The organism is Maribacter sp. 2-571, assembly GCF_050589625.1.
Taxonomy (GTDB): domain Bacteria; phylum Bacteroidota; class Bacteroidia; order Flavobacteriales; family Flavobacteriaceae; genus Pelagihabitans.
The window spans coordinates 57672-99134 of record NZ_JBNGOP010000019.1 but is presented as its reverse complement, the minus strand read 5'-3'; the positions used below and the strand labels follow the sequence as shown (position 1 = coordinate 99134).

The following is a 41463-nucleotide window of genomic DNA, read 5'->3' as shown; positions in this document are numbered from 1 at the left end:
GCACGCCACTTGCAACCCTGCTCGGCAACATACAATATGGCGTTCAGGACATCATGGTCCGAAAGTCTCACGTTGCCACGTTTCACGGGCAAATGAGAGCTGATTGTTTCAAATTGGGTATCCGTCAATTCCATTTAACAAAGATACCTATTTTGTGTTAACACGCCCTAATTACTTAATACTAGAAATGGTATAACTCCCCGCGGTACCCTATTTCAAAATAACTGCTTTATTCTCTGCCTTATGGAGGTACGGGACGATACAGCGCCGTAACCAATAACATTCCCAGTATTTTTAGTATTGCGCAATTTTTTTATGGAACAACGGCTGCTTGGTCATTAACCAACGTAGTTTGATCCCCAGTTCGGTAAATTCGAAGCCCGCCGCCGTAGCCGAGGCAATGTTGCTATACTTACCATAGAGGTTACCGCTAAAACGCTTTCCAAACTCATGTTTAAGTCCTGCTTCCGCCCGAAAAATTGCCGTTCTAGGGTCTTCCTCTACCTGTTGCAGTCCCGTGGCCGCACTGGCTACATAACTGGTTTTTTTAGAGAAGTTGCCCCGGAAATCGGCAAATATTTCCATGGCCCGATAGGTTTCCGGACTAAAGTAAATGGTCGGTACCTGTTCGGCAAAACTTAAGTATTGATAGTTGACGCCCATTTTTAAAGCGGGCTTTCTAAAAATGTTGTAGTACAGGGAGGTAAACAAAAGGTTTCGGGAATTGGCATCGGTCTGTTCGGTGTAGATCAACTGGGTATACCATCCCAAATTAAAATTGGTTCCCAGGTTGTAGTTCAATCCATAGTTGTTCATAACGATTTCGCGTTCGATCAGATCAGCGTTAAAACTTTGCACCTGACGTTGGTATACCAATTCCAGATTTTGCAATTTGTAGGGTTTCAATTTTAAGGAAGCATCGATTACGGGTTGCGTGTACGCGCCGTCCATTGCAGTGGAATTGTTCAGGCCAAAAACGGTTTTTAATCGGGCATTCGGGAACAATCGATACTCCAACCCGGCGGATAGGATATGCGAATCGGCCGTATTGCCGGTTACCGAGTTTTCGGTGGTTCGGTATTGGTAGGATGCCGTGGTGTTGAATTTGGTGGAAAGCGGAAGTTGCGCGGTAGTGTTGGAAAACAGGGCGATGTTGTTCCCGTTGTCAAAAGTATAACCGGCCTGTTCTTCAAGCGTGGGCGTAAAAGAGGTGTTCAACTTTTCTATAAACCCCAAGGCGTCTTTCTGATTTTCATAAATGTCCAACGTACCGTAGGCGGCGCCATAGGCCTGTTTTATCCTATCGGAGGCAAAAAAAGCGTTCGCACTGCCCAAGTTACCATCGAAAGAAGTGCTGTCCTTCTTCAGTATGCCATCGTAATTGGCCAGACTCAATTTAAAATCCCCGGTATACATACCTAAGGTAGCCCGTAGCGCCCGTACCCAATTCCGGTCGGGGTAGGCGGTTTCCAAACTATCGATTTGTTGTTTTGCCCTGCGGAACTTTCGGTTCCATATCAGCGCCTGTACATAGCGGTCATAGGTTTTTTCAGTAAGTTCGGTGTCCTCCAATTTTCCGACTTTTTTGCGTGATTTCGATGCCGTTTCCAAGGCCGCCTTGTCTTTTTCGGCAATATGCCCGGCCAAAGCAATGCCGTTCAATGCCGTAATGGAATCCTTTGCCGTGGTGGCATATCGTTTATAAGTGGCTATCGCCTTATCGGTTTCCTTCGTAATCAAATAGACGTTTGCCAAATTTAGCAGAGCATCCTTGTCTTCCGGAAAGTCGGTAAATACCGCTTGCAAGAGTTCCACACCCTTTTTATAGTCCTGTTGGTTTACAAAACTGTTCGCGTACCCCATGCGCATATACTTTTGGGATACCTTGGCGTTCGCATTTTCAGGTTGAAGTGCCAATGCTTTTTCTACCCACTTTAAGGCTTCCGGATATTCCCCCAAATTACTGAGTGTGTTGGCGTAACCCAATAGTGCTCCAAAGTTATCGGGATAGGACTTCACCAAGGAAGCGTACAAGGGCTTGGCCCTTTCATAGTTCTTGTCCCATAAAAAGGACTCGTTATAGTTGATCTGCACCTCAAAATCGCCCGGATACCGGTTCAACATGCCTGCAAACAAATTGGTAGCCTTCGAAGGGTCGCCACTCAGGCCCACGGCCCTACCGTAACATATTTGTGCCGTTTTATGTTCCGGATTTTCGGAGAGGTACGATTCAAAAAAAACCGCGGCCTCCTTAAAACTTCCTTTATCGAGCAGGCGAAATCCATTTTCTATGGGCTCTTGGGCACTGGCCGAAAAAAAGGAAAAAAACACCATAACACACCAAAAAAATACAGTACGCATATTTGTAAGATTAGTATTACATGTACAGAACGCTGGTTTTGTCAAATTATTAGCGTAACCGTCGATTATAAAGGTATTTAAGATTCGCCCGCTTTAGAAGTAGGCTTTCTACCGTTCGTCGACACGAAATGGTCAACGGTCCATAAAGCACATTTATCGCCGTCATTTCTACGAATCTTTGGACTGTAAAAACGAAGTAAAGGAATTACTTCAGTTAAAATCTTGAAATGGAAAGACCTCGAAGTAAAAAAGGAGCATTTCGCATTTTTTGGAAACAAACAAAACAAGGATGATTTCATCGATTATAGTATTTTTCTTACAATAAATGATGAAAAAAACGTTTTAGTAACAACTTAACCGCCTCATCTATTTACAATAACCCTAAATCTTTTAGTTATGGCTTTACAAATTACAGAAGTATCAGGAACGTTTTCCGTTACCGGAGAGTTGAATCACAGCACCGCCAACATTTTATATCGGCATATGGAGCGCGTAATCCCTACGCGGAACGACCGCATTGTACTCAACCTGGAAAGGGTTCGACATATCGACGAAAGTGCCGCATACCGTTTACAGGAACTTTACCTAAATGCCGTCCGTAGCAACAGCGCCCTAGCCATTATAGGACAGGAAAACAAGGTGTTACTGCCCGTAATGTCGAAAACCAAGACCGAATACATTTTAAGCCCGGACCGTATTTAAGCGCGTAATGATCAACACGATTCGTTTAAACCTACAAAAGGTATCGCCGGAACAGCTGTTTATGGCAAGCATTATCCTCGTAAACGGGGGCAACTACATCTATAATTTGCTGTTGGGCCGTATTTTAGGGCCTTCGGCCTTTGCCGAAGCCGCGTTGTTGATCACTTTATTGTTGGTCCTTTCCTTTGTCGGTATGACTTTTCAATTGGCCACGGCCAAGTTTTCGGTTCTCTTTTCCGGTGAGCAATGGGAGCGTTTTCGCAATGGCATGTACAGTAAGGCATCGCTGTTCGGTTTGATAACGGGAGCTTTGGTGGCCGTGTTTTCCAAAACCCTACAAGAAACGTTTCACACCCAGAACGCCTATATGTTCGTTCTTTTCGGGCTTGGTATTCCCCTTTACTTTTTTATGAGCGTTAACCGAGGAAGCTTTCAGGGCAAACAGTCTTTTAAAAAGCTATCGTTGACCTATCAGGCCGAAATGTGGAGCAGGCTCCTGATTACTTTGGCCCTCCTCTATCTTGTGCCCTTACACCCCGGCACCTTGGTCGCCATCGGAATTTTGGCGTCGTTCTTTTTTGGGCTTTTCCCATCCGACACCAAGGGATTGGCCTGGAAAACCAACCAACTGATAAACGAAGACCAAAAAAGGGTAAACCGTTTTATGCTACTTACCGCGGGTTACGAGCTCACCCAAATCATCATTAACAATAGTGATGTATTGTTGGTAAAACACTTTTTTGAAGCCAAAGAAGCCGGTTTATACGCCTCCTTGGCACTTATTGGAAGGGTGGTCTATTTTGCCGCGTGGATGTTCGTTATGCTATTGTTGCCAAAAGTTGTGGAACGCCAAAAAGAAGGGCGGCCCACCGCTCCCATACTGTTTAAGTATGTATCCTACATTGGCGTATTGTGTATGGCCATTGTAGCCGCTTGCTCCCTATTTCCGCAGTTGATCATCTCCCTAATGTTCGGAGAGGCCTATATTGACATGGCCCCATTGTTATGGCAATATGCCCTGGCCACTTCCCTGTTCGCCATCTCTAATATTTTCGCGTATTACTTTTTATCCTTGGACCACTATATTCCGGTAATCCTTTCCGGTATTTTGGGCATTTCGCAGATCGGGTTGATCCTATGGTTTCACGAGAGCCTACAACTTGTGGTACAGGTGCAGATAATGGCCATGATCGCATTGCTCGCATGCCAGCTACTCTATTTTTTTATTAAAAAAGATTCCGGAACTCCACTCTTACCAAAATCATAACTACCCTTAAAAAATTGAAACATGAAACTTGCAATCGTTACCGCATATCCGCCCAGTAAAGTGACCCTTACCGAATACGGATACCATTTGGTAAAACATTTTAGGCTCCATACGGACGTAACGGAAATCGTTCTTATCTGCGATCGCACCGAAGGCCAAAAGGAACTTACCTTTGAAGAGCAAGGGTGTACCATTACCGTGGAAGACTGTTGGGACTTCAACAGCTATGCCAACCTATTTCGAATCAATAGCGTACTTTCCAAAACAAAACCGGATGCGGTATTGTTCAACCTTCAATTTTTAAAATTCGGAGATCGGAAAATACCGGCGGCCATGGGGTTGCTACTGCCCTGGATATGCAAATTGAAACGGATCCCTACCATTTCGCTATTACATAACATTTTGGAACAGGTAGACCTGGAGAATGCCGGTTTTACCAAAATCAGGGTACTTCAAAAAATCTATAATTTTATCGGTAGCTCCCTCACCCGTTTCGTATTGTCGTCGGACGTTTTAGCGGTCACCATTAGCAAATACGTGACCATTCTCGAAAAAAAATACAAAGCCCGAAACATTGCCCTTATTCCGCACGGTGCTTTTGAGACACCTCCGGAACCCGATTATCTTCTTCCTGCCGGACCAAAACAGGTAATGGCCTTTGGAAAGTTCGGCACCTATAAAAAAGTGGAGGTATTGATCGAGGCCGTAGAACTGATCCGAAAAAGATCCTCGGAAGACATCGAAATCGTTATCGCGGGGACCGATAGTCCCAATACGCCCGGATATCTCGATCAAATGGCCGAAAAGTATAGGCATGTAGCACAGCTTCGTTTTACGGGCTATGTGGCCGAAGAAGATGTACCCCGTATTTTCGGGGACAGTGCGGTAGTCGTTTTCCCGTACACCTCCACCACCGGAAGTTCGGGAGTACTCCATCAGGCGGGCAGTTACGGAAAAGCGGTGGCCCTTCCCGATTTAGGGGATTTGAGCATATTGGTCCGTGAAGAGGGGTACAAGGGAGCGTTTTTCGAACCCGAAAACACCGCGTCGCTCGCCAATGCCATTGAAGGTATTATCGGTAACGACGCCCATCGCGTACAACTGGGGAAAACAAATTATACCGCGGCCTGCTCGCTTCCCATGTCGGATATCGTGCACCGCTATATCGAATTCTTTAGGGCGATCCAATATGCCCAAAACAACGATTTTGACTTGGATGTTCCACAAATTGCGAAACAATTGCAAAGCGTAACATGAAGTATTTTGGTTAGTTCAGAAAAAGGGAACGGTTTCATACGCCGTTCCTTTTTTTGTTTGTGCCACTGTATACCGTTTTAACTTTGATATGGTATTCCCTTTAAAACGCGCAATAGCCATTGGATCATCCTGAAAACTACCGGTCTTCCGTATAAGCCTGGGTTCGACGTAAAATAGCGATATCTTATATCGATTGCTAATTATGGCGAAGCGGAAAAAACCGTGTTCCAAAGTTCAAATAGGGTTCAAGAGCACTGTTCCTCCCGTTATTCCGATGCAGGAAAGGTTAGGTGTTCATATGCCTGTTTTGGTCGTCCTTTTTTATCCAATACCCCAAAATACTTTTGATAGGCTTTTCGCCATGGCAAACGCCCGACCACCGAGGTGGGAATGTTCTTAAAATCGTACAGTCCCCAAAAAAGAAATGGAATGCGTTTTTCCCGCAAAGCGGCCTGCATGGTTTTATAATACTCCGCTTGATCCTCCTCGGAACCGGTATATGCGTTCCATATACCGTCATAACTCGAAAGTCCGTACTCCTGAAGCACCAATTTTTTATTTGGAACGGCAGCTCGCAGCCCGGAGTACGCCGTAGCAAAATCTTCCGGTAGTCGGTAATAATGAAAGGAAACGAAGTCCACTTTATGGGCGAGTTCCGAAGCCACTTCCGGGTTGGACCAACCTATGGTCACCGGGTGTTTTTGGTCCCATAGCGCTACCTTTTCCAACATCATATCCAACCAAGAGACCACCCTATCCTTTTTTCGGGAGTCGAAATCCAAGTCGGGTTCGTTTTTAATGTCCCATGCCAATAATGCGGGATGCGTTTTTATTGCTTGCACCACACTTTCGGCGTGCCGCTGGGTCAAGGTCCAATTGGAAACATCATAATCCCCGTAAAAGTCGAACAGGGTTACAATGACCTTAATTCCATTGGCTTCGGCCAGGTCCATGGTTTTTTGCAACAAGGCGATTTTTTCTGGAAATACCCGTGCTCCCCCGAAATCCTCATATTGTATAAAAATTCGTATGGTATTCAGCCCCATCTGGGAAATACGGGCAAAGTCATTGTGCAATCGCAACGAATCGAACTTCTTTCCAAAGGTATCCCAAGGTGCATCCTGCGGGTAGTAATTGAGTCCCTTAATACTATCCAACTGCGCCAAAAAGCGTTTTTTGTCGGTTTTGATCGGCTCTTTTTTCGTTTGGTTACGCTCCAACTCCTTTAAATGACGAATGCGCCAAAAGCCATCTTCCAACAATAACATCACCTGATAGGTTGCGGTATCCTTTTTCCGAAAAAGTAGGGTTTCGTTCTCATACACCTCTTTGTACTGTTCTACGTCATGATCTGTAAAAACCACCATAGTACCGTCCTGACTGTAAAAATCCAATTCCGGATGGTGTGCCAGTGTAGTGCCCTTATACCAATTTCCATTTTTTTGGTTCAGATCGATCTGTTCGTACAATCGTATCCGTGCACTGTCGGTATAGTAATCGTCGATTCCGAACCGATCGTTCTTTTCGTATGCCACGTTCCGTACATGCCAGGCACCGAGGTAGTCCTTTTCCAATTCTCCGACGGTCTGTTTCTCCATCGGTCTCCCGGGATTATCCATGTTTCCCCAGGTGAGCTGTGGCAGATATACCTTTTCCGTGGCCAGTTCCAAGTGGAGCATGGAGGTACGATCCGCCCCGGTATTCAGGTACGAGAGCATTGCGCTAATGCCGGAAATGAGCAAGGCGTTCATCCCTAGGAAAGAGACAATAAGAAAGATTCGATATAAGGTTTTATTCATTTTCATCCAATTGTATTGATATGGTTTCGGTATGTCCCGCCGCCGTAATGGTTACCCGATACGTACCGGTGTTGAAGTACGCTTTTTCCAATAAAAAGATGCCCATCCCGTTTTTAGAGGTTGTCTGCCGTTCCATTAAAAGTTCTCCTTCGGAGGTATTCACGGCCATTTTAATTTCAATACCGTCCGGCACGCGTTGCTCCATAAAGCTCAATATTGGCCCCACCCGAACTTCCCTACCCCCTTCGGAAAGGACAATGGGAAGGTGGGCAATGGCCGGCGCAAAAGATAAGCTTATAGTATTGCTCTTTGCAGCACCCGTTACATAGGCGGTAATTTGCCATTGTTCTTTTTTGGAAGGATGCAACATATTTGCATTGGCCATACCGTTTACGGTAGTTCCTATCGTTCGTAAGAGCGCCCCTTTGGAATCGACCACCATAAAGTCGACCAGGGTACCATCGGCAACGATATTTCCATAGCGGTCCCGAAGCTGGTCGGTAAAAAAGCGCACGATCTGGTTTCCATCCGCAAAGTTGTGGTTTCGTTCGGCACGAATTTCAAAGTCTTCGGACAGGGTAGGATGGATAATGGTGGTCAGCTCCTTAGAATCGGTTTCCATACACGAAGCCCCTACCAGTATACGCCCTGTTTTTGTTCTACTGTAAATATTTTTCCATGCGATAAAATCCTTAGTAGGCACCTTGTTCTCTTCAATGTTATCCTGAAACTGTGCACGAATCCGGGTTTGGGTACCATTGGGCAACGGATTGTCGTAGGCATCGGTGGGAACGACCACCAACATGGAAAAATCGGTTTCCCCGGCGATTACGCTCCGTGGACCAAAATACGTTTCTAGGTGTGGTTTTTTCGGTACGGACGGTTGGATCTGCACTACTCCCTTGGCCATTTCCCTTCCCAAATACAACAACTGCCATTCGCATTGGCCGCTTGTTCTATAAAAATTTTTGGGAAAAGCATATGTTACCATTTCCCCCGAGCGCACACCATGGATCAGCGCACTACCAAAGGTGTTCGTAAGCAATAGCCGTAAGGGTGTATCAAAACCGGTTTCCAAAAATTTTAAACTGATCGGTACCCCGGCCTTATAGTTCCGCTGTTCGGCATGCAAACGTACCTGTCCCAAGGTGGGTGCAAGACGTTTTGGCGAACGCTCCGCACAACCCAGCACGATTATAAAAACCAAAAAGACCCCTATTGCCCTCATGTTATTTTGGGTTACCGATATAGCTGTTGAAATGAAACTTTAAAAAGGAAAAGCCCGCGCCGGAATATTGTTGTAATTGCTCTTTTCGATGGGCCTTGTCCCTATCGGGAAAGGCTTTTTCAGAAATACCGGCATTGGGCAGCCCGTTCACAAAACAGTTCTCCAGACTGTTGGAGATCACCTGCAACCCTTCCAGGTCCATAGGGCCATATTCAAAATACTGTTTTCGCTGTACCCGCACGCCTTCCCTTAAAAACTGATGGTCGACCCAAATAAGTTCGTGATCGGCATCGTAATACGAAATGAGCAGTTGCGGAATGGTAACCTCTTGAATGCCCGAATTGAACAAGGTTCCTCGGAACATGGAATCTTTTTTCACCAAGGATTGTAACGCTACCTTTTTATACAGATCCGTATTGGCTACGTTACCGGCCGCTTGAACATCAAACTTGGTCGGAAGGCCCGAAAGCGCTATTGGCGTAAACTGGTCGGGGTCAAAGGTCGGGGGCAAGGTATCCTTTGTGGAAGACCATGCGATGCCTTCGAAATTGATGCGAAAAGGGGTCGTTTCCTTAGGCATCAGTTTATGCTTCATGTGATACTTTGCGTTGTAGTTCGCCAATCCTTCGTCCCTATCATTATATAAGGTGGCCTGGATCACCACATCGGCAGGTACGTGGTCCACGTTCTGAATTTCTCCGATAATGCTGTAATGACCTTTATAGTCCACCAATTTGGCAGAAAGAATTTCCAACACCGGCTGTTGCAATACATCTTCATGGTGTGTTTCCTGCGTGGTCATTTGCCGTCGACCATGATTGTAAAAAGTAGTACCGTTTGCCGTGAACAACTGATCGGGCGGCACATCATTATCAAAACGGGCGGGCAGCAAATGCCATTTTCCCGAGCGTTTGACCATGGCTACCGTTTCTTCCTTCTCCAGTTTTTCCAATGGGGTGATCCAACGGGTATGCACTTTTGCCCTGGCGGCTTCTGCAGTCTCTTCGATTAGCGTGACCCCTATAGAGTCCATTTTGGCATAAGAACTGAGTACACCATCGGTTACCGACACTTCCAGCATGTATTGCGCCAAGTCGATACCGGATTCTGGATCAAGATAGGAATGTGCTTCTTCGAACTTTTTAAAATCCAATGCGTTATAGTAGGCCTTTACAACGTTCAGGGGGGCATATTGGGCACTGTTGTGAATATAAAACGTGTATATACCGAATAGTATACAAACTAGCACCACCATCGCCCAGATATGGGAAAACACCACCAGTTTTGATGAAAAACCGTTATAATTTATAGACTTTTCGGTATAAAAAGGAACATTTTCCTTGCGTAATTTTAGCGTTCTTATCCAAAGCATTTGAATATTGACAAAAAAGGCGATCAGCACAGTAAGCAAAGGAATGGTACCCCACATGATCTTTAAGAATACCGGCACATCCTCTTTTGGCAAGATTGCGGGCAACGGGGGTACATTTAACTTTTCCCAAACCATGATACCGTTTTCCAAATGCTGCAGGCGCTGCCATCCACAGAAGTATAAAATGGGATCGTAAAACTTATCGTTCGAAAAAATATACTTAAGGTTATATTTTTCAGGTACCGTCAAAAATTGTTGTAACGAACCGATACCGGCCACCCCCCGAAACTTTGAATTTTCCAAGCGTTCGATCGCCCGGGTCGTCAACTCCGGCAAACGACGAGCGGAATGATAGTTACCGTCGACGGTCATAGCAGCGGTCTGTGCGGAGAGCCATGCCATTTGGTCTCCAAAACCCAAAGGAAGGTACCGCCAGGAATCGTGGGAATCTTGATTGAGAAAGTTCACTATGGGCAACATTTTGATCTTTGCCGGTTGCGATGGTCTAAAATAGCCCAAGGTCATCGTAAAAATAACCATGAACAACAGGCCTCCGGCCAAAAGACCGCCCAATACCCGATGATAGACCCCTCCGAACATGCTTTGGATCCGACTTTTGATATCGCCCGCTACCATACGATAGACGAATTCGCCAAAAATAGGCAGCGCCATAATCGTGGCCCATAGGGTAAAACGGTCCAAGGTCAGAATATTGAATGCCGTTTCACCGAGCAGCGCCCTGGGAATCGGAGTAGTACCACCGGTACCCAACAGCGCCAACATGGAAAAAGAAAGGCCAAAAAACAGGTATCGCTTGCTGTAAAATCGGTAAAAGAAATAGGGCAGCAAAAACAATAGTACCCCCCACGGAATTACAAAAAACACCAAACCGGAAGAAGTGATTTCCAGAAAGTTGTCCCGTGATCCATGTGGAATGGGGACCTGGGTGATCGGATTTTTTTTAGAGTTGTACCAATAGGGAAGAATACATGTAATGATAAGGAACAAGGAGGCCATTCCAAAACCGACAATACGCCAAAACAGTTTTTTGAACGTTTTAAAGAACACTACGAACGTTACTTCCTTCATTGTGGACACTTGCTCTCGGGAAGCGTCCATGATTACCATACCGATCAACGGAAAAATAAAAAATACCATTCCAAAGATGGGGGTTACGTGGTGCGAGGTTACCGTAACGGCTATCATGGAGAGGGAGGAGGCAAAATACCGGTACTTTCCCGTTTTTAGCCATAGGTAGATTTCCGGTAGGGAATGCATTAATACGGAAAGGCCGACAATACTGGGCAGTTGGCCGAAAATGTGGAGTGTTTCCACAAAAGTGGAAGAAAACACCGCCAAGAGGGCTCCATAACCTGCTACCCTCCTATTGCCCGTCATTAAAAGTGAAAAACGATAGGCGCCTGTCACAAAGAGTACAATAGCCAATAGCCCGACCGAGAACATACCGAACTTTAACCCCCCGATATAGGATAATAACCCAATGGTTTGGTGCACCAAAGGAGGATAGGATTGCACCGTAAAACCCGTATACCAACGGTAATCCCAAGGTTCGAACCAACTTTGTGCATAATGGTCAGCAAAAAACAGATGGATCAACGCATCGTAGGTAGACTCCAGGGTAAAGAAAATGGCCGAACCGTGGAATATCAAGGCGATGATCAGCGCCAGAATAAGCAGTATGTTGGTCTTTTTCATGAACTCTTTCGGTAGGAAATTTCCCTATACTAACGCAGTAGGCAAAGGCATATTGCTACCGAGCTACAATATACATTATCATATTACGTTAAATGAAGGTATTTACTTACAATAACAATGTTGATGGGTGAATTTATCGACCAATTTCAAGAGCCACATCGTCGGTTATCCCGAATTGACCGACACTTGGCTACCATTCAGCTATAGCAATATACCCGTTGCCTTTTAAAGGCATTATTTTTACCGTATGCCCTATTAATAAAGGTTCATTTAAACCCAAATCGAATGAAAATTTTAGCCATAGACGACCAGCAACTTATCCTAATGTCCTTAAAAAAAAGGCTAATGGAGCTCGGTTACGCCGTAGCAACGGCCAGCAGTGGAAAAGAAGGAATAGATCAATTTGACGCCTTTAAGCCCGATCTTGTAATCGTTGATATCAACATGCCCGATATGTCCGGGTTGGAAGTTGTTAAATACATCCGTGGGGAGAAAAAATCCGGTACTCCCTTACTAGTAATGTCGGGAAACACCAACGAAGACGTGATCATGAACGGTTTTGATCTTGGTATCGACGACTATATGAAAAAACCGGTAAGCCTGAACGAGGTCGCCGCGCGTATCCGGAGAATATTGGGCGACGGCGCGCTAAAGGCGACGAACACCGCACAAACTTCCTCACGCATGCTACAAGAATACTGTGTTGGGGTAGTAATTCCATGTTACAACGAAGCCGAACGGCTTTCCGAGGTCGACTTTAAGAACTTTGCGCACAAGAACCTGGGATATCACCTTTGTTTTGTTAACGATGGTAGTACCGACAACACCTTAACGGTCTTAAAGGAATTACATCAGGAATATCCGGATACCATCAGTGTATACGACTGTGCCAAAAATGGCGGTAAAGCGGAAGCGGTACGCCAAGGAGTGCTGCATTTGGTAAAAGATACGCAATTGGACTATATCGGTTATTTGGATGCCGACCTGTCCACCGATTTTCGGGATTTTGACGATCTCGTGAAAACCTTGCGCGCATCGGACTTTAAAATCGTGAGCGGATCTCGAATGAGCCGCATGGGTGCGGATATTACCAAAGAATCGGCACGAAAAATCATCAGTAAGACCATCAACCTCATCATCCGTAGTATTTTGCGAATGCCCTTTAACGATACCCAATGTGGCGCAAAGGTGATGCGACGCGAATTGATCGTACCCCTGTTTACCAATACGTTTATTACCCGATGGCTTTTTGATGTTGAAATTTTTATGCGCATGCGCAAACGGTACGGCAAACAGAGCGCACAAAAAATGATCTGTGAACAACCTTTAAAAAGATGGATCCACGCCGATGGTTCCAAACTTTCCATGAAAGACTCCGTAAAAATCGTTGGCCAGTTGGCAAAAATCGCTTTTCATTACAGCTGATCAACACTGATAACAACGGTGCAAAATTCCATCTCATACCATTTTAAAGTCTATTGTATGATGCGTTTGCGTCCCGAAGGGCGCATATGCATTATATAAATTGTTGTAGGTAGTGTTTTTTAAAAGTTTTCATTCAACTCTCGGAACATTTCAATAGTATTTATATATCTCACATTAAATTGATTACAAACCTCAGGGATTTTAATTCGATTCCTTCTGTTAGGTTCACTTTTTTCATAAGTGACTATTGTCCATCCATTACTCATAGCAAAAGCAACTAACCAAGGATCGGCTAAATCCGTTTCAAGAAATTCTTGTCGAGCACGTTCAGTAAAAAGACTAGAATTTACCCAAGTTACAATTGAGATATAATTGTTAAGTACGGAGTCGGTATTTATAAAAAAATCATTTGGAAGGTTATCCCCACACCAAATCTTTAATTGATCTTGATGAGATGCATTATCAAAGATTTCTTTTTTGACCTTATCAATACTAACTATAATGCCATCGGTAGCTAGTGCATTAAGTTTTACCCAAAAACTTTGAACTACATCTAGTGGATAAATTGAGCGGTGAGCTTGAATAAAAAAGTTGGAATCTACAATGAATTTACTCATGCTTGATATAAATATTCATTGATAAATTTCTCATAGGTATTTCCCTTCAAACTTGTCAATCGATATGCATCTCGATAAAGAAGGTTATTCTCTTTTACAGCGCTATTAACATAGCTTGCAAATCTTAAGCTTATTCTTTTTTTTGCAGTTGCATAAAAATTCCCTCCAGAACTTTGATTATCTTTTTTATTTTGAAATTCAGAGATATAATCGTTGTAGAATTGAAAAAAAGATGTCCTAGACATCAATCTTAAGTCAAGAGCTCTTCTAGCTATAACAATAGGACTAACTTTAAAAATTCTACTCAGATATTCAATGTTTTGAGTGCTATTCCATTTTTCTTTGAAAAATATTTCGGGTACTAGGAATTCAGCAGCTACTTTATCACAAAATTTCTCGATGGGATCATCAGCCGGTAACATTTGTTTATTGTCAAAACCTGCACTTTCTCCTAACCATATATGTGCAAGTTCGTGAATCAATGTAAACATTTGGGCAGCTTTTGCATCACTAGAATTAATAAAAAGAAATGGACTTTTATTATTTACTATTACAAACCCTCGACATTCGTCAACTGGGATTTTTCTTCTAGTATTATTACCAACTATTCCATTAAAATTTACAATTATACCAATTTCTTCAATTTGTAATGTTAAATGGTCTAATGCTTGTTCCCAAGTACCAAGTTTACTTGCCCAGCTTACTGTCAGATTTAAAGTATTACGAATATCATTTACAACTTCTTTATAATCGGAGTTTACATTATACTTTCCTACAAATTCTAAGTCTGGATATTCACTTTCTTGAAGATAGTTAGTTAACCAATTCTGTCTTTCTTTTATGATTTGAATTGTATGGTATACGTTTAAAGAAACCATTTCTCTTTGAGAATTTCCCGTCCTAAAGAAAGGGATTGGAATTTCTTCTTGAGGCGGTTGATTGAGAAACATATAACCAAAAGGGACATGTACCTTATGTGTAAAATCTTCTAATTGTTTGATTGTCGGTTTCTTCGTTCCCTCAACCCACTCAGCAACAGCTGGGTTGTTAAGATAGAATTCATCCAATTCATTTCCTGCCCGGGTAATAGCCCAGTTAATTAAATCAGCGTTTATATTTTCTATCCTAGTAGACATTAAGCAAATATAATTTTTATTTATTTAAACATGATATTGGGCATTACCTACAACTTTGAAATAGCACTAATAAATCGTTTCTTTTTCAGCCGTTCTTCGTTAAAAAACAGAACCGTAGCTAAGGCTATGCTTCCATTTTTTGCCTCAAACAACTAAAAAATAATTCAATTTCCATACGCGCGAATTCAAAGTTAAAATGGTATCATTTATCCGATAGCGGTAACCTATCGTTCCAAAACCTGAGAGGCTTATGTCAATACCGTAAAAAAGTATACCAAACAGCTGATCAGGGCCACTGATATAAGGTTCAGAAAAAAACCGATTTTGGCCATTTGCCCTACTTTAACATGGCCACTGGCAAACACAATGGCGTTTGGCGGTGTGGCCATCGGTAACATAAATGCGCAGCTCGATGCAATGGTTACCGGAACCACCATTTGTAAGACGGGGACATCAAAACCCATAGCGATACCTGCCACCAAAGGCAATACCACCGCAGTAAGCGCCACATTGCTCATCAGTTCGGTACAGAAAAGCACCAGTAGAATGAGTACTACCGTAGTTCCCCAAACGGTCCAACCGCTCTGGCCAGCGACAAAGTTCCCCACCGTATCGATCAATCCTGCTTGTGCAAAACCCGAGGCCAAGGCCAAACCACCTCCAAAAAGAATTAGAATGCCCCAAGGGAGCCGTCGGGTATCTTCCCAAACGATGGTAAATTTCCGATCCTGAAACCGATACGGTATCGTAAACATGGCAAGAGCGGCCAATACACTGATGGTGGTATCGGTCAGTTGTAATGACGGAAACCATGTGTTCAACGGACCTCTGGCGATCCAACAAAAAATAGCCATCATAAAGATAATGATCACCACCCGTTCCCCGCTTCCGATCTTTCCCAACTTGGCAAGCTCATCATCGATTATTTTTTTGGAGCCTTCCAGTTTGCCCAAGCGGTTGGGGTAAAACACGTACACCAAACATAAAAATGAAATGAACAACAGCACGATGGCGAAGGGCACTCCTAATTTCATCCAACCAAAAAACCCGATTTCGATGCCGTATCCCTTTTCCAAAAAACCGAGCATGACGGAATTTGGAGGGGTCCCGATCAAGGTGGCGATACCTCCGACGTTAGCGGCAAAGGCAATACCCAAAAGTATCGATAACGCAAAGTTTTTATCATTCTTGGTATATCCATCGGCGTCGTTCAACAAAAGGTCGATTACGGAAAGGGCAATGGGTAGCATGACCACCGTACTGGCCGTATTGGAAATCCACATGCTCATTAAGGCGGTAGCGGTCATAAAACCTAAAATTACCTTATTGGCACTGCCACCGATGACGCGCATAATATTCAGAGCGATCCTTTTGTGCAACCCGACATTTTCAAGTGCCAAGGCCATTACGAACCCACCAAAAAACAGAAATACAATGGGGCTGGAATAATTGGAGGCCGCAGCCTTTATGTCCATGACCCCCAATAGTGGGAACAAGGCAAGGGGCACCAATGCCGTAACCGATATGGACACGGCCTCGAATACCCACCAAACCACCATCCAAGCCGCCACGGCGACCACCTTGCCCGCCTTTTCGTCCAAATACGGGATAGGAAAAATCAAGAGGATTACAAAAATGAGCAACCCAAGAAGAAAACCAATTTTCTTAGCGTTCATATACGAGCAATTTTATGTGGGATATCGTTAATCCGAAGGGGGGTTCCTTCATATGGTCGAAGCGTTAAAAAAGGGAGCAAACACCACTTTGCCCCCTTTAGCCAAACTAACTCAAACTTAAACTATTCTTTTTTCAACTTGCTAATGGCAATAGCCGTTTCTCCCTCCACCGCATACAGGAGGTACAAGGTTCCGCCATCGTTAAAAACATTGGGATCGCGAAACTGTTTTACCGGCTCAAAAATGGCCCCTCGTTTTGAAGGTAGCGTCTCCAGGTCTATTCCCTCATAGGAAGTCTCCGGGCGCAATACCACCTTTGGTGCCTCCACTTTCCAATCCTCCCAATTTTCCGTCAACTGTATTTTTGAAACAAGCATGTTTTCGGGAGCATCGCCAATTTGGGTATAAAACACCCAAAGGGTATCGTCCTCCAAATAAATATCATTGTGGCGTACCTGCTTATCACCAGCTACCTTTAAAAAAGGGTTCGGGCCTTTTTCAAAGTCGGAAATACCATCGGTGGAACGGTAAAGCTGTCCCAAACGCGCTATGGCATACTGGTAGCCGTTCCATGGGAATACCCTAAAGTAGGATACGCCCAAGGGCTCGCTTTCCGGAACAAAGTCGATACCGTTATCGGAGGTACTCCTCAAAGTCAACTGTGCAAAATTTTGCTTGAATTTACGGTCCCCACCCAAATACTGTGGGCAATGAAAGTACATGACAACCTTTTTTTCGGCTTCATCGATCTCTACCTCGGGCGATGCGATATGCGGTACATAAGGGTCACCGGGTTTTACCCGATCGCATATGCAGTCCTCTAAACGCAAAGTTCCCGGCTCATAAATTGTATAAGGACCCTCGACCGCATCGGCATAGGCCATACGGATATATTTGCCATTATGGTGGGCAAAATACAAGTAATAGTTACCTAAGGGATTTTCTACAAAATCGGGCACCTTTACCAAGGACGGACCGTTAATGTTCGCTCCGTCATCACCGGGGAACATGGCCGCCGTAATGATCGGGTTTTCCGGCAAACGTTCCGCCTTAAAACCCGTTACGCGCTGCGAAACGCCATAAGCGGTCAAAAACAAGGCCAAAAAAAGTACCAGGTATCGCATGTAATCCTTCTTTACGAAAATACTATCGTTATCACCTACCATCGATAGTTCAAGGACATGTTCAGAAAACGCCCCTGTGTTCCAAACTGATTGGTACGACGGGAATAGATGACCTCTCCCCTAACGTTCGGCGATAGTAGCATATCCGGATATTCATCGAACAAGTTGTTCACACCGGCCGTAAGCGATACTTTTTCGGTAAAGTTCGCGGTAACCGATAGGTCGGTAACGAACTTGGGCGCAAACTCCTGAAAACCACTTTCCGCTCCCGGATCGGGCTCCCTAGCATCGGCCACTTCCCCAAAACGCGTAAGGCGCAACAAGGTCGAGAAAATACCGAATTGGTATTCCCCACTGGCAATGATCTTACTGTTGGGTATCCCTTTCGTCAAAAACAAAATATCACGGTCGTCGATCAAATCTTCCTCCCTATCCGCGAAAGCCCCCGGAAGGTTGAACCCGTCTATCGTGGTTTCATTAAAGTTTGCAGCAAGTGAAAACCGAAGTTGGTCCTTATCGTTCACATACGTTTTATAGTTCGCCACAAAATCCAACCCTTTGGTAGTGGTGTTCACCGCGTTGGTAAATACGTTTATCTCATCATAATTGGTATTGGCAAATTCGGCAAAATCCGCCGCGGGAATACCTCCCGAAACAAGAATACGGTCATCAATGGCAATGTTATACACATCCAAGGTAAAGGACAACTTGTCGCTCAGTTTGGAGGTCAGGCCCAAAGCAATATCAAAGGAAGTTTCCGGTTTTAGCTCGGTAATGCCAAAAGCTTGCTGGGTAAGCTCGTTTCGGATGGGCAAAAACGGCGTTACTACCGTGTTGCCATCGGTATCTTGCTGAATCTTTCCGTAATTACTGTACTGAAATTGCACCAATGATGGCGCTCGGAACGATCGGTTTACGGATCCCCTGAAGGACAGTTTATCGTCCAGCAACTTATAGCGGGTGGCCATTTTGAACGACCAATCGTCACCAAAATCGGAATAGTTCTCATATCTGGCAGCGGCGGCTATTAGAAAATCTTCCGTAAAGTCCTGTTCCAATTCTGCATAGATACCGATATTGTTCCGTGTCCATTCCCCATCGGTAAGATCCGAAAAACCTGCCCTGCCCGAAGTGGTGGCATCCTTACCGCCCAAAGGTCCCGGTGCCCAGGAATAGGCATCGCCCTGTGACTGCTGAAATGATTCGAAACGAAGTTCCGAACCCAATGCCAAGGTCGTTTTTTCGCTGAAAATTTTAGCAAAATCAAGATTGAAAACGGTTTGGGTCACGTTTAACGAACCGGTATAAAACTGCGTTGGGGAGTCGGCTCCCCAGCTTGGATTTACGGTGTTTCGTGCAAAAAAATCTACATTGTTCCCGCTATAGCCCAAACTGGCATCCATATTCCAGTCCTTCCCAATATCACCCTTTATCCCAGAAGTGACCTGCCAATCGGTCAACAATGAGGGGAGTTCGGGGTTGTATCCGTTCGGAAAAATATCCAGGGCATTACGATCGTTTCGCGCCGGACTTCGGGAAAATACACTTCCAATAATTTTTTTCATGGTAAATCCACCAAAGGCATAAAAATCGACGTCTTCCGAAACCGGTCTGCCCATGTTTACGAAGAGGGCACCGTTAGTGTTTTCCGCAGTACCCAATATGGCCCGATCCAAATCGATACCGTTGATGCGTTGCAGTTCTTCGTCCGAAGCGGCACCGGCCGCGGCCACTTGCTCGTCCGTATACCATCCGGTACTGTGCGAGTAAGTACCGGAACGGTCGGAAGGTTCGGCATGGCTAAAGGCCAATGTCGTATTTACAAACCCTTCTTCGCCCCAAGGTAATCCAAAGTTGGCCGACATATTGTATACATGGCCATCGGAAATACGACCGCCGTAAATACTCTCTCCCTCGAGATCGGCATTGCTGCCCAGATCATCATATTTTGGATTGGTAGAGGACACCCCGGTATAAAAGGTAACGCTTCCCCCTTCCCGGGCATCTTTCAATTGCATGTTCATTACACCGGCTATCGCATCGGAACCGTACTGAGCAGCGGCCCCGTCCCGTAATATTTCGACCCGTTTTACCGCAGCACCGGGAATAGCGTTGATATCGTTACCCAACTGGCCTTTTCCGACCCCGTCGTTCAAACTGAAAAAAGATACTTTATGACGTCGTTTACCATTGACCAATAAAAGCGTTTGGTCGGGCGCAAGACCTCTTAAAGTGGCCGGATCCACCAAGGGTGCCAAATCGTTGATCCCAAATTTCACCGCGGTGAACGAAGGGGCACTAAACTGCAATGCCTGTCCGATATCCTGCTGTCCGGTCGAGGCCAAGTCTTCAGAAGAAATGACGTCTATAGGTACGGGGCGCTCCACATTGGTACGTGGTTTTCCTCGGGAACCTACTACCACAACATCTTCCAGCTGCGCAGCGGCGGCCACTAGCTGAACGGTGATATTGTCCTGACCTGCTATGGCAACTTCTTGGGTCTTAAAACCGATATAGGAAATGACCAAGGTTTCGCTTCCCTCGGGTACTTCTATTGTAAATTTACCGTCGAAATCGGTCTGCGTACCAATGCTGGTGCCCTTGACCAAAACGTTCGCTCCCGGCAAAGGAGCGCCTTCATCATCGTTCACCTGCCCTTGAAGTTCCGTATCCTGCTCCTCCATTTTCGTTGGGGGTTCCTTTTCTTTGGTCAATACAATGAGCCTTCCCTTGAATTCGTATTGAAAGCTTCCAAGACCGGCCAACCGATCCAATACCGTTTTCACCGATTCTTGGTTCGCCCGTACCGATACTTTTTTGCGTATGGAAATTCTATTGGAATTATAGAAAAAAGAATACCCGCTCTGTTTTTGTATTTCATCCAAAACCTGTACCAATGGTACCTCCTCGTACTCAAACTGCAGTTTTTCTTGCGAAAACATGCTGTTTGCAGACAATTGGCATAGTGCGAGAAACATACAAACAAAGCTTATTCTCATCTTTAGTTTTAGGCTGGCACCCAACTTTTCTGCGTGCCAATCCCTGGCACCCGACAATTTTTTCATAATTTTAAGTGTTGTAAATTGGTTATTATTCAGTTAGTAATCATAAGAAAGGGGAGGTGTTGGCGCACCTTCCCTTTTAGTTTTTAAGCGTTATCGTTTTCTGGTCGATGTGGTAGCGTATTGCCGTACTGGTCGCCAATACCTCTAAAACATCTTCTAATTTGTCGTCTTTCCTAAAAGCCCCGCGAAAGGTCTCGTTTTCCAAAAGCGTTGTTTGGTCGATAATGGTAATGTCGTAAAAGCGTTCCAGGCGCTGTACCATTTGATCCAAAGTGGCATCGGTAAAAACAAGCTTGTCCTGCATCCAGGCCGTATATATATCGGTATCCACCTTAGCGGTGTCAAACGTTGTTCCGATTTTTGTAAAACGTGCCTGTATTGTTGGCCGAATGGTAATTTTCTCAGCACTTTTCATGTGCTTTAACGCCACCGAACCTTCCACCAAGGTTGTAGTAACATCGGTATCCGAGGAATAGGAAGATACGTTAAAAGCCGTTCCTAAAACCCGTACCTCAACATCGGAAGTGCGCACCAAAAAAGGCAACTGCTCATTTCGTTGTACATCAAAATAGGCTTCGCCTTCCAAGGAAACCACCCTATTGGTCCCTTTTTGATCGAACCATTCCGGAAAGGTTAAGCGCGTGCCCGCATTCAACCATACCACGGTACTGTCGGAAAGTAAAAGTTTGAAGGTTTTTCCATTCGGAACCGATATCGTATGGGATTCCGCTTTTCCGGAATATTGCTCTCCTTTTTTAAAGAAGTTTAGCGTATTACCACTTTGGCTGGCGTATACCCGGCCTCCTTGCGCGGCAAAGGTAGTGTCCCGATCACTACGCAACGTTTTTATGGTTCCGTTGGCCAATTTTAAGGTAACCGTCTCCACGGAATCTTCTTTCTCCTTTATGACCAGCTGTTGTGGGACCTCTTTCGTATTGAACCCCGACCCAAACCTTTTATATCCATAGAATGCCATAAGGATACCGACGAATACCGCGGCAACCCGATACCAACGAAGTCTTATTACACGTCCTTTATGGCCATCACCTGCCCCTACTCGCGCCGCAAACGCCTCAAACGCCATGTCGGCATCAAACGTTTCCGCTTGTTCGCGATCGTATTTACGAATGGCCTGTTTAAATGCAGCAAGGTTTTCCGGTTTTTCCGCAACCCATTTTTTTAAAGCATCCCTTTCTACCGCGGAAAGCGTTCCCTTTAAAAATTGCTGAAGTATCGATTTAAAATTATTCATTTGACAACTTATACACCTTATAGATGCTCTTATCGTAAAAAACCCCTATATATTTTTGATTTTTATTAGATTTGCTCACAACCGACCACTGATGGAACAAGAAAAATTACTACATAAACTTCGTAACGGCGATCTTAAGGCGTATGCGTTTGTGTTCGACAAACATTACGCTTGGTTGTGTAATTATGTATTCAAATTGAGTCATGATCGGGCCTTGTCGGAGGATATTGTGCAGGATGTTTTTTTAAAGATTTGGGAGCAAAAAAAGACCATTAACATCTCTTCTTCACTAAAAAATTACCTTTTTAAAAGTTGTCACAATCAATTTTTGATGCATGTTCGCCGAGAAAAAGTGCATCGGGATATGTTGGATAACATCCGTTGGGATCTTTTGTTCGATAAGTATACCGACGAGAGCGAATACAACAGCAAACGTGAAAAACTGTTCGAACTTATTGAAAAGTTACCGCCCAGGTGTCGGGAGATTTTCGTTAAAAACAAATTGGAAAATAGAAAGTACCGCGAAATTGCCACAGAGATGCAGATTTCTATAAAAACGGTAGAATCGCAAATGTCCAAGGCCCTGCATTTTTTAAAACAGCACGCCACTACCTTCCTGTTGTAAATATTGCGCCATGTTCGTCCCTTTTTTGAAGCCCATCGCCCTATATGGTACGCTTTTATCTTTTCTAAAAACGTTCGGAAAACAGTAAACAACCTCGGGGCAAGCCCACGAGGCATTAGAACGAAAATTAACATTGATTTCGACGCAAGCGTCGGAGTCTTTTAAATCTCGATTATCGAGTAAAACCTCATATTTTCATGGGTGCTTTGTACTTATTTATAGATTTGGGCGTAGGAACAAAGAACTTTAGTATATTTGGGGGTTAAACGTTTAATCAAATTCATTTGTCATGAACCGACCGATATGTTTTTTTATCATTTGTTTTGCTTTTGCGACCGTAATGAGCGGCCAATCGCAGCGAAGTATCGATGCGCCCATGCCCACCAGGCAGGTACATCTTGATTTTCATACCTCCGAGCATATACCCGATATCGGTAAAAAATTTGATAAAAAACAGTTTCAGGAAGCCCTAAAAACGGGCAAGGTAAACCACATCAATATTTTCAGTAAAGGACATCACGGTTGGTCGTACTACCCTACCGAGGTGGGAAAAATGCACCCTAACCTTGATTTCGACCTGTTGGGCGCGCAATTGGAGGCCTGCCATGAAATAGGGGTTACCGCTCCTTTTTACTTCACCATTGGTTGGAGCGAACTGGATGTTCGGGAACATCCGGAGTGGACGATTCGGGACGAGGACGGTTCCATAAATGCTCCCGGTTACGACCGTGAAGCACCCGGAGATACGGAACGCCCTACCTATTTATGGGAGCGGCTCGACCCTAGTATCGGAACCCCATACCACGATCACATTATGAAACAGGTGACCGAAATCTGTAAAAAATATCCGGACCTCGACGGTTTTTGGTTCGATATTTATCACGTGGCGAAAAGAAACTACAATGACAACGCTAAAAAACGAATGGCCAAAGAAGGGGTCGACATTACGGATACCCTAGCCGTGGAACGCAGCCACTCCCTCGCGCTGAAAGGACATATGAAAGCCTTACGGGATCTAGTGGCCAAACACCGCCCCGAAGCAACGGTCTATTTTAATGCCGTAACCCGAATTGAAGACGCCTCTTTCTTTAAAGAACGTTTGTTCGACATGGACACCCATCAAGATCTTGAAGACTTACCGACCACTTGGGGCGGATACAATAAACTACCATTGGATGCCAAGTACCACTTGCAACAAGGCGTTCCGGCAACCGGCATGAGCGGTAAATTCCATATGGCCTGGGGCGAATTCGGAGGCTTTAAAGATCCCGATGCCATTAAGTATGAAGCCGCCGCCATGATATCGTACGGTGCTTCCTGTAATTTTGGGGACCAACTGCATCCTTCCGGGGAAATGGATATGGAAACCTATAAGAATATCGGACATGCCTATTCGTATGTCGAAAAAATAGAGGATTACGGTCCCGGGGGAATGCCCTTATCCAAATTGGGCATGTGGCTGACCTTGGACGAAGCAGCGGACCACGGTGTAGTAAACATGTTATTGGAAACCCATAACGATTTTATCGTTGCGGACGAAAAAAACCTAAACGATCTGGAACTGCTCATCATCCCCAGTAGGGCGGTCCTCAGCCAAGAACAAGCCGACACCATAAATGCATGGGTGGCAAACGGTGGTAAATTGATCGTTTTTGCCAACGGTGCCTTAAATCGGGAGGAGAACGCCTTTCTATTGAACGTGGGCGCCGAATATCTAAAACCATCCGATTTTCAATTCGATTACACGGTAGTCAAAAAAGAATTGACCGACGGCATCGTGTCCACACCCTTCTTGAACTATGACGCAGGACTTTTATCAAAATTAACAACGGGGGAATCCTTGGCCAGTATTCGGGAGCCGTATTTCAACCGTACCTACGCCAAGTTTAACGGACATCGTGAAACGCCGTACAAAACGGAAGATTCGGCCTATCCGGCAATCGTCAAAAATGGAAACGTTATCTTTTTTGCGCATCAGCTTGATCAATTGTATTATGATAAAGGGGTTCGGCTACATCGGGATATTGTAAACAATGCGATTGGCCTCTTGTACCAAAAACCAATTTTAAACGTGGAGCGGCTTCCTAGCGCAGGTCGGGTGAGTCTTTTGCAACAGTCGTCGGACAAACGTTATGTGACCCATTTGTTGTACGGCCCACCGTTGTTACGGGGCGATGTAAGCGTACTGGAGGACTTTTTACCGGTACCGGGAGTATCCCTAACGCTAGATGTACCGGAAAAGATAACGGAAGTGATCCAAATACCTGAGGGCAGCAGCTTGCCCTTTACGCAAGAAGGAAGCGCCGTTAAGGTAACTGTACCCACCTTTACCATGCATACGGCAATCGTTTTCAAATACGAATGATAGTACCGATTGCTGATTATAAAATTGGGCTATTCCAAATACTACCGGTATAGCCCTTAAAAAAACACAAAGCGCACGAAATGGTTCGTGCGCTTTGTGTTTTTCATTGTTATCCTACCGACGGTTTCCTCTCCTGCTTACCGCTTTACTACAACTATACTCTTATTCGTTTTTTTCTCTATGACCTTAAAGGTCCTTTAACGACTACAATAGTGCAGTACTACCATTTCTAACGGTAACCTATCCCTTGAAGATTCCTTTATTCCTTATGTACGGTAATATCAGAAATAGGATAACATGGGGGAAGTAGCCCTTGCCCATGTTGGTTTATTTTAAGCGGCGGATTCATCTACTACCGCCCGGGAGCGAAAACTATATATCGCTACAGCGGCCAAACAGATCAATGGAAGTATGAACGAAAACTTTACTTCGGGGATACTGCCCGCTATTTGAACATCGGAAAAGCCGGGACCGCCCCAATCGAGAATGGACGCTTGTAAGGGCGGCATCAAAGCACCCCCAACAATAGCCATCACCAGACCGGCAGATCCTAATTTTGCCTCATCGCCCATTCCTTTTAAGGCGATTCCGTAAATGGTAGGGAACATCAACGACATACAGCCGCTAACCGCTACAAGGGAATAAAGTCCCAACATTCCGGGCAACAAAATGGCACCCGAACAGAACAACACCCCTGCAAGGGCAAAATAGAGCATTAGTTTTGGTGCCTTCACAAACTTCATGAGCCAGGTACAGATCCAACGCCCGGAAAGGAAAAAGATCATTGCGGCCATATTGTACCACGTCGCCGTCAACTGCGCTCCAGCTTCACGGCTTTCGTTCAAATGATCTACGTACTGGAAAATAAACGTCCAACACATGATCTGGGCCCCTACATAGAACGCTTGGGCTATAACCCCTTCATAATAATGGCGGTTGCCCATCAGTTTACGGAAGGAGGTTTTTAGGGACATTTTGGATTCTTCCCGAAATACGGGGAATTTGGTAAACATGATGATTAACAAAATAACCACTACCAAAATACCCAGGGCAATATAAGGATAGCTGATGACCCCAAGGTCGTTTTCACGAATGGCCGCCTTTTCCACCTGTCCCAAGGCCGCATAGGCCTCCGAAGAATAGTCATCGGAACGCAAGGATTGAATGACAAAAAGTTGCGCCACCAACATGCCCAATAAAGACCCCATCGGATTAAAGGCCTGTGAAAGGTTAAGCCTTCTGGTCGCCGTTTCCGGGTCTCCCATGGATAGGATAAAGGGATTGGAGGTCGTTTCTAAAAAGGCCAGGCCGAAAGTAAGAATATACAAGGATGCCAGAAAAAAACCGAAGGCTTCATAAGCCGCCGCGGGATAAAAAAGAAAGGCCCCAATTGCATAGAGCACCAACCCTAGCAGAATACCCTTTTTATAGCTATACCTGCGTATGAAAATAGCGGCCGGTATGGCCATTGTCGCATAGCCCCCGTAAAAGGCCAATTGTACCAATGCAGCTTCAAAGTTCGAAAGTTCGGGCATTACCTTTTTAAAGGCCGACACCATTGGATTGGTGAGATCGTTCGCAATACCCCACAAAAAAAATAGGGAGGTTATGGCAATGAAAGGGAACAACAGTTCTTTTCGTACCACTGGAATTTTAGTGCTTTCGGACATAATAGCTTGTTTAGTAAACGATATCGTTAGGTATTGGCAAAGTAAGTTATTACGTTATTCTACCGCATCGGCTTCACCATATTCGAGTACGATCGCGGTATGGCATTCAAATTTTGGAACGGTCACCAATATTCGACCGTCTTCAACTTCTCCTATGGACAATACCTCACCGGAGGGCACCAAATAGGCCTCCGTTATCGATTCTGGAAGGTCCAAGGTTACGTGGGTATCGTAAAGCGGCACCAAATCTTCCACTACCCTTACCGAACCCCTTTGAATAGGTGAGGCGTAAAGTAAATGTGCCACATACCGTTTTTGTTCCGGCTGGTGCAACAGGTTCAATCGGCCCATACTCGGCATTTCGGTCGTTACCATAGGTTGCGTTCGTAGGAGCTGTAAACTGTTATAAAAGAGATCTCTGTGGGTCCGGGCACCTTCCCTACTGTATTGACGATCAATATCGTGCGCTATAAATATAATGTTTCCGTTTCGGATTACGGCGGGGTGTTCGGCGGTATCCAAACGGTTGGGTGTGTTGTTATGGGAACTATAATGCGTAACCGTTCTTGAGAAAAAGGGTTCGCGTATGCTCGCCAACACGGACGCCCCCTCCTTTGGTTTTACCCGTAACGCCGCGGTGTAGTTTAAAAATGGTGAGGACACCAATCCCTTTCCAATGGACGCTTCCACTACGGTATAATCGATATCGTAATCGGCTGGTCCAACATATTCCGCACCAATATCCACGATCGGTTCGTTATTCTTTAAGATCCCTTCTCCCAATCCGATGATCTTTCCGCCTTTTGCCGCAAACTCCTTTACCTTGGAAACGTCCCGATCAAGGACCCCTCCGCTGGTGATGACCAAAACTTCCAAGTTCGACCAATCCTGCATGGTATTGGCGACATTAAAGTTCACCTGGTTCTCCAATAGCATGGCGACCGCCCCCTCAATGGCGGTCAGGTCTTCCCCTATATATAGCCCCGTTTTGGCAACATGGTCGGCCCCGACACCATAATCCTCTATTTTTTCCACATAGTCAAAAGCGTAACCGATGTTTTCATAGGTACCCATGTCCATTTCTCCCGAAGGATGCAATTGGTCGCCCATATTGCACGACGCGCCAAAAGCGACCATGGACGCCGCTTCATACAAAAGGGCATCCTTATGTTTGAATCCTCCAAATTCACCCCAAGCTTTATGAAACTTACCGCTCATGGCAACAATATCCTTTCCGGTATTGGCAAAATACTTGGACCGCCATGGAAAAATATCATATCCGCCCCAAGCGGTAGGCAGGTCTTCCAAGTCGTGTTTGGTATTGTGTACAAAGAAACCGTGTTTGAACAACTTAATGTTCTCGGTGTTATAGGTTCGGGTAGTACCGTTATAGTAAATGGTCGCTTCCGGTTTGTATTTTTTAATGATCTCGCCCGTTTTTTCAAAAAACGTATTATACTTCTCGTAAGTACGTTTTTTTATAGCTAAGGAGTCGTTGATATCGATACCCCGCTGCTTGTAATCGTTAAGGCTCCAAGGATTGAAGTTCATCTTTTCCGGTTCGTGAATGTCGTACCAGATCCCGTCCAAATCGTAATTTTTGATCAGTTCCTCCGTCTGGGCATAGATCAACTCGGCATATTCCCCGGAAGGTTCCAGATACTCCCATCCCCTGAAAGGATCGTCGGGCCCCAATGCTTTCAATTGGTCTCTATGAACATTGGAACCATCCTTTCCGACAACGGCCCATTCGGGATGTTTTTTTACGTCGTTTGCGGACCAACCTACGGTAAAGTATGCGAAAACTTCAACGTCAATTTCCCTACAGGCTTCAATTTGCGCTTTCAACAGATCAAAATCCAGTTTTGGGTGCACCATTCCTATTTTGGTCGGATAGTAACTCCAGCTATGATGCCCTTTTGCAAAAATATTGATGGCGTTCACCTTCCCTACCTGGAGTGCTTCTTGGAACTGTTTTTTGTCGAACTTAAATCCGATACTATCGATATACTGGGAGGTGTGAAAATCCAAGTGTATTTGCCGCGTAGGTTCTTCAAACTCCAAGGAAGCATTTTGCGATAGGTCCTTGATCTGCTTTTCGGGTTCTTCTCCGGTCGTTTTGCAAGAGGCGACAAGAAAAATACTTAAAAGCAGTAGCCCGGTTTTGATGGCATGTACTGGTAAAACTATCGACTGTATCACTGATTTGTTCATTTTTTCAATTGTTAGGCAAATCTATCTATTTCGAATCCACAAAGTTGCTCAATTCCAAGTACTTTGCATAGCGTTTTTTGTAAATGACCGACCGTTCTTCATTGGGACGGTAGGTTTCGTCAAAACCCTGCCCCATCTGTTTCATCGCCTGTTGTACATCGGGATAAATTCCGGCTACGGTAGCTGCGAACATTGCGGCACCATAGGCGCAGGTCTGTTCGGATCGGTGTATGCGTATCGGAAGCTCCAATACATCGGACATCATTTGCATGATGAAAGGGGCTTTTTTTGCCACCCCGCCAACACCGATAATTCCCTTTATGGGAATACCACGGTCCGTAAAACGTTCCACGATTTTCTTGGCCCCAAAACAGGTCGCTTCCGCCAAGGCCCTAAAAATATGGGGTGCATCGGAACCAAGGCTCAAGTCGGTTATAGCGGCTTTTACCGATTGATCGGCATCGGGCGTTCTACGTCCGTTCAGCCAATCCAACGCCAGTTCCAACCCCTCGGTGAGTTCAATTTTCTCGGCGGACCGGTTGAGTTCTTTTAATAGCGAATCTTCTATATGCTGCAGTACCGCCAAGGTTTCCGCTTTATCGGTAGCTCCCAGGTTGTCCCTATAGTTTTTTAGCGGCCATGCCAATACTTGCTGAAACCAGGCATATACATCGCCAAAAGCGGATTGTCCCGCCTCCATTCCTATCATACCCGGAATTACGGAACCGGTAACCTGTCCGCAGATACCGTCCACCAGGACCGAGCCGACCTCTTCCGTCGGCAGGGCCAACATATCGCAGGTAGAAGTTCCCATCACCTTGCTCATGTAATAGGGCTCAATTTGCCCTCCTACGGCTCCCATATGGGCATCCATGGCACCGATACCTATTTGGACATCGGTGCTCAACCCAAATTTCATTGCCCACGTTTCGCTCAACCGCCCTGCGGGACGATCAGCGGCAAATGTATCTTGGGGCAACCGGCCCGACCAGCCCTTTAGCAAGGGATCTATTCCGGTAAAGAAATCGTCCGGTGGAAATCCGTTCCATTCTTTGGCCCACAATGCTTTGTGACCAGCGGCGCAAACACCTCTTTTAATTTTTTTCACATCGGTACCCCCCGTCAATAAAAACGGGATCCAATCGCAATGTTCTACCCAGGAATGGGCGGCTTTTGCCACTTGTGCGTCTTCCCGGAGCATGCGCAACAGTTTTGCCCAAAACCATTCGGAAGAGTAAATACCCCCTACATATTTGAGGTAATCGGTTTCTTGACGTTTCGCATGTTCGTTGATCTCTTCGGCCTCCCGTATACCGGTATGGTCCTTCCAAAGAAAGAACATTGCGTTCGGGTTGTCTTCAAAGCCCGGGGTCAACGCCAAAGGGGTACCGGTTTCATCGACCGCCACTGGGGTAGATCCGGTAGTATCCACGGAAATCGCGCGAATGTTTTTTTTAACGGTATCGTCACATTGGGACAATGCCGCGGTTACCGACCGCTCCAGACCTTCGATATAGTCCAATGGGTGTTGCCGAAACTGATTTTCGGCGGCGTTACAGTACATTCCTTTTGAAAAACGCTCGTACGTGGCCACCGCGGCGGCCAGCTGTTCACCATTAGCCGTGTTCACTACAATGGAGCGTACGGAAGCGGTACCATAATCGACCCCGATTACGTAGTTGTCATGATCCGACATGTCGTCTTCTTTTTTTGATTAGTAAAGCGACCCATAGGTTTCGCAGGCGCGGTAGTCCTGACCTTCCTTATCCATTCCAAAGGCGTTCCATGCGGAGGGACGAAACACTTTTTCTTCGCTAACATTGTGCATACAAACGGGTATGCGCAACATGGCGGCCAGGGTAATCAGGTCTTTTCCGATATGTCCATAACTGATGGCACCGTGGTTGGCGCCCCAGTTGTTCATTACGGTATATACGTCGGTAAACGCCCCTTCACCAGTGAGGTTGGGCACGAACCAGGTGGTCGGCCAGGTTCTACTGGTACGGACGTCCAAGGTGTCGTGGACTTCTTCCGGCAAATCGATGCTCCACCCTTCGGCAATTTGCAATACCGGACCCAATCCCTTTACGAGATTGATGCGGCACATGGTCAAGGGCATTTCCCCTTTTGTAAGGAAGTTGGACGAATAGCCACCACCCCGGAAATAGCCTAAATCCGCTGGGTACCATGTGGTAGCGTCCAAACAGGCTTCTTTCTCTTGCTCCGAAATTTCCCAAAATGGTTTCATAACGGGCTTCCCATCGGCACGTTGTTGTCCGGAACCGTCCAAAGTGGCCGAACCGGAGTTGATCAAATGGATGAACCCTTCCTTGGCACGACCCTTAGGAGACCATCCGGTAACCCTAGTCACCGCATCAGGGCTCCAGTAGGTACGTACATCTGCAAAAATTTGTGCCATATTGGTCAACAGGTAATTGAACAACATCGAAATTCCGTTCAACGAATCGTTTTCCGTAGCAACCATATAGGGTTTACGTATACCGTTCCAATCAAAAGAAGAATTGAGTATCGCTTCGGAAAAATCCCCGTTCGGCAAGAAATCGGTCCATTGTCGCTGTCCCTGAAAACCGGACACCAAGGCATCATGCCCCAAGGCTTCTTCACCGTATCCAATATCCGCAAGTTTAGGGTTGCCATCCATCAGGTCCTTGATCACCAAGGTCATTTTCACTACAAACTCCCAGTCCTCATCTTTCTGTTGGCGTGATCGCTGTTTCTCTTCCTCATTAAAGTCGGCGCCTTCTTTACAATGTTCCTTGGTCCATTGCAATGCTTTTTCATATTCATCGGCATCGTAAATCCGGTGTTCTATCCTTCGCAACACTTCTGAAGAATCCACATATTCGTTCCGCATTCCCAAATAGGACTGAAAAAAGTCCGATTGAATTTCAGAACCTGCGATTCCCATGGAAACTGTTCCTATGGCCAAGTATGAGCGGCCTTTCATTATGGAAACGGCCAGTCCCGCTTTTGCGAAGCCCAATAGTTTTTCACGTACATCTTCCGGAATGGCTTCATCCCCCAAATCCTGAACGTCCCTACCATATATCCCGAAAGACGGCAAACCTTTTTGGTTATGGCCGGCCAAGGTTGCGGCCAAATATACTGCACCGGGGCGTTCGGTACCATTGAAGCCCCAAATTGCCTTGGGTATGGCGGCATCCATATCCATCGTCTCCGTTCCATAGCACCAACAGGGCGTTACGGAAAGGGATACCCCTACATTTTCAGACTTAAATTTTGTAGCACAATCGGCAGCTTCCTTGACCCCTCCGATACAACTATCGGCAATAACGCATACCACTGGGGTACCGTCGGGATACTTCAAGTTTTCAGCATAAAACTTGGCCACATTTTGCGCCATTTTCATTGTAGTTTCCTCCAATGACTCTCGTACGCCGCCCAATCGGCCATCTATAATGGGGCGAATTCCAATTTTTGGATACATAAGTTATAACTTGGTTTACTTTATTCAAAAAATGATTTGTCTTCACCTAATCACAGGTCGTTCCAACATCAGAAATTACCCACATCATAAGAAAAAAACCTAAAATCAAAGATATGCTTAATCGTTTAAACTAAAAAATAATCTCTTTAAAAACCGGGCGGTAATGCACTATGCGTCTTTAGGGACCGCGCCGGAGGATTCCCTAACGATGAGCTTGGCCGGTAAACAGATCGTTTGTTGTGGAGTATCGGGATTTTTGATCCGATTGGATAATGATCGTACCGCTTCTTTGCCCATTTCCTCCAATGGCTGCCTAACATGTGTCAAGGGACAGTAATAAAAATCGAAGGCTTCCCCTTCATCAAAACTGACCACTGCAATATCTTCGGGAACTTTAATGTTTAGGCTATCCAAATGCTTCAGCCCGTAAATGGCCAAGGTATTGGTCGAAAAGAAAATAGAATCGATCGGGTTATCGGAAGCTAGCATTTTATCAATTGCTGCCTCGGTCTGCTCTTTCACCTCTTCATGGGAGATTTCTCCCAAACATTCGGGATCGGGCTCCAAACCATAGTCTTCCAAGGCCGTTCGGTATCCGCGAATACGCTCTTGCATGTGAAAAAGGCGATTGACGTAGGCCAACATTCCCACGCGGCGGTGCCCGCACCGCACCAATTGTTTTACGATGTTATAAGAAGAGTCGTAATTATCGATAATAACGAAATCCGTCGGTATTTTTGGAAAAAAACGGTCGATCAACACCACTGGAATCTGTTGCTCCTGTAGCGTTTTTATTTGTTCTTCAGAGCCTTCGGAAGGGGCGATAATAAAACCATCGACCTGACGGCTCGACAGAAAATCGATCAGCTGTTTGGATTTGGCCGCCTTTTCATCGGAACTACCAAATATCACGGTATAATTAAATTTTGCCGCCTCGTCCTCGATTACCCTTGCAAGGTTGGCAAAAAACGGGTTGGCAATGTCCGCCAATACCAACCCTATGGTATTGGTGGTACCACTTTTAAGGCTTTGGGCGATACTGTTCGGTTGATAATTGAGCCGTTTGGCTACTTCTCGAATTTTTTGGGACATCCCTTCACTGACCCTGCTGTCCTTCCCTTTCGAAAGCACGTAGGACACTGTGGCTATGGAAACGCCAACTTCTTTGGCGATGTCTTTAAGGGAAACTTGCTTTTTCTTCATGGTTTGGCGAGTTTAACAAATATAAATGAAATGCCGGAAAATATGCAAAAACGCCGAATGAAGATTGAAATAGCACCTGTTTTCCTGTGTTTTGTGTATTTTTAAAGTCGCTGATTCGAGAGAATCCGCATCGTCTTTAAACCTATAAGAATATGTTGAAAAGCAAAGTGATCCTTTTTTGTTGTCTCCTTTCACTGCTCGGCGCATCTTGCTTCGCACAGTCCAAAACGGAAAACCTGCCCCAAATTATTTTTGATACCGATATGGGTGGGGACATCGATGATCTGGGCGCATTATATGCCCTGCACACCTACGCCGATCAAAACCTTTGTACGATAGCAGCGGTAATGTCCTCATGGTCCATGGAGCATCATGTTGCCGGTATCGATGCGGTAAATACCTATTTTGGACGACCGGACATTCCTATCGGCGCGCATGAAGGGACCCCTTTTGCCAAAGAAGAATATACTTGGTTTCTTGGAAAAGAATACGAAAGCAAGGTTTCCCATGCTACGGCCATGAAAACTACCCCGCTCTATCGAAAACTGTTGGCAACTGCAAAAGATACGAGTATTACCGTTGTCGTTACAGGTCGCCTGAACAACATTTATGCGCTGTTGCAATCGGCACCGGACGATTATTCCAATTTGAACGGTATGAACCTTGTTTCCCAAAAAGTGGCCCGTTTTTATATTATGGGCGGCAATTATCTGGACCCGACAAGAAATGAGGCCAACTTTAAACATGGCGGTCCGGGCGTTACCCAATATGTTGTGGAAAACTGCACCCGGCCCATGATCTTTAATGGCGGTAAAATAGGGGAGGCCAAATTTGGTTACGGCACCGGTACCAGGATAAACGAATGGCACGATGACCATATTTTAAAGGCAGGGTATGGCTATTTTTTTAAAAACCCTCCAGAGTGGACCGGTTTATCATCGGCAGAAGAAATTGCACCATGGTCGATATGGGACATCATTACGGTACAGGTTGCGGTGACGGGCACCCAAGATTATTTTGATGTGGTGACCGAAGGCTCCAATATGGTCATGGAGGACGGCACCAACCGCTGGGTTTCCGATCCGGACAAGGACCATACGTATCTTAGGCCAAAAATGGACCCAAAAACCTATGCGGACGGGGTCATAGAGCCTTTATTGATGACCGAAGCCCTGCATCAACGGGAATAGCCGCGTCCGATCTTACATTGTTTCCGGGGGAGTACTGTCGAATACCAATCGTTCCCTTCCGGAATAGTCGATACAGGAACTAATCAGTCTTCAAAATAACTGAAAAAAAGTGGTTTCAAATTTGGATCCCGTTTTGGAACTGTACAATATTTTGTGTTTCTACCCTTAATTTGGTTTGGAAAATGGTAACGAAAACATAGGTATACCTTTAACATAAAAATCAGTATACCTATGAATCCAGAAATTGAGAATTTATTGAATGGCCTTGTCGGAAAGCTTTCCGACAAGGCCCAATTGGAGGAGGTTCGAGAAAAGCTCTTCAAACATGGTGTGGAGTCCCTGCCCCGAGCAGAGATGACGGCACACCTTGGCCATGAAAAAGGAGCTGTATCGCCTACGGGCAATGTCCGTAACGGCCATTCCCAAAAGACCTTGAAAACGGCTATGGGCAAGCAGCGCATCAACGTGCCCCGTGACCGCCAGGGCAGTTTCGAGCCTGTTACCGCGCCCAAGCACGGAACCATGGCCAAAGAGCTCCAAGACTGTATTTTGCCGCTATACGCAAAGGGAATGGGCAATGCCGACATTGTTGATTTTGTGGAGCGGACCTATAGTGTGGAATACTCTACCTCGCAAGTATCGGTCATTACCAATTCATTGCTCTCGGAGATAGCCCAATGGCGGCAACGGCCCTTGGAGGATGTATACACCATTGTATGGATGGATGCCGTACGTTACAAGATACGCCGTGAGGGCAAGGTGGTCTCCAAGGCCTGTATGGTGACCTTGGGCGTTGACCTTTCCGGCCAGCAGGACATCCTCTAACTTGACATCGTCCAGACCGAGAAGACATCGGAATGGATGGCCATACTCGCAGGGTTGCGCCAAAGGGGCGTGGCGGACATCTTTTTCCTGTGCTCCGACAACCTAAAGGGGCTCGACAAGGCCATGGAGGCCATATACCCCAAGAGCATCGGGCATATATTCGCGTAGTGTATTGTACGGGTAGCTGATACCCTATTGCTCTTTGACCCAACTTACTGCCTGAACATAGCTCTCAAAACCTTGATAGCTATCGTTCAACCTTTTGGACAGACAAGTGTGGACAGCTTTGGTGATTTTACGCTTTTAGCCTTTCTGGGCCTTGAACCGATCAACATGGTTTCGATACCCGCTTCTTTATATGTCTTTAACCATAACTCCATTGTGCGGACATTATAACCTAAATGAGTTGCCCTATCGCATTGCTTTGCAAAGGTCTTTTCGTTTATGTGAAGCAACGATTGTAATCGCAAAACATTCTTACAACGCGATTCTTTACGTATCATAGAACGTAACTGTGATGAAGTCTCCAATACCTCAAATGATATGTGTTTTCCCATATTCAAATTACGAAATGTTATCTCGCAAATCGTATAAGACCCACTTTGTAAAACAATGCTCAGATTGATCTGGGTCTATAGCGGAGAATACACGGTTAAAGGTATCATCGGAGGGAATACCATTTGGTAGATTTAAAAATGAACGCAAAAAATCTTCTCTTGCCTTGGCACATGTTTCCATATCTTTTCAACTATCTGCCGCACAAATGACCGAAATTATACCGATAAGAAGAATGTCATCCAATCTAAGAAGCTTGTTAATATTGCTTCTAGGGTCGTCTAGACCGCTAAAAATAGACCTGGAGTTGCTGGTTGTTTCCATCGGGCATAAGTTGTTGACTATCAATACAAAATACAAAAAATAAACACAAAAACAACAAACATTTGACTGAAATTCAAATATTTAAAGCGTTTTTTATTAAAAAATGAAATCTTCAAAAAGTATGGGTTTGCACTGAGAATTTGTTAATTTTATTATGAAAATATCAAAAAAAATGTTTTCTTTGAAGCTTAAACGATTAACCTTAAATTCCTATTGGTTGTATTTAATGAGCAACTTCAAGTCATACGCCATTGTGTAAATAAAGGAATCGAAAAACGCATTAATTCATTAATACTAATTCTGTTTTACAATGACCAACAAACTACTAACTGCAAGTCTTGCCCAGTCCATTGGACGCCACAATCGGTCGTATAGGACCTTTCTAGTCGCGCTCGGTATGGCCGTCTTACTCTGTATGCCGATATCGGTCGCCGCCCGAACCGTTACCGCCCCGACCTCGGCCCTATTTCAGGACACACGGGTTTCGGGTACAATCGTCGATCAGGACGGCGTACCGTTGCCAGGGGCCAGTGTCGTGGAGATGGGTACTACAAATGGTACCCAGACCGATTTTGATGGTAATTATTCCCTTGAAGTAGGTAGCGATGCGGTACTGCTTATTTCTTACATTGGGTACGAATCCCAGGAAATCGCTGTTAACGGTCAAACCACCATTAACGCTACCCTCCAGCCAGGCACTTCGCAATTGGATGAAGTCGTGGTCGTGGCCTATGGGGTCCAAAGTAGAAGAAAAGTAACGACCGCGGTAGCGAACTTAGGAGGGGAGGAAATTGCGGAATTGCCCGTTGTCCGTGCCGAACAAGCCCTACAAGGTAGGGTGAGCGGGGTTAATGTGGTGCAAAGCGGTGTGCCGGGTGCGAACCCGACGGTTCGTATACGCGGTTTGGGTTCCGTACTAAACAGTGATCCGCTTTTTGTAATCGACGGTATTCCGGTCGGCCAAGGGGGTTTGAACGATGTAGCGCCTGATGCCATTGAAGACATCACCGTGCTCAAAGATGCGGCAAGTACAGCCATCTATGGTTCACGTGGTGCAAACGGGGTGGTACTCGTCACTACGAAAAAAGGAAAAAGAGGTCCCGGTAAATTGACCTTTAAATCCTATTATGGTATTCAGAAAGTTCCTGAAAGAAGACGCTACGATCTTTTGAATACCGATCAATACATCAATTTTACATTAAATGATTTTATTGTTGAACCAGCCCGATTTGACGACTATGATTTTGATGAGATGGATTTTCGAGTAGGGAGCCCCAGCGAAGAGTTTCGGGGAGTCGAGACCGATTGGCAAGATGCTGTTATGCCTTTAGGGGGCATTCAAGAGTATCAGTTGGGCTTTTCAGGGGGTACCGATAACGTAACCTACAATCTTGGCGGGGGGTATTTCGAGCAAGACGGTGTTATAGTGAATTCGTATTTCAAACGAATTAATTTCAATGCGAATATTCAAGCAAACTTGGGTAAATTCAAAATGGGGTCATCCATAATTTTGTCCCGCAATAGTCTAAACGAACCCGAAGGCGATGGGATCTCAATTCGTCGGTCCTTGCAGATGATGCCCTACATACCGGTTCGGGATGCCAGTAGACCGGGAGGGTTTAGAGGTACAGATAATGCTGACGGAGCCGACCCCTTTCAACCCGTACTACGCGAATCCTTGATCGATGACGAACAAACTTCGACCAAGGTTCTGGTTACCGCCTTTGGGCAATACGAAGTGGCTAATGGCCTGTTTGCTAAATTGGCCGTGGCCGGAGAAAGTGCTTTTATCCAGTCACAGTTCTTTTTACCAACTTATAATGCTGGGGAGATAGGATTTAATCAAAACCCTGTCGCTACATATCAAAGAACCAAAACTACTTTTGTCTCACCTATTCTAACCGCTACTTTGAATTATAACAAAGATTTTGGTGATCATAATCTTGATCTTTTAGGAGGTTACGAGATTCAAACCTTTCGTAACGAGCGTGTGAGAGCTGAAGCAACGGCGCTTCCGAACGAAAATATTCGAAACCCTGCCCTTTCGCCAGGAGAAGACCAGAGGGCCGAGGTCGTTCTCGAAGAAACAGGTATCATCTCTTATTTTGGAAGATTGAACTATGACTATAAAGGCAAGTATTTGCTTGGCGCTTCTATTCGTCGTGACCAATCTTCGCGTTTTGCCCCTGATGATAATGTAGGTATCTTTCCTTCAGCTTCTGCAGGTTGGACGATTTCCGAAGAAGGTTTCTTCGAAGGCTTACGGGAGACCGTTACCAATCTGAAATTGAGAGGTAGTTGGGGTATCAACGGAAACACGGCAACGGGTGCTTACACTTGGGATCCTACCGTTGTCGCCAATCTTGACTATGATTTAGGAGACGGCAGTGTGGTTACCGGTTTAACTCAAAACGCACTTTTTAATACCCGCTTGCAATGGGAAGAAGTGGAAAAAATCAACGTAGGTCTCGATGCGGAGTTCTTCGGTGGTAAATTCTATTTTAGCGGAGAGTATTTTAAAAACACGGCAAACGATTTGATTATTAGTGTACCGATACCGAATTCAACAGGTGTGGATAATCGTCCGTTGGCAAATGTGGGATCAGTCGAAAACAGCGGTTGGGATTTTTCAGCGGGCTATACGAACCAAGATAACGAATTAAAATGGTCGGTCAGTGCGGTTGCCTCGCTTGTGGATAATGAGGTAACGTCGTTAGGTGGCGATGAAAGTGCCAGTATCTTTGGGGAAAATTTTCAAAATACGGGTGCCCCTCAAACGCGGGCAGTAGTGGGCGAACCCATTGGACATTATTTTGGTTTACGAACCGATGGCATTTATCAGACACAAGCTGAAATTGATGCCGATAACGCCAGAGCTGCGCAACTTACGGGAGATTCCAATGCCACACGGCAAGGGGCGGATGTAGGCCCTGGAGATATTCGCTATCAGGATATCAACGGCGATGGTGTGGTTACCGGCGAAGACCGGGTCAATATAGGCCATTATTTGCCAGATTTTACCATTGGACTCAACACCAATATGTCGTACAAAAACTTTGATTTGGCCATGAACTGGCAAGGTTCTTTTGGTTTTGAAGTGCTACATTCAAATCGGTACTACACCGAGGGGATGACCCGTTTGTTCAACATGGGTACGGAGGTACTCAATGCTTGGACACCGGAAAATACAAATACCGATATTCCTAGAACCTTTGGGATCAACCAAGAAACGGGAGCTCGGGAGGCAAGACAAGCAAATGCCGTTCTCTCTGACCGCTGGGTCGAGAATGGGGATTTTGTACGGTTACAATTCGTAACTTTGGGATATACATTTCCAGAATTAAAGAACAGTCCGTTTTCAAAGCTTAGATTGTACGCGCAAGCGCAAAATCTACTGACCTTTACGGGCTATTCTGGTTACAATCCAGAGGTACAGGGTCGTGTCAGTAATCCGAACGACGCTCTTTTTTCAAATGGAGTGGATGACAGTGCGATACCCGTGCCTTCAACTTTTATTTTAGGTGTAGAAGTCGCTTTTTAAAATTTTGTTATGAAAATAAAAATAGAAAAAATGAAAAAGTTAGCAACATTTAAGAGTGTGGCCATTGCGTTGTGCGCCACGATGGTCACATTTAGCTGTGATGATGAGTTTTTGGCAGAGGGCAATCCTTCTGCCCCAAGTATCTCAAATTCCTTTGAAACCGTTGAAGAGGCCCGAGCCGCTGTTTTTGCCATTTATGCCGGTTTGCAGGAAAACGAATCGGTGGCCCGGGAATGGTGGTGGTTGGTCGATACACTCGGCGATGAACTTAAATCGGCCGGACCTCAGCTAGAATCGCAACGGGCACAATTGTTGAACTACGATATCGATCCGGGCAACGGTCTTATTTCACCGGCTTGGAAAGGTTTGTATCGCATTGTGTTTCGCTCCAACCTGGTCATCAATACGCTACCCGACAAGGTTAGTGACGAGTTACCGCAAGGAGAGGTTGATTTATTGGTAGCCGAAGCCAAATTTTTACGGGCATGGGCCTATTTTGAACTCATCACCTACTGGGGTAATGTGCCCTTCTCGTTGACCCCTGTCGAGGATTTTACCAGCGGGGTACCCTTGGCCGAATCAGAGCAGGTTATCCGCGATCAAATCATTGAAGATTTGACAAGAGCCGAGGAATTTTTACCCAGTGTTTCTGCATATCGCGGTACAGAAAACATGGGAAGGGTCACCAAGGGAAGCGCACAAACCTTGTTAGGGCGTGTCTATATGTACTTTGACGATTTTACCGCTGCCCGAAGCGTACTTCAAAAAGTGATCGATTCAGGTGACTATAGTTTGGCCGCTAATTACGAAGACAACCATAGGGAGGAGAACGAGAACAATATAGAGTCAATTTTTGAGGTGCAATTTCAACGTAATTTGGCCAATGTTTGGGGCGGACCTCAAAAAGCGGTACAGTACAGAACCCAAGAATATACGCCCTTTATTTGGCACAACGTGGTACCGTCAGACGAATTGGTTGCAGCGTTTGAAGAGGGTGATCCACGATATCCGCTTTGTTTCCTTGAATACGGCGATACCCATGGCCCCGAGAACGAAGATGTTTTTGAGCCAGGGGATATTGCCCAAGGCATTGAGAATGGTGTACACTGGAAAAAATACGGTTATGATTATCAAATGTCCGTACCGGAAATGTTTTCGGGTATTAACATGCGTTTATTGCGCTATGCAGACGTTTTGTTGATGATGGCCGAAATAGAGAATGAACAAAACGGTCCAACGGCCTTGGCTTTGGGGTATGTAAATCAGGTTAGGGAACGTGCAGGGGTACCACCCTTACCAACGGCTGCGTATCCAACTGGCACCACAGATCAAATGTTCGACGCCATTGTACACGAACGTCGTATAGAGCTATGTTCTGAACAAGCACGAACTAGGGATATCAAGCGTTGGTTCAGGGCCGGTAAAGTCGGGGCACCTAGTCCTAATTATGAGCCTAGACATGAATTTTTGCCTATTCCCTTGGAT

At 45.3% G+C, this 41463-nt stretch carries 26 protein-coding genes and 1 pseudogene (1 of these 27 cut by a window edge); 10 read left to right on the top strand and 17 right to left on the bottom strand.

Features of this window, described 5'->3' with window-relative positions; translation table 11 throughout:
* The coding region (locus tag ACRD7P_RS14210; protein WP_430908296.1) for a transposase at window positions 1–134 on the bottom strand (134 nt) is incomplete at its 3' end.
* A 160-nt stretch (window positions 135–294) separates the two neighbouring features.
* Entirely contained in the window at window positions 295–2361 is a 2067-nt protein-coding gene (locus ACRD7P_RS14205) for a tetratricopeptide repeat protein (protein WP_430908294.1), read from the bottom strand.
* A gap of 396 nt (window positions 2362–2757) precedes the next feature.
* Between ACRD7P_RS14205 and ACRD7P_RS14200 the strand changes: the two genes are divergently transcribed.
* From ACRD7P_RS14200 to ACRD7P_RS14190, 3 genes are read left to right on the top strand one after another with little or no spacing between them, the layout of a single operon-like run.
* Complete coding sequence (locus ACRD7P_RS14200; protein ID WP_430908293.1) at window positions 2758–3063, top strand: STAS domain-containing protein; 306 nt, start codon at window positions 2758–2760, stop codon at window positions 3061–3063.
* A gap of 7 nt (window positions 3064–3070) precedes the next feature.
* Window positions 3071–4330 (top strand): sugar isomerase, encoded by a 1260-nt coding sequence (locus ACRD7P_RS14195; protein WP_430908292.1) that lies wholly within the window; start codon window positions 3071–3073, stop codon window positions 4328–4330.
* 21 nt (window positions 4331–4351) lie between these two features.
* On the top strand, window positions 4352–5587 hold the full coding sequence (locus ACRD7P_RS14190; RefSeq protein ID WP_430908291.1) for a glycosyltransferase: 1236 nt from the start codon (window positions 4352–4354) through the stop codon (window positions 5585–5587).
* Window positions 5588–5853: 266 nt separating this feature from the next.
* Here ACRD7P_RS14190 and ACRD7P_RS14185 read toward each other — a convergent pair whose 3' ends face one another.
* The 3 genes from ACRD7P_RS14185 to ACRD7P_RS14175 are packed head-to-tail and all read right to left on the bottom strand — an operon-like array spanning window position 5854 to window position 11702.
* Window positions 5854–7386, bottom strand: coding sequence for a cellulase family glycosylhydrolase (locus tag ACRD7P_RS14185; protein WP_430908290.1), 1533 nt, complete (start codon window positions 7384–7386; stop codon window positions 5854–5856).
* Window positions 7379–8614 (bottom strand): hypothetical protein, encoded by a 1236-nt coding sequence (locus ACRD7P_RS14180; RefSeq protein WP_430908289.1) that lies wholly within the window; start codon window positions 8612–8614, stop codon window positions 7379–7381. The genes ACRD7P_RS14185 and ACRD7P_RS14180 overlap by 8 nt, the downstream gene beginning before the upstream one ends.
* A gap of 1 nt (window position 8615) precedes the next feature.
* Window positions 8616–11702: a hypothetical protein gene (locus ACRD7P_RS14175; protein WP_430908288.1), complete on the bottom strand. Its 3087-nt coding sequence runs from the start codon at window positions 11700–11702 to the stop codon at window positions 8616–8618.
* 285 nt (window positions 11703–11987) lie between these two features.
* Here ACRD7P_RS14175 and ACRD7P_RS14170 point away from each other — a divergent pair, with 285 nt between their 5' ends.
* Entirely contained in the window at window positions 11988–13127 is a 1140-nt protein-coding gene (locus ACRD7P_RS14170) for a response regulator (RefSeq protein WP_430908287.1), read from the top strand.
* 119 nt (window positions 13128–13246) lie between these two features.
* On the opposite strand, the gene ACRD7P_RS14165 is transcribed toward ACRD7P_RS14170, so the two are convergent.
* The 6 genes from ACRD7P_RS14165 to ACRD7P_RS14140 all read right to left on the bottom strand — a co-directional run bounded on the left by ACRD7P_RS14165 (window position 13247) and on the right by ACRD7P_RS14140 (window position 21997).
* Window positions 13247–13744 carry a DUF4411 family protein gene (locus ACRD7P_RS14165; RefSeq protein ID WP_430908286.1) on the bottom strand — a complete coding sequence of 166 codons (498 nt, stop codon included), beginning with the start codon at window positions 13742–13744 and terminating at the stop codon, window positions 13247–13249.
* A complete protein-coding gene (locus ACRD7P_RS14160) occupies window positions 13741–14880 on the bottom strand; it encodes an ImmA/IrrE family metallo-endopeptidase (RefSeq protein WP_430908285.1) in 1140 nt (379 codons plus the stop codon). Before ACRD7P_RS14160 ends, ACRD7P_RS14165 begins: the two co-directional genes overlap by 4 nt.
* Window positions 14881–15128: 248 nt before the next feature.
* Window positions 15129–16556, bottom strand: a complete 1428-nt coding sequence (locus ACRD7P_RS14155) for an SLC13 family permease (protein ID WP_430908284.1) — start codon at window positions 16554–16556, stop codon at window positions 15129–15131.
* Window positions 16557–16678: 122 nt separating this feature from the next.
* Window positions 16679–17680 carry a hypothetical protein gene (locus ACRD7P_RS14150; protein ID WP_430908283.1) on the bottom strand — a complete coding sequence of 334 codons (1002 nt, stop codon included), beginning with the start codon at window positions 17678–17680 and terminating at the stop codon, window positions 16679–16681.
* A gap of 35 nt (window positions 17681–17715) precedes the next feature.
* A complete protein-coding gene (locus tag ACRD7P_RS14145; protein WP_430908282.1) occupies window positions 17716–20745 on the bottom strand; it encodes a TonB-dependent receptor domain-containing protein in 3030 nt (1009 codons plus the stop codon).
* Between the two features lie 76 nt (window positions 20746–20821).
* A complete protein-coding gene (locus ACRD7P_RS14140) occupies window positions 20822–21997 on the bottom strand; it encodes a FecR family protein (protein WP_430908281.1) in 1176 nt (391 codons plus the stop codon).
* Window positions 21998–22088: 91 nt separating this feature from the next.
* On the opposite strand from ACRD7P_RS14140, the gene ACRD7P_RS14135 reads away from it, so the two are divergent.
* A complete protein-coding gene (locus ACRD7P_RS14135) occupies window positions 22089–22622 on the top strand; it encodes an RNA polymerase sigma factor (protein ID WP_430908280.1) in 534 nt (177 codons plus the stop codon).
* A gap of 289 nt (window positions 22623–22911) precedes the next feature.
* Window positions 22912–24987 (top strand): alpha-amylase family protein, encoded by a 2076-nt coding sequence (locus tag ACRD7P_RS14130; RefSeq protein WP_430908279.1) that lies wholly within the window; start codon window positions 22912–22914, stop codon window positions 24985–24987.
* Between the two features lie 332 nt (window positions 24988–25319).
* Here ACRD7P_RS14130 and fucP read toward each other — a convergent pair whose 3' ends face one another.
* The 5 genes from fucP to ACRD7P_RS14105 all read right to left on the bottom strand — a co-directional run bounded on the left by fucP (window position 25320) and on the right by ACRD7P_RS14105 (window position 33543).
* On the bottom strand, window positions 25320–26657 hold the full coding sequence (gene fucP / locus ACRD7P_RS14125) for an L-fucose:H+ symporter permease (protein WP_430908278.1): 1338 nt from the start codon (window positions 26655–26657) through the stop codon (window positions 25320–25322).
* Window positions 26658–26711: 54 nt separating this feature from the next.
* Window positions 26712–28871, bottom strand: coding sequence for a hypothetical protein (locus ACRD7P_RS14120; RefSeq protein WP_430908277.1), 2160 nt, complete (start codon window positions 28869–28871; stop codon window positions 26712–26714).
* Between the two features lie 25 nt (window positions 28872–28896).
* A complete protein-coding gene (locus tag ACRD7P_RS14115) occupies window positions 28897–30567 on the bottom strand; it encodes a ribulokinase (RefSeq protein WP_430908276.1) in 1671 nt (556 codons plus the stop codon).
* A gap of 18 nt (window positions 30568–30585) precedes the next feature.
* Window positions 30586–32340, bottom strand: a complete 1755-nt coding sequence (locus tag ACRD7P_RS14110; RefSeq protein ID WP_430908275.1) for an L-fucose isomerase — start codon at window positions 32338–32340, stop codon at window positions 30586–30588.
* Window positions 32341–32508: 168 nt separating this feature from the next.
* Complete coding sequence (locus tag ACRD7P_RS14105; protein ID WP_430908274.1) at window positions 32509–33543, bottom strand: LacI family DNA-binding transcriptional regulator; 1035 nt, start codon at window positions 33541–33543, stop codon at window positions 32509–32511.
* A gap of 152 nt (window positions 33544–33695) precedes the next feature.
* Between ACRD7P_RS14105 and ACRD7P_RS14100 the strand changes: the two genes are divergently transcribed.
* Together ACRD7P_RS14100 and ACRD7P_RS14095 are read left to right on the top strand one after the other, a co-directional pair.
* Window positions 33696–34733, top strand: coding sequence for a nucleoside hydrolase (locus ACRD7P_RS14100; protein ID WP_430908273.1), 1038 nt, complete (start codon window positions 33696–33698; stop codon window positions 34731–34733).
* Window positions 34734–34964: 231 nt separating this feature from the next.
* Window positions 34965–35726 (top strand): annotated as a pseudogene (locus ACRD7P_RS14095) (IS256 family transposase).
* Window positions 35727–36122: 396 nt separating this feature from the next.
* On the opposite strand, the gene ACRD7P_RS14090 reads toward ACRD7P_RS14095, so the two are convergent.
* Window positions 36123–36296, bottom strand: coding sequence for a transposase family protein (locus ACRD7P_RS14090; RefSeq protein ID WP_430908272.1), 174 nt, complete (start codon window positions 36294–36296; stop codon window positions 36123–36125).
* A gap of 451 nt (window positions 36297–36747) precedes the next feature.
* Here ACRD7P_RS14090 and ACRD7P_RS14085 point away from each other — a divergent pair, with 451 nt between their 5' ends.
* Window positions 36748–39978: a SusC/RagA family TonB-linked outer membrane protein gene (locus ACRD7P_RS14085; RefSeq protein ID WP_430908271.1), complete on the top strand. Its 3231-nt coding sequence runs from the start codon at window positions 36748–36750 to the stop codon at window positions 39976–39978.
* Between the two features lie 30 nt (window positions 39979–40008).
* Window positions 40009–41463, top strand: partial view of a RagB/SusD family nutrient uptake outer membrane protein gene (locus tag ACRD7P_RS14080; protein ID WP_430908270.1) — the 5' portion only. 54 nt of this gene lie beyond the right edge of the window; the window shows 1455 of its 1509 coding nt (coding positions 1–1455); it begins with the start codon at window positions 40009–40011; the stop codon falls past the right edge of the window.

Coding starts and splice junctions, on each gene's coding strand:
- ACRD7P_RS14205 (WP_430908294.1), bottom strand. CDS start 2,361: ATGCGTACTGTATTTTTTTGGTGTGTTATGGTGTTTTTTTCCTTTTTT.
- ACRD7P_RS14200 (WP_430908293.1), top strand. CDS start 2,758: ATGGCTTTACAAATTACAGAAGTATCAGGAACGTTTTCCGTTACCGGA.
- ACRD7P_RS14195 (WP_430908292.1), top strand. CDS start 3,071: ATGATCAACACGATTCGTTTAAACCTACAAAAGGTATCGCCGGAACAG.
- ACRD7P_RS14190 (WP_430908291.1), top strand. CDS start 4,352: ATGAAACTTGCAATCGTTACCGCATATCCGCCCAGTAAAGTGACCCTT.
- ACRD7P_RS14185 (WP_430908290.1), bottom strand. CDS start 7,386: ATGAATAAAACCTTATATCGAATCTTTCTTATTGTCTCTTTCCTAGGG.
- ACRD7P_RS14180 (WP_430908289.1), bottom strand. CDS start 8,614: ATGAGGGCAATAGGGGTCTTTTTGGTTTTTATAATCGTGCTGGGTTGT.
- ACRD7P_RS14175 (WP_430908288.1), bottom strand. CDS start 11,702: ATGAAAAAGACCAACATACTGCTTATTCTGGCGCTGATCATCGCCTTG.
- ACRD7P_RS14170 (WP_430908287.1), top strand. CDS start 11,988: ATGAAAATTTTAGCCATAGACGACCAGCAACTTATCCTAATGTCCTTA.
- ACRD7P_RS14165 (WP_430908286.1), bottom strand. CDS start 13,744: ATGAGTAAATTCATTGTAGATTCCAACTTTTTTATTCAAGCTCACCGC.
- ACRD7P_RS14160 (WP_430908285.1), bottom strand. CDS start 14,880: ATGTCTACTAGGATAGAAAATATAAACGCTGATTTAATTAACTGGGCT.
- ACRD7P_RS14155 (WP_430908284.1), bottom strand. CDS start 16,556: ATGAACGCTAAGAAAATTGGTTTTCTTCTTGGGTTGCTCATTTTTGTA.
- ACRD7P_RS14150 (WP_430908283.1), bottom strand. CDS start 17,680: ATGCGATACCTGGTACTTTTTTTGGCCTTGTTTTTGACCGCTTATGGC.
- ACRD7P_RS14145 (WP_430908282.1), bottom strand. CDS start 20,745: ATGAAAAAATTGTCGGGTGCCAGGGATTGGCACGCAGAAAAGTTGGGT.
- ACRD7P_RS14140 (WP_430908281.1), bottom strand. CDS start 21,997: ATGAATAATTTTAAATCGATACTTCAGCAATTTTTAAAGGGAACGCTT.
- ACRD7P_RS14135 (WP_430908280.1), top strand. CDS start 22,089: ATGGAACAAGAAAAATTACTACATAAACTTCGTAACGGCGATCTTAAG.
- ACRD7P_RS14130 (WP_430908279.1), top strand. CDS start 22,912: ATGAACCGACCGATATGTTTTTTTATCATTTGTTTTGCTTTTGCGACC.
- fucP (WP_430908278.1), bottom strand. CDS start 26,657: ATGTCCGAAAGCACTAAAATTCCAGTGGTACGAAAAGAACTGTTGTTC.
- ACRD7P_RS14120 (WP_430908277.1), bottom strand. CDS start 28,871: ATGAACAAATCAGTGATACAGTCGATAGTTTTACCAGTACATGCCATC.
- ACRD7P_RS14115 (WP_430908276.1), bottom strand. CDS start 30,567: ATGTCGGATCATGACAACTACGTAATCGGGGTCGATTATGGTACCGCT.
- ACRD7P_RS14110 (WP_430908275.1), bottom strand. CDS start 32,340: ATGTATCCAAAAATTGGAATTCGCCCCATTATAGATGGCCGATTGGGC.
- ACRD7P_RS14105 (WP_430908274.1), bottom strand. CDS start 33,543: ATGAAGAAAAAGCAAGTTTCCCTTAAAGACATCGCCAAAGAAGTTGGC.
- ACRD7P_RS14100 (WP_430908273.1), top strand. CDS start 33,696: ATGTTGAAAAGCAAAGTGATCCTTTTTTGTTGTCTCCTTTCACTGCTC.
- ACRD7P_RS14090 (WP_430908272.1), bottom strand. CDS start 36,296: ATGGAAACATGTGCCAAGGCAAGAGAAGATTTTTTGCGTTCATTTTTA.
- ACRD7P_RS14085 (WP_430908271.1), top strand. CDS start 36,748: ATGACCAACAAACTACTAACTGCAAGTCTTGCCCAGTCCATTGGACGC.